We start from the raw sequence: 57,671 nt of genomic DNA, 5'->3' as shown, positions 1-57,671 counted from the left end.
TGGCCAGTACATCCATCCGGTCAGCATCGACGAGTTCCGCATTGCCCCGGCCGAGACCTTCGACGTCATCGTCGAGCCGACCGGCCAGGATGCCTTCACCCTGTTTGCGCAGGACATGGGCCGCACCGGCTACGCCTGCGGCACGCTGGCAACTCGGCATGGCCTGCAGGCACCGATTCCGCAGATCGATCCGCGCCCGCTGCTGACCATGAGCGACATGGGCCACGACATGGGCAGCCATGGCGACCACGGTGCCGGCATGGAAGGTGGTTGCGGCGCCAACATGGGTGCCAAGGGCATGGAAGGCGGCTGCGGTGCGGCGATGGGCCATGGCGCCCATGGCGGCGGCGACAAATCGCCCAAGCACAAGCCCAGCGAAGCCGGCAACCCACTGATCGACATGCAGACCGCGGCCACCGAGCCCAAGCTCGACGACCCCGGCATCGGCCTGCGCGACAACGGTCGCAAGGTGCTGACCTATGGCGCGATGCGTTCCTTGTTCGAGGACCCGGATGGACGCGAGCCCGGCCGCGAGATTGAACTGCATCTCACTGGTCATATGGAAAAGTTCGCATGGAACTTCGACGGCATCCCGTTTGCTGGCGCCGAGCCCATCAAGTTGAACTATGGCGAGCGCATGCGCATCGTGCTGGTCAACGACACGATGATGCAGCACCCGATCCACCTGCACGGCGTATGGAGTGACCTGGAGAACGCCGACGGCGAGTTCCAGCTGCGCAAGCACACCATCGACATGCCGCCGGGTACACGCCGCAGTTACCGCGTGCGTGCAGACGCCTTGGGACGCTGGGCCTTCCACTGCCATCTGCTGTACCACATGGAAGCGGGCATGATGCGCGAAGTGAGGATCGACGCATGAAGACTTTTTCTCACTCGCTGCTGTTCATCGCCCTGGCCGCCAGCGGTAGTGTCTTCGCGCAGGACCCGCATGCGGGCCACGCTGGGCATGCCGCTGAAGCAAAGCCAGCAGTGGACCCGCATGCCGGGCACAACATGCCCAAGGCCAAGCCGGCCGATCCGCATGCTGCGCACCGTGGTCATGGTGGCAAGGCCAAGGCTGCTGATCCACATGCGGGCCATGCCATGCCCAAGGCAGAGGATCACTCCAGCCACGGCACGGCGGCTGACCCGCACGCGGGGCATGCAATGCCCGACGATCCGCATGCCGGTCATGCCATGCCCAAGGCGGATGATCATTCCAGCCATGGCAAGACGGCTGATCCGCACGCCGGCCATGCCATGCCGGCCGATCCGCATGCTGGTCACAACATGCAGGGCAGCAGCGCCAGCGACGCGCCGCGCGAGCCGATCCCAACGCCGACCAAGCAGGACTTCGACGACGCCTTCCCGGTGTTGAAGCCACATGCAATGGAGCATGCACCGTCGTTCAACAGCCTGGTGGTGTTCGATCACCTGGAAGCCTGGGACAATGCCCACGGCAGCGGCCAGGCCTGGGGCATCGACTCCTGGTTCGGTAACGACATCAACCGCCTGTGGATCCGCAGTGAAGGCGAGCGCAGCGAGAATGCGCTCGGCGACTGGTCGGTGGATGCGCTGTACGGGCATTCGATCTCGCCGTGGTGGGACGTGGTGGCCGGCGCGCGACATGACAACAGCCGTGAATCCCCGGATCTGACCCGCGCGGCCTTCGGCCTGCAGGGCATGTCGCCGTACAAGTTCGAAGTCTCGGCGATGGCTTACATCGGTGGACCGCGCAAGGCCGAGCTGGCCTTCGAGGTCGAATACGACGTGCTGTTGACCAACCGGCTGATCCTTCAGCCGGTGGTGGAAGCCAGCATCGTTGCCGATGATGATCCGCGCCGCGGTGTAGGCAAGGGCTTGAGCAGCGTGGAAGCAGGCCTGCGCCTGCGCTACGAGTTCACCCGCAAGTTCGCACCGTATGTGGGCTTCGTGCACGAGCGCGCGTTCGGCGATACCGCCGACCTGCACCGTGATGCCGGCGAAGGCGTGAGCGAATCGCGCTGGGTTGCCGGTGTGCGCTTCTGGTTCTGATTCGTAGTGATGGCGTCGCATGCCGACGCCATCACCACTCTCCCTACAAGGAATACATTCGATGAAGTTCTTTATCCAGGCCGCACTGGTCGGCGCGATCTCCCTTGCCTCCATTTCCATCGCGCAGGCCCAACATGCCGGCCATGAGCACCATGCACCGGCGGCCAAGCCCGCTGCGAAAGCGCCGCAGGCTGATGCAGCGGCGACGTTCAAACGCTTTGATGCCAACAAGGACGGCTTCATCAGCCGCGAGGAGCTGCCCAGCGGTCACCCGCTGCTGCCGCACTTCGGCATGAGCGATGGCAACCGTGATGGCAAGCTCGACGCCAAGGAATTCGAGCGCGGCCTGTCGATGCTGTGACGCCCTACTGCCGCACTGGCCTCCGGCCGGTGCGGCAACCTGTCCAAGGAATCTAGATCATGAAGATGCGTTCAAAGCCGATGTTCTCGCTGCTGGTGCTGGCTGCAGGCACCTTGTTGATCAGTGCCTGCAATGCCAGTCCTTCGACTGCTGCTGTGGCAGCCGCAACGGCTGCTGCGACACCAGCGAAAGCGGTTGAAGCTGCGCCGGCTACCAAGGCATTGCCGTTGGTGGTTGTGCACAAGGACCCGAACTGCGGCTGTTGTGGCGGCTGGGCCGAGCATATGCAGGCCGCTGGCTTCCCGGTGCAGCTCAATGACACCAGCGACATGATGGCGGTCAAGCAACGCCTGGGAATCGCCGACGGAATGATGTCCTGCCATACCTCCGAGATTGATGGCTATGTCGTGGAAGGCCATGTGCCGGTGGAAGACATCAAGAAGTTGCTGGCCGAGCGCCCGCAGGCGCGCGGGCTGGTGTTGCCGGGCATGCCGGTGGGTACGCCGGGCATGGAATCGCCGGATGGTTATCGTCAGGCGTTCACGGTAGCGCTGCTGGGCAATGATGGTTCGTTGAGCGAGTTCTCAAAGCACGAGTGATGCCGCCGCAATAATGATCGGAGTAAAGCCCCTCTCCCGTTCACGGGAGAGGGGTGGGGGTGAGGGGAAGCATCTAGCTAAGCAAAGTCAAAAGCCCCCCTCATCCGCCCTCCGGGCACCTTCTCCCGCAAGCGGGAGAAGGGAATATCCAGAGCCGAAGCCGAAGCCGAAGCCAAAGCCAGAGCCAGAGCCAGAGCCGAAGCCAGAGCCGAAGCAACAGCAACAGCAACAGCAACAGCCGTAGACCTCCGACATCTGCAGCCGCAACATCCAAGTCCGCCTTCAATCAAATCTTGAAGTCATCAAACGCAACCCGCTCATCCGCAACACCCAGCTTGCGCAGCAACTGCCTGGTCGCCGCCAACATCGCCGGCGGCCCACACAGATAGAACTCGCAACCAGCCAGATCCGGATGCTGCTTCAATAGATCCTCATGGATCGCTTCATGCACACGACGTGCATCGCCCCCCTGCCCCGACCACACCGGATGCCAACTGAAGTTGGCATGTTCATGTGCCAGCTCCTGCATCTGCTCGACATAAGGGCAATCGCGCTCGCCACGGGCGCCGTACCAGTAATGCATACGTTCGCCACCGCCTTCATCCAAGCGCTGCTGGACAAGTGCACGCAGCGGTGCCATCCCCGCACCGGCGCCAATGAATATCTTCTCGCGGTCACTGCCACTAAGTGCGAAATCACCAAACGGGCCGCTGTAGCGGACACGGTCACCCTCGCGCAGCGTATAGGCGAAGGTCGAGCCCTTGCCCGGCGGATGCTTGCGATTCTCCTGCCAGCCGGGGCTGAAGCGCACCAGCAGCACCAGGCCGCCGTCCGCGTTGGACACCGGTGTTGCCAGCGAATACGAGCGCCGCACCACCGCCTTGTTCTGCAGGGTCCCAGGCAAGGACAGCGCTTTCCAATCCTCGTCGTGCTCGGACGGATACCACACCGCGCTGCGCGGCAGCTCGTACTCGGGCACGTGCAGCTGCAGATAGCAGCCCGGCTGGAACTGCGCATCCGCGGTCTGCTCCGGGCGCAGATGAATCTCACGCAGGAATGGGGTCACGGCGACGACCTTCTCGACGATGGCCCAGTGTTCGGTCCATAGGCTGGCGCCGCCAGCCACTTCGATCTCGACGTCCTCATCTACCTGCAGGTTGCAGGCCAATCGACAACCTACCTTGCGCTTGGCATCAGACACGTGTGCGCGATCTGCCGCCGTTGCCTTGCCCGCGCCAGAACGTACCCGCACCTCGCATAGACCGCAGCTCTGGCCGCCACCGCAGTTGGAGGGAAGATTGATGCCCTCGCGTGCCAATGCCACGTACACACTGTCACCACTGGCTACCTCTACCGTGCGCAGATGCGCGCCGCCCGGTGCATAGACCATCAGCTGCCGGCGCGAACGCCAACGACGCGGGATGAACTCCTGCAGGTGGAAACTGGCGATCAGCAACCACACGCCGGTCAGCGCCAACCACAGGCCACCGATGCCCATGCCAACCACCAGCGGATTGTTGAAGTTGACCCGGCTGCTGTAGTCCATGATGTGCAGCATCCAGAAGATGTCGAACAACCGCCACGTCGCGTTGCGGTGCTCCATCACCTGGCCGCTATGCGCGGACACATAGATACTCGTGTCCTGCGCATCACTGAAGTCGATGCGCCACACCGGGTCAGGGTTTGCCCGGGTTTCCAGCGTCTTTTCCAGATACCGCGGCGCGGCGGCGACACCATCACCGGCATAGGCCGCTTGTGCGACTTTCGCCGCGACTGCCGCATCAATGCTGATGCGCTTGCCGTCGCGGGCGTCGATCACCTCGGTGCCTTCCGGCGATTGCAGGCGGTACACCGGCTGATGCAGCAACCAGCCACTGTCCAATGTTGCCGCCTCGCCCTTGGCTGCAGCCAGCGCCACACTTGGCGATACTGCCGTGGCCGGCCACACAGGATTGGCGACAGCTGCAGCTTGCTGGGCACTGCCTTCGATTTTGTCAGGGTCGAGCAGGCTCATCATCAGGCCGCTGCCCAACCACACCACGAACTGCAGGCCGACGATCAGGCCCACCCACTTGTGCAGGGTCCGCATCCAGGGCGTCATGCGCTCCTCCGCTTGCCGAAGCTGTAGAACAACAACCAGATGCCGCTGAGGGCGAAACCCAGGCCAATGATCGAGGCCACGCGCAACAAGGTGTTGTTGACGTCGGTGCGGTTCTCGTAATCCATGATGTGCAACATCCACACGAAGTCGAATACACGCCACAGGTCATGCCTGCGTGCCAACAGCTCACCGCTATCCGGTGACAGATACAGCGTGCTGTCGCCGCGGCCGCTGAAATGCACCGCCCACATCGGTACCGGCCGGGTCTTCACTTCCGACGGGGCGCGGGTGATCCACTCCACCCGCTCCACTTCGCCCTTGCCCTGATACAGCGACTTCGCCAGCGCTATTGCCTGCTCACGGTCCATCGGTGCCAGGCGTTCGCCGCTGGCGGCATCCACCAGGTACTTCTGTTTGCCCTGGCGGATCTCATAGACCTCGCGTTCCAGCACATGCTTGAGCCGGAACGACTCCATCTGTGGATAGCGCGCAGCCAGCACATCGGCGCCAACGCGCGCGGCCTGTGCCGGCAGCGGTGTGCCATGTACGTGGGCCAGGTGGTCGCCATGGATCACGTCCAGCGGCACCACGGTCATGTAGACACCGCTGAGCATCCACAGCAGCGCCTGCACGCCGATCACCAGACCGATCCATTTGTGGGCACGTCGTGCCCAGAATGCGGGTTTCATCAACATCATCCTCGTTCAATGACGCGCCCCGCCGCAGCGGCGGGGGGGCGCATCCAATCACCAGCGGTAGCCGATGCGTGCGTACCAGCGGCGACCCAGCAGGTCGTAGGTCATCGTATCGGTGTTGGCATCGGTGTAGCTCTGGATGAACGGCGGCTTCTTGTCGAAGACGTTGTCCAGGCCCAGCGATACATCCAGCGCCTTGCTCACCGCGTACTTGAGCTGCAGGTTGTGATAGAACACCGACGGCGCGTGATCACCGATGTCACCGCGGGCCGCATTGATGTCATCGGCCCGGCCGATGTACTGCGTGCTCCAGGTCCCCGACCATTGATCGCGCGAGGCATTCATCGAGACCAGACCGCGCCACTTGGCATAGCTGCCGCGGCCGCCGGTGATCTTGCCGGCGTACTCGATCAGGTCGGCACCGTCGTACGGCCGCACGTCATAACGCTGCAGGTAGGACACATCGGCACTGACGCTGGCATCGAAGCCGGCTGCCTTGAACTCATACAGCGCACCGAAGTCGTAGCCGGTGACATGCTCGTTGGCGGCATTGACCGGTTGCGAGGACAGGAAGTCGACTTCGCCGGTGCGCGGGTTGCGGGTGAAGTTGCTGGCATCACAGAACGGATGCGCCAGCCCCGGGGTGTTGTAGCAGATGGCCAATTTGGTGGAGCCGTCGATACGCTGGATCGCGTGCTTGATGCGGATATTGTAGTAATCCAGCGTCAAGGTCAGCCCGGACAGGAACTCCGGCGTCCACACCACGCCTGCGGTGAACGAGGTGGCGTCTTCCGGCTTCAGATCGGCGTTGCCACCGGAGGTGGTGAGAATGGTGTTGCCCGGCTGCACATAGCCGGCCGGCACACCGTAGGCCTGGCAGTTGGCACGCACCGTGGAGCCCGCCGGCAAGGCCGACCAGTTGCTGCACGGATCGGTGGTGGTCAGGTTGCCCTCGGCCACGCCGCCAAACAGTTCCGGGATGTTCGGGATGCGGAACGCGGTGGCGTAGGTGCTGCGGACTTTCAGCGAGGAATTGACCTGCCAATCCAGTCCGGCCTTGTAGTTGTAATCGCGGCCGAACAGATCGTAGTCCGAGGCACGCCCGGCCAGATTCAAATACAGCGAATCGGCGATCACGTTGTCCTGCAGCAACGGAATGGCCAACTCGGCGAAGACTTCCTTGGCGGTGTATTCACCGGCAATCGGGTCCTGCTGGTTGGTGTTGCCGATGCCCAGTACGGTCAACGGATCCGGATTGCGCCAGCCGCGTTCCTTGCGTACTTCCACGCCGGTAGCGAAACCCACCCAGCCTGCAGGCAGCTCGAAGATCTGTCCGCTCAGGTTGGCGGTGAAGCTCTTCTGTTCGTTGCCGCCGGTATCGCGCGAGGTGTAGAGGATGTAGTCGAGCACCTCGCGACTGAGGTCGCCGTAACCCAGATAGTCGCCACAGGGAATCGCCGCGCCCGGTACCGGGCTGCAGATGCTGCGGTTCAAGGTCTGCTCGACACGGTCGAGATTGGCAACGTTGTCCGAGCCATCGACGCCGGTGTTGCGGCCCCAGTTCAAGGCAGCCGACCAGTCCCAACCAGTGCCGAACTGCCCCTTCACACCCACCAGCCCGCGGAAGGTATTCACCTCCTGCGAGAAATGGCGCGGGCCGGCTTCTTCCAGGCGACGGCGTTGCAGCAGCAGGTCCTGTCCGGTCGGGTTGGTCGGGTGATTGGCAGCGATATTGATCGGCCGGTACACGCCGAGCCCGCCCGGCGCGGCCAGCTGATCGGATTGGCGGTTGGTGTACATCAGCTCGGTGAACACGGTGGTGTTCTCGCTGAGCTGGCTGTCACCGAACACGCTGATGCTGATGCGCTTGATCGGATTGACCGCGTTGAGCGTAGGGTTGCCGTTGTAGTTGTGCTTGGCGGCCGAATACGGCTCGTAGAAATCGCCGTTGCCGCCCAGCACCTGGTTGAAGTTGACGCGGCTGCCATCGGCCAGTAGCGCGCGTCCGCCCACCGTGGTGGAACTGCCAGAGCACACCAGCTTGCCGCCCACTTCGGCCAGGCCGCAGGGCGCGCGTGAGCCCATATTGACCGTGCCACCTTCTGCATAGTTGATGCCTGCCATCAACGAGCCACGATCACTGGTGACGCCCCAGGCCAGGTCGACAGCGGTTTCGTCGCCATCGCCACGCGTGGTCTGGCCGTAGCGCACTGCCGCTTCGGCGCCGTCGAATCCTTGCTTGGTGATGATGTTGACCACGCCCGCCACCGCATCGGCACCATAGATGGCTGAGGCGCCGTCCTTGAGCACTTCCACGCGCTCGATCAGCGATACCGGGATCATGTTCAGATCGACCGAACTGTTGGCGCCGGTACCGCCATTGACGATGCGGCGGCCATTGAGCAGCACCAGGGTGCGGTTGATGCCGAGGCCGCGCAGGTTGACCTGGGTGGTGCCGTAGCCGTTCTCGGCCCAGTAGGCATTGCTCTGGCTACCGGCAAAACCGGCCGAGGCCGGCAGGCGCTGCAACAGCGTGTCCACCGAAGTGGCGCCGGAGCGTTCGATGGCCTGCGCGTCGATCACGCTGACCGGGCCTACGCCCGACAACTGCGCGCGCTTGATGTGGCTGCCGGTGACCTGCACGGCATCCAGCGTGCGGGCGGCTTCATTCGGGGGTTGCGCGTCCTGCGCGTTGGCGGTGTGGACGGCGGTGGCACACAGCAGCGTGCCGATGGCCGCAGCCAAGGCTTGGGGCTTCAAGTACATGTTCTCTCTCGCTGGGATTCTTTCTCGGGGCGATAGCCGCGGTCGCGGGCGCGAGCACGGTTCACTACTACGTCGTGGTGACGCGAGAACAACCGCTCAGACGATGGGAGGTCGGAAGACGCGGGACAGCCTGCCGGCCGGCAATACCAGCGCCGGCAATGGCGTATCGGCCGATACCGGCGGATGCGCACCGGCGAACAACAGCGCCGTCGCGGGGGGATAGATGGTGAACACACACAGGCATTCGCAGCCCACGCTATCGGCGCAGCTGCAGTCATCGGCATGGTTGGAGGTCGACTTGCCGGTGTGCTCGTCGTGGCCGCTGCCAGCCGTTGCAGCCGACGTGCGATTTACCAGATCACTTCGAACCGGGTCACTTCGCACCGGGTCACTTCGAACTGGATTACAGCTGGCACTGGCCGCGCGGGTAATCCCGGCAACCGCCGGAACCCCATCCGCATGCAGCACCATGCGCGTGCTCGCCCATGCCCCGAGCACGCCTTCGACGGCGAGCACCAGCATCAGCAACAACGGCAGGCACATACGGTAGGACATGGAGTTCCGGACAATTCCGTTATTTGTATATACATACAATGAATAACGCGAGCAGCGAAACCTTGTCAACCGCCGCTGGTCACGCCGTGGCTCCGTCCGTGGTGGCATCCCCTGCCAACAATCCGCGCAGCCCTTGCGCCAGCGTCACTTCCCAGCGCACATCAGGCAATGCATGTGCGCTTCATCCAAACGAGGGGAACAACGACTATCCTGCGACGCAGCATAGCCAGCGCGCGCGCAGCCGCCTAGCCACTGAAGGTATGCCGTTGATGATTTTTTGTATCGACGCATGCAAGCTGGGGTGGCGATTTCAAATGCAACTTTCTGCATGAACATTGCGTTGCCGTAGCTGCACACGCGCCCTCCCCCATTCATCGCAACAGGACAGATTTCATGAGCCTTCAAACCCTTGCACAACAGCCCGGTGTCGCCGCCCAGGTGCCGGCCGAAACCAACGGCTTCGTGTTCAACCACACCATGCTGCGGGTCAAGGACATCCGCGCCTCGCTGGATTTCTATACGCGCGTGCTCGGCTTCCAGCTGATCGACCAGCGTGATTTTGCCGAAGCGCAGTTCAGCCTGTACTTCCTGGCCTATGTACCGGCCGGCGTGCAGGTGCCACAGGACGATGCCGAGCGCCGCCTGTGGATGGCCGGCATTCCCGGTGTGCTGGAACTCACCCACAACCACGGCACCGAGAACCAGGACGGCCCGGTCTACCACGACGGCAACAGCGACCCGCGCGGCTTCGGCCACATCTGCGTGTCGGTGGCGGAACTGGAAGCAGCCTGTGCGCGTTTCGAGGAACTGGGCGTGCCGTTCCAGAAGCGCCTGAGCGATGGCCGCATGAAGAGCCTGGCCTTCATCAAGGACCCGGACGGTTATTGGGTTGAGATCATTTCCAATAGCGTGCGTGCCTGATCAGCGCACGGCCTTGAAACAACAAACGCCGGCGTAAGCCGGCGTTTGCTGGTGTCGAACCACTTGGCAGAATTCGACTTACTTCTTGAAGGTACCGGCCTTGACCAGCACCATCTTCTGCGGGTCCACGTACTTGCGGATCGCACCGTTGACCTGCTCCAGCGTCACCGACTGGATCGCCTGCGGGTAATTGTCCAGCCATGCCAGGCCAACACCGCGCTCAACCGTGCCGATGATCGCTGCCGACATGCCGTCGGTATTGCCCAGGCCGACCTGGTAGCTGCCGACCATCGCCTGCTTGCGTGCATCCAGCTCTTCAGCGGTGATGCCATCCTTCCACCAGCGCTGCAGTTCGCGGCGGGTGCTGGCGATGCCCTTGTCCATCAGCTCCGGTGCGAAGGTGGTGCTGATGCCCAGGCCGCCGTCCATGTAGTCGCTGCCCAGCAGATTGCCGCCGATGCCGTAGGTCAGGCCTTCCTTCGCGCGCACCGCTGCCATCAGCCGGCCGGTGAAGCCAGAACCCAACACGTCCACGCCCACCGTCATCGGCAGGTAGTCGGCATCGGTGTAGCGCAGGCCGGTGGCCTGGCCGAGGAACACGCTGACACTGGCCTTGTCCTTCATCGCGATGCTGTGCTCGGCGGCCTTGGCCGGCAGCCGTGCCGGCGCGTCGCGCAGATAGTCCACGCCACCACTCCAGCCGTTGAAGCCGTGTGCGACCGCGGTCTCGATCGCCTTGGCATCGACGTCACCGGCAAATACCAGGGTCATGTGCGCCGGGCCGTAATACTTCGCGTGGAAGGCCTTGATTTGTTCCAGCGTCACCTGCGGCACCGCCTTGAGCATGGCTTCGCGCGGCGCCGGTGCGTTGATGCTGCCAGCCGGGAAGATGCTCAGCATCATGGTTTCGCGGGCCATCGCGCCGGGGTTGTCGCTGGCCTGGCGTAATGCCGCTTCCAGCTGCACCTTGGCCTTGGCCAACTCTTCAGCGGTGAAGGCCGGCTGGCGCAGCTGTTCGGCGAGCAGGTCGAGCACGGTCGGCAGGTCCTGCTTCAGGCTCTTGCCGTAGATGCCGATGCGCGCCGCGCTGGGGCTGAAAGACAACTGCGCACCGATGCCGTCCAGCGTATCGGAGATGGCGAACTTGTCGCGGCGGGTGGTGCCGGCTTCCAGCAGCATCGCGGTCAGCGTCGGCACGGCCGGGTTGTCGGCCTTGGCGGCGAGGAAGGCATCACCCAGCGGCATCGAGCCGGTGAAGGTGACCACGTCCTTGACCCCCATCGGGTAGACGATCAGGTCGATGCCGGCAGCCTTGGCGTGCACGGCGGTGTCGGCGACGCCGGCTTGGGCGGCGAATGCGGCAAGGCTGGACAGTGCAGCCAGTGCCAGCGGAATCAGTCGAATGCGTTTTGCGTTGTTCACTTGCTGCTCTCCGGCACGAACCAGCCAACCGTGCTCTGCTCTGCGGTGAAATACTTGCCGGCGACGCGCTGCACGTCAGCCGGGGTGACCTTCTCAAGATCCTTCAAGGCGCTGGAATACAGGGTCCAATCGCCCATCGCGATGAACTCGTTGAGCGCATCGGCGGCCTGGTCGGTGCCATCGCGGCGGTAGGCTTCCTCGGCGCGGTACGGGCCGAGCAGGCGCTTGATTTCCTCGACGCTGACGCCGTCGCGGGCAACCTTGGCGATCTCGTCGCGGACGATCTTCTCGATCTCTTCGTGCTTGCTGTCCGGGGCCAGCGCCACGCTCAGCATGAACAGGCTGGGATCGCGCTGCTGGTACATGCCGCCCGATACCGCCACCGCCTTGCTGGTGTCCACCAACGCACGCTGCAGGCGGGCGCTGCGGCCGCCCTGCAACACCAGCTCCAGCACGTTCAATGCCGGAATGTCCTTGTCCAGGCCCGCCGGGGCCTTGTACGCCATCATCACCGTGCCGGTTTCGCCGCCGCGACGCAGCGTCACCCGACGCTCGCCCTGCTGCTCCGGCTCGGTGGTGTAAACCTCGGGAATGGCATGCGGCGAACGCGGCACCTTGCCGAACTTGTCGCCGATGCTGGCCAGCACCTTGGCGCTGTCAATATCGCCGACCACGGTGACAGTGGCGTTGTTCGGCCAGTAGAAGGTGTCGTAGAACTCGCGCAGCTTCTCGATGGACACCTTCTCGATATCGCTGCGCCAGCCGATCACCGGATGGTGGTACGGATGTGCGCTGAAGGCAGTGGCCCACATCAGCTTCATCAAGGCGCCGTTGGGATTGTTCTCGTTGCGCTCGTACTCGTTGCGCACCACGGTCATTTCGCTCTGGCGATCCTTCTCGCGCAGCAGCAGGCCGCGCATGCGGTCGGCTTCGATGGCGATGTAGCCGTCCAGCGCGGCCGGTGGCAGCGTGGCGTAGTAGTTGGTGCGGTCCAGCGAGGTGGTGGCGTTGAAGCCGGCACCGACGCGGTCCAGGTAGGTGTCGACGTTGTTAGCGCCGTCGAAGTTGGTGCTACCCATGAACATCAGGTGCTCGAGCAGGTGGGTGCCACCGGTGGTGCCGGTCACTTCATTGCGTGAACCGACCCGGTAGGTCATCTGGAAGGTCACCACCGGTGCGGCGTGGTTGGGCAGCAGCAGCACGCTCAGACCATTGGCATCGAGCCGGTACTCGTCGATGCCATCAGCGGATTTTACGTAGGTGAAGCCATTGACCTTGACCGGCTCGGCCGAGGCAGCAGCAGCTGCCATCAAGCCCAGCGCAAGGCCGGCGCACAACAGGCGTTGCGAAATCATGCGTTGCGTTCTCTCTAGATGCGCCCGGAGGCGCGGGGAAAGTCGGGGCGGGAGTTCAATCCCGTCCTGGTGGGGTAGCGTTTTCCAACGCGGAGAGCACGATCTCCGGCGTGAGTACCTCAGGCAGTTCGCGCGGTGGGCCGCCACCGGCCGGATAGGCCAGGTTGAACGGCACCGCGCTGCGGTTCCAACGTTCCAGCTCGGCAGTGATCAGCGGATCGGCATTGGTCCAATCAGCCTTCAACGCGACCACTTCGTTGTCGCGGAAATAATCGTTCACCCGCGCCGCGGCGAACACCACCTTCTTGTTGACCTGGCAGGTAGCGCACCAACGCGCGGTGAAATCGACATAGATCGGACGGCCTTCGGCCTGCAGCTGCTGCACGCGTTCGCTGCTCCAGGCTTCCCATTGCAGGGCTTCCGGCGCTGGAGCACGCGGCCAGCCGAACAGCACCGCCGCAGCCAGCACCAGCACGCCGGCAACCACACTGAATCTTGCGCGGCCGCCGCGTGCACCGGGACGGGTGCCACGACCATACAGCCACAAACCGAAGCCAAGCAATGACAGCGCCAGCAAGGCATTGAGCAGGGCCGCTTCGTGCAACTGCCCGGCCAGCACCCACAGCAGATAGCCGACGGTGGCATACAGCGGAAAGGCCATCAGCTGCTTGAAGGTTTCCATCCACGCGCCGGGACGCGGCAGCAGTTTGACCAGCGATGGGAACACCGACAACAGCAGATACGGCAGCGCCAGACCCAGCGCGATGGCGGTGAACACCACGAACGATTGTGCGGTTGGCAGGGCCAGGGCAGCACCCAGGGCCGGTGCCAGGAACGGTGCACTGCAGGGGGTTGCCACCACGGTGGCGAGCATGCCGCTGAAGAAGCTGCCGGCCACGCCACTGCGCGACTGCAGGCCGGAGCCGACGCTGGTGGCACGCATGCCAACCTCGAACACGCCACTGAGGTTCATCGCGAACGCCAGCATCACCAGCGTCAGCACGAACACGAACGACGCTGATTGCAGCTGGAAACCCCAACCCAGTTGCTGCCCGCCTTCGCGCAATACCGCCAGCACGCCGGCCAATGCCCAGAATGACAACAGCACGCCCGCGGTGAACGACAGCGCGTGCAGGCTGACCTTGCGCCGGTCATTGCCAGCCTGCTCGATGAAGCCAACCACCTTCAGGCCCAGCACCGGGAACACACAGGGCATCAGGTTGAGGATCAGCCCGCCGAGCACTGCGAACAGCAGCACCAACAGCGACAGCTGCGCACCATCATTGCCTGCGCCTGAAGCCGGTGCAGCCCCAAGGTCGGCCGTGCTGACCAGCGCAGTCGCCTCGGCCTCGGCCACGAACGGCAGCTCGATACTGACACCACGGTAGATGCCCTGTGCGTCGGTATAAGCCAGCACACCACGCAGCGTCGCATCGGCCGGCATGGTCTCGGCCGGGTCCAGTGGCAACTTCAGCAAGGCGCGTGCACCACGGTTGCCAATGGTCTGCGGCACCTTGTAGGAGACGAACTCGTCGGCCGGGAAGAAGTGCAGCTCGGCGATATCGGCCGGTGCGGCCACGCGCAGGGTCAGGTCACCCTGCTCGCGGGTCGCCGCCAGCTGCCAGCCTTCGCTGGAGCTTGGCATCGGCAAGGCCGCCAACGCCGCCTGCACATCGGCATCAGGCTGTGGCGGATCGGCATTGACCAGCACACTCAAGCTCACTGCCGCCTTGCCCGGGATGCACACCGTCTCGCACATCAGCCAACGGGCCTGTGCCTTCAACTCCACCGTACCGCCGGGCTTCAGGTCAGCCGGTGCGATCAGCCGCACCGGCAGGTACGACAGGCCTTCATAACCATGGCCGGTGATGTTGCCTTCGCGGTCGCGCACCAGGATTGGTGTTGGCCACTGGATCGCCTCGGCGGTCCAGCCCGGTGGCAACTCCCACATCAGCTTGGTCGGCAGGCCGGTGCCAGCGTTCTTCCAGAAGCTGTGCCAATGCGGATCGTGCTGCAAGCGCAACGCCAACTGCAGCGGCTGGCCCGGCTGCACCGAGCGCTGCGCGGCTACCAACTCGGCCTGCACCTGCGCCAGCACGCTGCCGGGCAGCAGCACGCCGAGCAGCAACAATGCGCTCAGCGCGACGCGACGGATGACATCAATGTGCAGGCGCATCTTCAACCTTCTTGATCTGCGCACGTACTGCGCGCTCGACGTCCCACTCGCGCATGCCGACGCCGACGATGGTGCCGTCACCGGCGATCAGGTAGTTCTGTGGCAGCTGCACCACGCCATAGGTCTGCGCGGCCTTGTCCTCGAAGCCTGGCGCCTGCAGGTTGATCCACGGCAGATCGTTGCTGCCGCCCTCTTCCTGCATGGCCTTGGTCCAGTCCGCCTTGTCTTCATCCAGTGACACGGCGTAGATCTCGAAGCCATGCGCGTGGAACTCGCGGTAGACCTTCAGCAGATGCGGGAATTCACCACGGCACGGGCCGCACCAGGAGGCCCAGAAATCCAGCAGCACCAGCTTGTTGCGTGCCAACACTTCGGACAGTTTGACCACCTTGCCGTCCACGCCAACCGCTTCGATGTCGGCATAAGGCTTGCCCGGGCCGAACTTCTCGGCCAGCTGCTGGGTCTTGGCGTAATCGGCGGCGGCCTGCTCCATCTGCGTGATCAAGGGATGCGCGCCGAGTTCCTGCTTGTAGCTGGCCAGCAACTGCGCACGGCGGGCCATGTCGTAGCGCTTCCAGTCGTAGTTTTCGCTCAGCACGAACAGCTTGAGCAGGGTCGGCTCGGCACCGTCGAGGATGACCGCGTCGTAGTCGTTCCTGACCTTGGTCAAGGCCGCAAACGGCGCAGCAACCGACTCGCGCGCGGCTTTCATCGCCGCTTCGTCGTTCTCATCCACGCCACCGAAGGCCTTGCGGTTGGCTTCGCGGTTGACCTTGTAGGCAGCTACATAGGCTGGATCCTGCAGATAGCCGTAGACACGCTCGGTCAGGCTACCGCCTTTGGCAACCGGCCCCAGCTCGCCGCTTTCGATACGCAGCTCGCCCGGCTCCAGCACCAGTTTCACCGAGCCCTGACTACCGACCATCAGCACCGCCGGTACGGCCTGCTTCACCTCACCGCTGAGCACGAAGGCGCCACCCTGCGCGGTGGCCGTGGCCACCGGCTCTACATGCATTGGGTCGGTCGCCGCCGATGGCACCAGCAGTTTGAGTTCAGTTCCATCGGCCAGCCCCGACAGGGTGCCGCGGATGCTGTACGCACCGCTGCTTGCGGGCGTGGCGGTGGCGTCCTGGTCTGGAGTGGCAGGCGGTGTTTGCGATGGGCTGCAGGCAGAAAGGCCAAGTGCAGTAGCGACCGCGCTGGCCAGCAGGCAAGCGCGCAGGGTGTTGGCGATGGACTTCATGGATTTCCTTGCAATGGATGCGGCGCGCCGCCGACGAGGGATCGGCGCGCCGCGCTGTTACGAAGCAACGCGTCGGCGTCAGAACTCTTTCTTGATGTCCAGGTAGAGCACGCGACCGCGGATGTTGACGCGGTTGGAGACGAAGCCAGACAGGTTGTCGACGAAGGGATAGTCGCGGTCGAACATGTTCTGCACGCCGATGCGCGCGGTCACCCCGCCCAACCAGCCATCCCGCTGGTGCTTGCGATAGCCGACCTGCGCATCGAAGGTGGTGTAGGACGCCGAACGTGTGCGCGGGTTCTCGTTGGGAATGAAATCGTTGTAGTCGGTAGCCGTGGCCGACAGCGGATACAGCACGCGGTGCGCGGCACTGTAGTGGCTACCCAGCGATGCGAACCATGCGTTACCTTCCCAGCCCACGAACAGGTCACCGGCCCACTTGCTTGGCCCCAACTCGCTGTCCGCATAACTCAGGGTCGGCATCGACGCCAACGAACGCGAGGTCAGCTCCAAGGTACGCACGGCATTGAGCTCGATACGCCAATCACCCCAGTCATTGCCGAAGTAATAGCTGGCAGTGGTATCGATGCTGCGCGACCGACGACCGAGGAAATTGATTGCACGGTTGTCCCACAGCATCACCCCGTTCTCGCCGACGATGAAGGTCCCCTCAGGCATCTTGCTGATGTCCTTGAAGATCTCCGAATAGGTCAGGCCGGACAGCGGATCGCCGATATAGTTGTCGAAGGTGGTGCGGTTATAGGTGGCCGACAACTGCAGGCCGGTGGCGAAGGTCGGCGACCAATCAAAGCCATAGGTCACCACGCTGGCCACCTGCGGCTTCAGGTTCGCGTTGGGGCCGCTGAGTGCGACGATCTGGGTGACGCCGTCCGGCAATTGCCCACCGTTGAACAGCACCCGTGAGGTGTAGTCGTCCATGATCAGCTGGCCGAACTGCTGCTGGGCCTGCGGTACCAGGAAGGACTCGCCCCAGGTGGCGCGCAGGCGCAGTTGATCGATCGGCTTCCAGGCCAGCCGTGCCAGCGGACTGGTGCGGCTGAAGCTGCGTGACACCACGCTATCGCTGCCCGTGATGCCATCGGTGCCGTCATTGTTGACGCCGGTCAGCTGCTCGACATCAAAGCCACCGAGTTCACCGAGCCCGACCGACCAATCACGCAGCGCGCTGTCGCCACGCTGGTCGAAACGCTCATAGCGGGCGGCAACGGTCAGGCTGAGCAGCTTGGCCAGCGGCTGATCCTTCAACAGCGGGATACCGATTTCGGTAAACAGCGCTTCGGATTTGCCCGTGCTCTCCGACCTCAGCTGTTCACCGAGATTGCTCTCGTAGTTGTAGCGCTGCTCACGGTGCTGCGCGCCAAACGCCGCTTCAATCTTGCCTGCGGGCAGCTGGAACAGCTCGCCGCGAGTCAGCAGGTCGACGGTATTGGCGCGCGACTGGAAGCGATAGACATGGCGCTCGACCAGACTCTGCAACAGCTCGCGGTTGCGCGCGACGATGGCGTCGTTGCTGCCATCGCCAAACACGTTCAAGCCATTGAGCACTTCCAGCGTGCGCGCATAGCCAGCGGCACCCATCGAACCGGTCAGGTCCATCAAATCGGTGGTGGTTCCCCTCTCGCGACCGGTGCTGAAGGTCGCTTCGTAGTCCCAGCCCTTGGCGAACGGCAGTTTGCCGTTGATGCCGACATGCGCGTCGCTGTTGGTCTGCTTCTGGTCTTCGCTCAGGCTCATGCCTTCGAACTCGCGCTCGAAGGAATAGCCCACCAGCACGTCGCTACCGAAGTTGTTGTATGGATTGCTCTCCGGAACATAGGTGTTGTAACCGTCCTCGAAGATGCTGAAGTCAAACAGCGTTGGCCGCCAGTTCTCCTTGTTGACCTGGCGCACATGGCTGATGCCGTAGTTCAGCTGCGTGGTTTCGCCAAGATCGTGCACGCCACTGATGCGGACATAGCGGTTGTCGACCTTGGGACCGATGCGGCTGCGCTCATAGGTCGACGGTGCGGTGGCCGGGTCATAGGCGAGCAGGCTGTCCGGATCCAGTGCGGTGCCATCCTGGCCGCCGGGAATCACACCGAGCGCCTCGCCCATGAAGTGATAGCCAATGCCGAAATCCAGCGACTCATAGACCACGCCGGGCTGGCCCTTGTTGCGGGTACGGCCGTTGACGCCGCCACGGTCGCTGAAGTCGCCGCGGCCGTTCGGACCGACGTGGATCAGGCTGGTGACGTCTGCAGGCAGCGTACGCTCAAGCCCGACTGCGGCGGTGACGTGACCGCTGCCATAGCCAAAGGTACGGGCAAGATCCAGCCGCGATACGTCGGCGCCGGTGCTGGAGTTCTCGTGGCGCAACTGCGCGGTGGTGCCGTCGTAAGACTTCTTCAGCACGATGTTGATCACACCGGCAACCGCATCGGAACCGTAGATGGCGCTGGCACCATCGCTGAGCACTTCGATGCGCTCGATCTGCGAAACCGGAATCGAGGAAATATCGGTATAGGCGCCCTGCGCCTGCGCAGAGCCGCTGCGGCGACGACCATCGACCAGGATCAGCGTGGAGCGGCTGCCCAGGCCACGCAGGTTGGCGCCGGAGGAGCCCAGCCCGGACACACCATCGCCATAGGAACTGCCAAACTCCTTCTCGCCCAGCGCGCGCGAGGCGCTGGTGCGGTTGGAGAAATTCTGCGGCAGGTTGCGCAACACGTCTTCGATCGACGCATAACCACGGCTTTCGATCAGCTGCGAATCGATCACGATCAGCGGCGAGGCCGGATCAATGTTCTTCAGGTAGGTACCGGTGACATTGATCGTCTCCAGCGTTTCGGCATCGCCACCTGCCTGCTCAACTACATCGGCGGCACTGCCACGCGGGCGGATGGCGGCGGTTTTGGCATTGATGTAGGCAGGCGTATAGCCGGTAGGCGCAAGCAGCTGCTGCAAGGCAGCGTCCGCAGCAAGGCGGCCACTGACCGCGCCGCTCTGTACGCCACTGCCAGCGCCGCCGGCATACACCACCTGCAGGCCGCTCTGCTCGGCAAACAGTTCAAGTGCCGATGCCAATGACTGTGCAGGAATATCAAACTGGAACACCGCCGCATCGGCCACCGTATCGGTCACCACTGCTGACTGTGCCACCGCCACATTGCCGGTGCCGACCAGCAGCGCTAGCGCCACCGCCTTCACCAACGCATGCTTATGAAGAATAGTGCTGGACCCCATGGATAGTTCGCCCCCGAAAGACATCGAATGGTTACCGAGCAACCGGAACCGCCTTGCGCGGAACCAGCCTCTTGTTACATCCGTGTGTCCAAGTGCGAAGAAAGGGTACTCATCACTGAAAATATTTTTTCGGGCCCTTGCATTGCCGCCTACTGACGGCCACCGCGGTTGCCAATCACGCTGCGATCAGCCTGGCGGCTGACCTGCAGCTGAGAACAGCATTCCAGGAACTGCAGGAATGAGTCGGCATCGTCGGCATAGAAGACGCCGCTGTAGCGCTGCTCGCGGATCAGCGGATCGGTGACCACGATGGGCCGTGGGTTGTAGCGATTGAACTCGCTGATGATGTCGGCCAGAGTGTCGTTGCGGAAGCTCAGGCGACGCTTGCCATCGGCAGGCGCATTCGGCGCTTCCAGCGGCATCCGCAGCATGGCCTGCTGGCCCTGCGGTATGCGTGCCTGTTCACCAGCTGACAATGCCGCCGGACGGCCCAGCGATTCAACCTTTGCCTTGCCCGCCTCCAGCGTCGATGCATCGTCGCGCCACAGCGATTCCAGCCAATTGCTGTTGGCGGTCACCTTCACCTTGCCCTCGCTGACCGCCACCAGCGTGCCGGAAGGCAGCCGATTGACGGTAAAGCGCGTGCCCACCGCCTGCACGGTGTTGTCACCAGCATGCACACGGAATGGGCGGCTTGTGTCGTGCGCCACGTCGAAGGTGGCCTCGCCATCACGCAACTCGATGTCACGCACGCCCGCACTGAAGCGCACGGCGATATAGGACGCCGGCGCCAAGGTGACCATCGAGCCGTCAGCCAGGGCAATGCTACGCTGCTCGCCGACCGCACTGGCGTACTGGTGGACCGGCACCTCCGGTTGCAGCAGGGTCCAACTACCGGCCAGCAGCGCGCAGACGGCAACCCCAGCCACCAGCGCCCAACCCAGCCTGCGACGGCGTCCGCGCGTGGCTGGTTTGCACTCCTGCGGCCTCGCCGCCGGCACAGCACTGGGTGCATCGTGCAGCGGCACCACGTTGTCCATGGCCTGTGCCTGCGCCAGCACCGCGTCCAGGTCAAATGCCTGCAGTGCGGCGCCGGAGGCCAGCTCACGCTGCACCAACTGCGCCATCAGCAGTTCTTCCAGGTGCAGCGGCGAGCGCGCTACCCAGGCCGCAAAGCCGGCTCGGTCCGCAGCGCTGGGCGTTTCGCCCATGACGTGCAGCCACTCTGCGGCCTCGCGTGCGGCCCGCTCCCGGCTCTGTTGCGGCGATGTGCGATAGATATTCATGGTTTCACCCGCCCTGCTCGTCGCAAGGTCCACATCCTGTTCATCGTTCCAAGCTCGCGCGTACATGCGCCAGCGCTTCGACACTGTATTTCTTCACCGTGTGCACGCTCAGCCCCAGCTTCTGCGCAATCTGCGCATGGCTGAGGCCTTCGCGCCGCTCCAGCAGCAGCACCGCCAACCGGTTGGCCGGCAGCTGCGCCAGCGCATCGCCCACCTGCCGCTCGAAGAAGCCACCGCCTTCACTGAAAGCCGCCTGCCCCGGGTTTTCGGATACCGCATCGACCACGGTCGAGTCGTACAGCAGCCGGCCCTGGCGCTGACGCATGTTGAACTCGCTGGCCACATGCGCGGCGATGCCATAGATATAGGCCAGCGGGTTGCGCACGGTCTCGATGCTCTGCACGCGCAGCAGGCGCAGGTAGACCTCCTGCACCAGGTCACCCAGATCCTGCGCCTCGGCCACCCGCCGGCGCAGGTAGCGGTGCAGCTCGGCGCTGTAGTCGTGGACCGCGCGGGCAGCGAAATCGCGCCCGGGCTGGTCCTGTCCGGCCGGCTCCATCATCGTCTCCCGCCCGGACCTTGCCGGCGGTGCTTTTTCCGCAACCTCATCACCCGCTCCCAATGGCAGGGGCGACGGACACAGCGCCCCCATGACCATGCAGTGCGTGGCAAAGGGCGATTTGGGTACTCCGGGTGCGCAATTCATTCAGCCAACAATCACCTTGACCGCAAGCTTACCGGGGCTGGAACGACAACGCCCGGCGCGGGGCCGGGCGTTGTCGTCATCGGATCAGGGCGCGATCAGGGCCGGACCGGCACCCCGGGCATCTGCTGCGCCCCTGCACCCCGTCGGCATCGCCGGCCCTGGCAATCGTCAAGCCCGGCCTCACCCATCGCGCCCGCGCTGCCAACACCGGCACCGCCCTTGCCGTAGGTGATGCGCAGGCCAACACTGTTGCTGGAGGCACTGTTGCTGCCCTGGTCACGACCGAACAACAGCGAGATCAACCAGCCGCTACGGGTCTGCATGTCCAGGCCCAAGCCGGCGGTGAGCATGTTGTCAGCATAGCTCTGCATCTTCAGCAGATAGCCATCCGTGCTGGGCTGCTGCACGTAGTTCATCCATGCGTCACCGCTATTGGACAGGGACTGACGGTACTCCAACTTCCAGAACGGCCGCAGCTGCAGACGTTCACCCTGCCAGCTGTAGCTGCCGTCAAAGCCCAGCGCCAGCCCACTATTGCGCACGGTCTGCCGCGCATACGCCAGGTCATACGCCTGCAAGCCATGCTCGCGGTAACCGTCCAGGCGGGTGTGACTGCCATCGAAGCGGCCATAGCCGGACAGGGTGGTGGCACCGTGCTGCTGCTGATAGCCGAAGGTCAAGGCGCCGAAGGTCTGGCTGCCATCGCGCTGACCGACCGCAATGGCGTTGGCATCGCTGCTCCAGCGTGCGATGTCGAAGTCCAGACGCCCCTGCGCCAGCACACCATCAACAAACAGGTGTTCACCCGCACGCCATAGGCCATACATCGCCAGCGAGTACTGGTCGGCGTCCGTCCGCGAGGGTGAGTTATCCAATCGGCTGCGGTTGCGGCCAAGGCTGGCGGCCATACCCAGCAGACCGTTGTCGCCGTAGCTACGGTCCACACCCAGGCTGATGCCGTCGGTGTTGAAATCGAAGCCACCGCCCTGTTGCTGACCACTGTTGCCAAACGTGGCCGTGCCCGACATCCAGCCGCCCCAACCACTGGGCATGCCGGTGAACTGGTTGACCGGCAACTGCACCGGAACCGACAAGGCCTGCCCGAGCAGGTCGCCCGCGTAAGCCAGCGTCAATGTTGCCGACGACGGATTGCTGCCCGAACGCACCTGCTGCAGACGCGACTGGATGTTGCCCAGCTGCACGCGGCTGAAGCGCACGCTGGCATCCACCTGTGCCTGCAGGTTGCCGCGCACGCTGGCGTCAGCGGTCGGGTCAGGCCGTGCATTGACCGTCAGGGTCAGCTCCACGCTGGCCGCGGTATACCCCCCCTGCGCGGCCTGGTGGGCGGTGACGGTAGTACTGCCCTCACCCACCAGCGTCACGCTGCGACCAGTGATCGTCGCCACACTGGTATCACTGCTGCTGAAACTGAAGGCACCAGCACTGTTGCTGCTGGGATCAGGCAGGTCGAAGGCGGCCTCGCCATAGACCTTGTTGATGCCATCCAACCACGCCAGCGACGGCGCCGCAGCCGCAATGTCCACATGCAGCACGCCCTGCTGCGCCGCCAGGTACTGCGCGTTGCCGGCCTGGTCGATCGTCAGCACACAGGTGCCGGCATCCAGCATCGTCACCACATTGCCCGCCACGCTGCAGATCGCCGGCGAACCACTTCCGTATACCAGCGGGTTGCCGGACTGCCCACCCTGTGCCGATACGAGGAACGTCGCACCCGTGGCGAACACCGGCTCGGCCGGATCGGTTGCCATGTCATGGATGACCTGCAGCCCAGCCTCCACCTCCAGGCTGAGGCTGGCGGTATCGGCAAAGCCATTCGCGTCCGTCACCTGCGCGGTGAACGCGAACGTTCCGGCCAACTCCGGCACGCCACTGATTTCACCGTCCGCGCTCAACGACAGCCCTGCCGGCAGCTGACCGCCAGCAATGCTGTAGCTATAGGGCGCGGTACCGCCCTGGCTGCGCAGTTGGGTCCGGTATTGCTGGCCGCCAAACGCAACCATCAGTGCCGAGGTAGCCAGTTCCAGATCCGGATTGGTAACCACCAACGTATAGCTCTGTGCCACCGTGAAGGGCCCGGCACCGTAGCTGCTGTCGGTACTGCTGGCGGTGAAAGTGAAGCTGCCGGTCTGGGTGGGCGTGCCACTGAGCAGTCCCCCACTCGACAGTTTCACGCCAGCCGGCAGGCTGCCCGACGTCACCGTATAGGTGTAGCCCTCGATGCCACCATGGGTGACCAGCTGGTGCTGGTAAACGGAGCTGGCTACAGCGTCCGGCACCGCGCTGTCCATCGACAAGCTGGGCGGGCCAACCATCACATTGACGGTCGCCGTTGCGCTCGAATAGCCGTCCTTCACCTCATAGGTGAAGCTGTCCGGGCCGACGTAGCCCGGAGTCGGCGTATAGATCAACCTGGTACCCAGGACATTGGCTGAACCATTGCTTGGAGCCACAAAGACGGTGACCGCCTGGTAGGTGCCGGTGACAGAAAGAGTGATTTCCGCCGCGGTGCCATAGGCAACGTTCTGCGTGACCGGATGGGCTTCAAGCAGCGGCACCATGAACAAGGTGTTCGAGAGCGCCGAAGGCGCGCCCGTACCGACACTGTTGATGGCTACCACGGAGAACGAATAGTGCACGCCCTTGGTCAGACCGGTCACGCGTATGGGTGAACCGGTTCCCACATAGGTGGCCCCGCCCACGGTAGCCGGGTGTGGCTGCACCTGATAGCCGGTGATAGCCGCACCACCATCGAAGGCCGGTACGTTGAAGCTGACCTCGGCACTCGTCTCGGACAGCATGGTCGCGCTGCCGATCACCGGTGCTGCGGGCACTACGGCCTGCACCACGAAGCTCTGGCTGACCCGTGCTGCCGGATCATGGCTGGCATCGCCCGCCTGGTCGGCATGCACGGTGCAACTGCCCACCGATACAAAGCTGAGCACATCATTGTTGATCGCACACACCGATGCGCTGCCAGCATCCACCGTCAGGCTCACCGGCAGGCCCGAACTGGACGTGGCACTGAGCATCGGCGTGGTGCCGAAGTCGTAGCTGCCCGCCACACTGAAGGAAATGCTCTGCGCGACCATCGGCTGCAGTGCATTGGATGCAGCCGAAGCAGGGCTGTCACCGGCGCTGTTGCGTGCCAGCACGGTGAAGCTGTAACTCTGCCCTGCGGTCAATCCATCCACCGCAACCGGCGAACTGCTGCCCACGAACGGACCACCCGCTACGGCCGGTGACGGCACCACTTCATAGTGCGTGATCGCAGCGCCGCCATCGAAGCCAGGTGCGGTGAAACTGATCCCGGCAGCGGTTGCCGATGTCATCGCCGCGACACCCATCACCGGCGCTGCCGGTGCCACCGCCTGCACCGTGAAGCTCTGGCTTACCTGGGCGGCCGGATCGTGGCTGCCATCACCGGCCTGATCGGCAAGCACCGTGCAGATGCCAACGGTTGCAAAACTCAGCACACCGTTGTTGATGTCGCACACTGCAGCAGCCGTGCCGGCCACCGACAGGCTCACCGCCAAGCCGGAGCTGGCGCTGGCACTCAGGGTCGGCGTCGTACCAAAGTTCTGCGTGCCCGGGTTGTTGAAAGTGATGCTCTGTGCCGTCATCGGCTGCACCGCATTGGAGGCAGCCGATGCCTGGCTGTCACCTTCACTGTTCCGTGCAAGCACAGTGAAGGTATAGCTCTGGCCCGCAACCAAACCACTGACCGACACCGGCGAGCCGGCACCAACAAACGGACCACCGGCTACGCCCGGCGACGGCATCACCTCGTACTGGGTGATCACTGCGCCACCATCAAACGCCGGAGCGGTAAAGCCAACGTCAGCCACGGTCGGTGCACTGAGCGTGGCAGTACCGATAACCGGTGCCGCCGATACGACGGCCCGCACGCTGAAGCTCTGACTCACCCGCGCGGCCGCTGCATGGCTGGCATCACCATTCCGGTCGGCGTGGATGGTGCAGGTACCCACCGCCACAAAGCTCAGCGCGCCGCCGCTGCTGACGGTGCAGATATTTGCGGTGCCCGTGCTGAAGGTTGCCGCAAGGCCGGAATCCACCGTCGCGGTCAAGGTCGGTGTCGTACCGAAATTCTGCACCCCCGGGTTGGCAAATGTGATGGTCTGGGCTGCGGTAGGTGTCACGGCGTTGGATGGGTTGGACGCCAGACCGATGCCAACACTGTTGGTGGCCGACACGGTGAACTCATAGGATCGGCCGTTGGTCAGCCCGGTCACTGCAATCGGCGAGCTGGTAGCACTGACAGGTGCAACATCGGCCGGAATGACAACAACGGTAAAGTCGGTGATGTCCACACCGCCGGTGAAGGCCGGGGCGTCAAAGGCCACACTGGCCACACCGTCACCTGCAGTGGCCACTGCATTCTGCGGTGCTCCCGCCCGTACAGCGATCACGGCAAAGTTCCGGGTGACCTGGGTTGCGGCCAGGTAGGAGCCATTGCCAGGTTCATCCGCGTTGATGGTGCAGGTACCCGCAGTCACAAAGATCAGCGCGCCACCAGAGGTGATGGTGCATACCCCGGGCGTGCCGGAAGAGAACGTCGGCGACAGGCCGGAGTCCGAAGTAGCCGTCAAGGTTGGCGTAGTGCCGAAGTTCTGTGCCCCCGGATTGTTGAAAGTGATGGTCTGGACTGCCTTGGGCGTGGCCGAATTGGAGGCACTCGACGCTGGGCCGGTGCCCGCGACGTTGTCGGCGGTGACGGTAAACGTATAGGGCTGGCCATTGGTCAAGCCAGTCACAACGATCGGTGAGCCCATGCCATTTACCGGGGCGACATCGGCCGGGCTGACCGTGACCGTATACCCGGTAATGCTTGTGCCACCGGTGTTGCTGGGCGCGACAAAACTGACGCTGACCTGGGTGTCGCCAGCGGTGGCCACCGACGAAGTGGGTGCACCTGCCACGACCGCGTTGACAGTGAAGGTACGGCTGACTTGTACTGCCGCCAGGAACTCGCTGTCGCCCGCCTGGTCCGCCAGGATGGTGCAGCTGCCTGCGGTGCGGAATGCCAGCACACCATCGGTGGTGACGGTACATACACCTGTCGTGGAAGAGGTGAAGGTCACCCCCAGACCGGACGTCGCCGAGGCACCGCCATTGACGACGCGGAGGTCCGGCGTCGTGCCGAAGCTCTGTGAGCCCGGGTTGGCGAAGGTGATGGTCTGTGGCGAAGCTGGGACGACGGCGTTGCTGCTCCCGGATGCGCTGCCGGTACCTGTGGAATTGGTCGCGGTCACCGTGAAGGTGTAGGAGACACCGTTGGTCAGCCCGGTCACGGTGATCGGCGAGGATGAACCTACTTCGGTAATCCCTCCGGGGTTTGCGGTGACGGTATAGCCATTGGGCGAGATGGCCGCGCCACCGCTGCTTGCCGGTGCAGTGAAGGTCACCATTGCCTGCTGGTCGCCCGCAGTTGCCGTGCCGATGGTCGGCGCGCCGGGCATGATCGCGTTGACAGAGAAACTGCGGGTGATGGTGATGGCGGCGTTGGTCGACGAGTTACCCGCCTGGTCTGCATCGATGGTGCAGGTGCCTGCGGAAATGAATGTCAGCGCACCAGCACTGCTCACCGTGCACACGCCTGTTGTTGACGAAGTGAAGCCAATCGCGAGACCCGTTGCCCCCCCACCGATCGCATAGCTCGAGCTCGCGATCAGGGTAGGCGTAGCACCAAAGTTGTAGTTGGTCGGCTGGGCGAAGGTGATGATCTGGTTGGCCTTCGGTGTGACGCTGTTTGATGCACCGGAAGCACTGCCCGTGCCAGCGGCATTCGTTGCAGTCACGCTGAAGGTATAGGCAGTGCCGTTGGTCAGCCCGCCAACGATGGCCGTACAAGCCGCCGGCCCGATACAGGTTCCGATGGCACCGCCGGGGTTGGCAGTTGCCGTATAGCTCGTAATTGGCGAACCGCCATTGCTGCCCGGCGCGGTGAACGTCACCGTCGCCTGCGTATCGCCCGCCGTCGCAGTGCCTATGGTCGGTGTTCCCGGTACGACCGGAATTGCAACGGCATGGGTACTGCCACCGTTGTAGGACGGAATCAAATTTCCTGCATCATCGGCGATGTTGGTCGATCCGTTGAGATTCACCTTGATCGTTCCATTGCCAGAGATGCTGGCGATGTTCACGTCGACCGATGAACCGCTGGATGCGGATACGCTGGTAATGGTGCCGGTAGCGGTCCCCGTACCCACCAGGGTGAAATCGTCGGTGGAAACATTCACCACCGCCTCATCGAAGGTCACGGTGAAGGCCATCGACGTATCCGTCGACGCTGGTGAGCCGGAGACAGCGATGCTGGCGACAGCAGGCGGATTGTTGTCCACCGTGGCATTGGTGGTGTCGGAAGTTACCGTCGCATTGCCCGCATTGTCGGTGGCAGTCACGCTGACGTTACGGTTGGTGGCATCGATGCTGCCGGAAACGATCGTATAGGTAGCCGTCCAGGTACCCGAGCTGTTGGTGGCTGCGACTGCCGCACCACCACCGAACGCGGTGAAGTTCACGGTGACGCTGGCCATGGTGTCGGCGTTGTTGTCACCGCCGGCGGTATTGTTCCAGGTGGCGGTAACCGTATCGCCGATCTTGTAGGCACCGCTGGTTCCAGTAGCGCCGCTGATGCTGATCCGCGCGTCTGTCACCGTTGGCGCGATGTTATCTACGATAGCATTGGTGGTATCTGCTGTGGTGGTTGTGCCGGCTGCGTTGGTCGCGCTGACGCTGATGTTGCGGTTGGTTGCATCGATGGAGCCCGACGTAATGGAATACGTCGCAGTCCAGGTATTGCCGCTGTTCGAGGCCGCTATGGCTGTGCCGCCGCCAAACTGGCTGAAATCCATGGTGACGCCGTTGATTCCGGAGTTGTTGTCACCACCGGCGGTGTTGTTCCAGGTCGCAGTAACGGTGTTGCCGATCTTGTAGGCACCACTGGTCCCGCTCCCTCCGGAGATACTGATGTTGCCATCAGTCACAATCGGCGGATTCTGGCGGATGACCAGATTTTTGTTTGCCCCCAAGGAGTTGGCGGCGCCGGGAGCGGGCAGCGTCAGCACGGCATCGCCGTTCGCATTGCTGATGGTGCCACCATTGAGCGTGAGCGCTGTCGTGGACTGATAATCCAGGTCTGCTGAAACGTCGCCGGCGTGCACGGTGTATCTGAAAGTCAGGGTGTTGGTATTGGCGCCACCGACGTAAGCTGCCGGCTGATCGATTGCGCCAGTCTCCAGCATCAGTATTGGCGACCCCGTGACGTTTACGGGCGCATTGAAAGTGACTTGTACGTTGATGGAGTCCCCCACGCCATAAGTACCGTCCACAGTTGTGGAACTTACCGATTGCACCTGGGCTGGAGTCACCTCATCATCGATGACAATGTTTTTGATGCCAAAACCTGTTCCAGTGCAACTGCTGACTGACAAACGGACCGAGGTCAGGGCAACATCCAGTGCTGCAGGCTGCTGCACGCCATTGGAGGACATAAGCGGCACGGTGACCGTCTGACCTCCCACCCGAGTACCAACTGCCTGCACATTACTGCAGGTGGCGTACATATCCAGGCTCTTCAGCTTGAATGCCGGCAAGGTGGAATTGGCCGTGATATCAATGCTGCGCGTGGAAGTACCTGCGAAAGCGTATCCAGCGAAGACCGCTCGCCTATCGGAATATAGATAGGGGTTACCCGTGAGTGTCAGCTTTCCATCAGTGGATTGACCGGATTGCCTAATTTGGTAATCACATGACCCGCATAACTCAGTGGCGCTGTAGCTCTTTGTTCCGAGGACTTCGGAAAAGTCCCTAAGGCTGCGAGGTGAGAACGGCAGCGACGCACTGACGTCTCCGCGCTGCACTTCCAGCTCCCAGTCGCCGCCCTGCTCTACATTACCCGTGGCGTCCACCGACGCCGCCACGTTCAGACCCGTCTGCGCACGCAGGATGTCGAGAAATTCAGCTCCTTCCTCCCCAGCACCAAGATCACATCCGTACAGCAGCAGGTCCGCACCAGCAGCCAGCGCACCACGCATGCCATCCGTGGCCTCCATCTCGCGCTTCAAGACCTGTGCGTCCACCCTGCTGTTGCCCAGCAACAGCACGCCTTGCTCTGCATGCGAGACGATATGCAATGCAGACAGATTTTTATAACGGGCAAGCACTGCAACCAACTGCGCCATCCCGGATTCATCGGCGCGCAGTTCAACAACATCAACGCCCGGCCGGATATCACGACTGAAAGCGGCCTTGTCCGGCACCCCTGCATCGATGATCACCAGTTCCCGCGCAACTTGTCCGGTGTAGATGGCAGGCAGGCCCGCATCACCGCCAGGAGACTGGCGACGCTTGCCGGCCGAACCTGGCATGGCAAGCTCCAATGGCCTGGTAGTGGAGCGCGCAGCCGCATCCAGCCGCATATAACCGCGTGGCTGATAGCCGCCCCGCATCAGATAGCCACCAGCAGATGTTGCCGCGGCCTGCGCCGAGAACGGGAGCAACAGCGTGGAGAGTGCGCCGAGCAGTGCGTGCTTCATGGGGTGGCCTTGGTGATGAGCGGAGCCTGGGTTTCGGAACGCCGGGCGGCGATGATGCCGGCCGAGGTGCCCGTCTGGTCCTGCCAGAAATCCATGTCCTGGTATGTATTGAAAAGATCCGGCGGCAGGATGCTGCGGCGGGTCTTGAACTCGACTTTGCGGCGCACGTCGTGCAGCCCTTTCACACCCAGCTGCTGGTCGAAGCTTTCTTCGGCGTACTCGACATTGTCGAAGTCGTGCGCGAATTCCGCTTCACCCAGGAACTGATAGACCAACTGCATGGTGCGTGCCGGGTGGCGGGTCAGCAGCTCGTAGTCCAACAGCAGCAGCCGCTCGGAGAACTCGCCGTAATAGGCTTCCTTGAGCGCGGTCCAGGCACCGCCGACCACGCCACCGGCACTGATCAGCTGCTCACAGCGGCTGTACACGGTCTGCCGTGTGGCCGGGTTGTACATGCGGCTGTAGTCGAACGGATTGCGGCGATGGATGGCCTCGAAGCTGTCCATCACCCAGGCCGGGTTGCGTACGCAGCAGATGACCTTGAAGTCCGGCACCAAGCCCGCGAGCTGATGCATGCGTGCGGTCCACTGGCGGTTGGTATCGAACACCATCTGCGCCGAGGTATCGGCGTAATAGGCGTCAAGGATGGCGTTGCAGATGGCCTTGCGCTTGGCCTCATCGAAGAACGCCGCCGATTCGCCGCCCGCCCCCATCTGCTCCAGCGCGCCATTGATCAGGCCGGCGACCGGGCTGCTCATCGCTGCATGAAAGCGTGGGTTCTGACGCAGGATGCCGGCCAGCAGCGTTGAGCCGGAGCGTGGCAGGCCAGCAATGAAGTGGTAGCACCGGCTCATGCGCGCAGCCCTGCCGCCGCGTGAGCAGCAGCCATCGCACAGCACTGAACGCGCACCACCCAACCTGGCGGCACGCCTTTCGCAACACACATACAGCCCCCTGTCATGACATCCCCACCGGCGGCGCCGGCTTTTCTGCTGGTTCTATTGGGTAAACCGGCAAAAGCGGTGCGCGATCATCATTGCTTTTATGATGCTCATCACACTTTGCAGCTGCCAATCCCGCGAACCATCGCGGTCGGCACTGTGAAGCAAATCATCAGCGCCGTCTGTAAGGGCCGCCCGGACATCCCACAAAGCAAAAGCCCGGCGCTGGGCCGGGCTTCGAGCAACGTCGGGGGAGAGAGGACCGGGCTGCTGCAGATGATTATCCGCAGCCCCGGTTACGCTCCGGTGACACCTGCGTTACTCCACGGTAACGCTCTTGGCCAGGTTGCGCGGCTTGTCCACATCGGTGCCACGCGCCAGGGCGGTGTGGTAGGCCAGCATCTGCACCGGGATGGTGTGGACGATGGCGCTGAGCACGCCGGCATGGCGCGGCGTGCGGATTACATGTACGCCCTCGGAAGCATTGAAGTTGCTGTCCTGGTCGGCAAACACGAACAGCTCGCCGCCACGCGCACGCACTTCCTGCATATTGGATTTCACCTTCTCCAGCAGGCTGTCGTTGGGCGCGATCACCACCACCGGCATTTCCGCGTCCACCAGTGCCAACGGGCCGTGCTTGAGCTCGCCGGCCGGGTAGGCCTCGGCGTGGATATAGGAGATTTCCTTGAGCTTGAGCGCGCCTTCCAAGGCGATCGGGTAATGCAGGCCGCGACCGAGGAACAACGCGTTCGACTTGCCAGCGAAACGCTCGGCCCAGGCGATGATCTGCGGCTCCAGGTTCAAGGCGTGCTGCACGCTGCCTGGCAGATGCCGCAGCTGCTCCAGATAACCACTCTCCTGCTCGGCATCGACCTTGCCATGCAGTTTGCCCAGCACCACGGTCAACTGGAACAGCGCCGCCAGCTGGGTGGTGAAGGCCTTGGTCGACGCCACGCCGATCTCGGCACCGGCACGGGTATAGCAGACGAGCTCGCTGGCGCGCGGAATCGCGCTTTCCGGCACGTTGCAGATCGACAGCGTGTGCTTGTGACCCAGCGACTTGGCGTACTTGAGCGCCTCCATCGTGTCCAGGGTTTCGCCGGACTGGGAGATGGTGACGATCAGGTGCTTCGGGTTGGCGTAGGCCGCGCGGTAGCGGTATTCGCTGGCAATCTCCACGCTGCATGGCAGGCCTGCAATTGCCTCGATCCAATAGCGCGCGGTCAGGCCAGCGTAGTAGCTGGTGCCACAGGCCAGGATCTGCACGCCTTCGATGTCCTTGAACACCGCTTCGGCATTCTTGCCGAACAGGGTCGCGGGGAAACCACCGGCATCAATTGCAGCCTCGATGGTGTCGGCCAGCGCGCGCGGCTGCTCGTGGATTTCCTTCTGCATGAAGTGGCGATACGGGCCCAGTTCCAACGAGGCCAGCGACACATCCGACATGCGCTGTTCGCGCTGCGCCGGCGCATTGTTGGCATCGAACACGCGCACGCCATGACGGGTCAGCTCGGCGGTGTCGCCCTCTTCCAGGAACATCACCCGGCGGGTGGCTTGCAGGATGGCCGACACGTCCGAGGCAACGAAATTCTCGCCCTCGCCCAAACCGATCAGCAGCGGACAGCCCATGCGTGCCACCACCATGCGCTCGGGCTCGTTCTGGCTGATCACCGCCAATGCATAAGCACCGGTCAGTTCCTTGACCGTGCGCTGCAGCGCGCTGAGCAGGTCGTCGTGATCGGCCTTGAGGTGATGGTGGATCAGGTGGGCGATGACTTCGGTATCGGTCTGCGACTCGAACACATAGCCCAGCGCCAGCAGCTTCTCGCGCTGCTCCTCGTGATTCTCGATGATGCCGTTGTGCACCAACGCCACGCCCTGGCTGATATGCGGATGGGCATTGGACTCGGTGACACCGCCATGAGTGGCCCAGCGGGTATGGCCGATGCCCAGCACCGAATGGAACTGCTCGGCAGTGGCGGCGCTTTCCATTTCAGCAACACGGCCAGTGCGGCGCACGCGGCGGATGTGCTCGGCATCGAGCACGGCTATGCCGGAGGAATCATAACCGCGGTATTCCAGCCGCTTGAGTCCTTCAATCAGTACCGGAACCACATCGCGATCAGCGATCGCCCCAACAATCCCGCACATGGCCTACCCATTGGTAATTACGAGCGGACATTCTAAGTCAGCTGGATCAGACAACCAGCGGACATGCCGGGACATCGGCCTGCGGACACTGTCCGCACGAGCGTCCGCGGACACCCGGACACTCACATCGATGAATATTTTCCAAATAAATTCAATCATTTGGAGTTGGCACGCGATCTGCTTAATGGATAACAAACCCAGCAGCGAAGCCGACGATGATCCGCGACACCTCCGCCCAGGACCAGGTAAGTACCCAGCGCCCGCAACCCGTGTGGCGACGTTACATGTGGCCTGCAGCGATCACCGCGGTGGTGGTGGTCGGCATCGGCTACGTCGTCAGTAACTGGCTGGGCGCCAGCCGCTCCTTCGACGGTGACCGCCTGCGCATTGCCGAGGTCAAGCGCGGCGACCTGGTCCGCGACATCGCTGCCGACGGTCGCGTCATCGCCGCCAACAGCCCCGTGCTCTATGCCATCTCCGCCGGCACCGTGACCCTGAAGGTGGTTGCTGGTGACGTGGTCAAGCAGGGCCAGGAGCTGGCGGTGATCGACAGCCCGGAACTGCGCAGCAAGCTGGCCCAGGAACAGGCAACCCTAGCCGGTCTGGAGGCCGAAGCCAGCCGCGCCGCACTGGATGCCACCCTGGCCCGTGCCACCGGTGCCAAGCTGTCCGACCAGGCCGGCCTGGTGCGTACCGCTGCCGAGCGTGACCTGCAACGCTACCAGCGCGGCTTTGATGGCGGCGCGGTACCGCAGGTCGACCTGGCCAAGGCCCAGGACGAACTGAAGAAAGCCCAGATCGAACTGCAGCACGCCCAGCAGGACGCCAGCCTGCAGAGCCAGGGGGCAAGCCTGGATGCGCGCAACAAGCGCTTGATGGCGGATCGTCAGGAAGCTGTGGTGGCTGAAGTGAAGCGTCAGGTGGATGCGCTGACCCTGCGCGCCCCCTTCGATGGCCAGGTTGGCCAGGTGCAGGCGACCCAGCACACCCAGGTGGCCGCCAACGCACCGATCCTGGGCGTGGTCGATCTGTCGCGCTTCGAGATCGAAATCAAGGTGCCGGAAAGCTTCGCCCGTGACCTGGCCATTGGCATGCCGGCGCAGCTCACCAGCGGCTCCGGCCAGCCGTTCCCGGGCGAGATCGCCGCAGTGTCGCCGGAAGTGGTCAACGGCGAAGTCGTCGCCCGCCTGCGCTTCTCCGACAAGCAGCCGCCGGGCCTGCGCCAGAGCCAGCGCATGAGCGCACGCATCCTGCTGGACACCCGCAACAACGTGCTCAAGGTCGAGCGCGGCCCGTTCGTCGAGCAGTCCGGTGGTCGCTACGCCTATGTCGTCAGCGGCGGCACCGCGGTGCGTCGTCCGATCCAGACCGGCGTCAGCAGCCTGGGCGAAGTCGAAATCGTCTCCGGCCTGCAGCCGGGCGAGAAGATCGTTGTCTCCGGCGCGGATCTGTTCGGCGACATCGAACGCGTGTCGATCAATTGATAGGGGCCTGGATGGGGGATTCGGGAATCGTGATGGGAAACAGCTGCAGGCGTCCGGGTTGTCGTGAACCCTGCCGTCCACGCTGCCACCCTCGAATTCCCGCCCCCATCGCCGGACCTGGCTACACCCATTCAAACGCAGTCCCAGCACTCCGTTCCCGCTTCACCTTCCACATTCCCCGTCGCTGAAAGGAATACCCATGCTCCATATGCAATCCGTCTCCAAGGTCTTCCGTACCGAGCAGGTCGAAACCCATGCGCTGCGCTCGCTGGACCTGCATGTGCGCGAAGGCGAATTCGTCGCGGTCACCGGCCCGTCGGGTTCCGGCAAGACCACCTTCCTCAACATCGCCGGCCTGCTGGAAACCTTCACCAGCGGCCAGTACCTGCTTGATGGCCAGGACGTCAGCCACCTCGGCGATGACGCCCGCTCGCGCCTGCGCAACCAGAAGATCGGCTTCATCTTCCAGGGCTTCAACCTGATCCCCGACCTCAACCTGTTCGACAACGTCGATGTGCCGCTGCGCTACCGCGGCATGCCCTCGGCCGAGCGCAAGCAGCGCATCGAGAAGGCCTTGAGCGATGTCGGTCTGGGTTCGCGCATGAAGCACTACCCGGCCGAACTGTCCGGCGGCCAGCAGCAGCGTGCCGCTATCGCCCGCGCCCTGGCTGGCAGCCCGCGCCTGCTGCTGGCCGACGAACCGACCGGCAACCTGGATACGCAGATGGCACGTGGCGTGATGGAGCTGCTGGAAGAGATCAACAGCCAGGGCACCACCATCGTCATGGTGACCCATGATCCGGAATTGGCCGCACGCGCCCAGCGCAACGTGCACATCGTCGATGGCCAGGCTACCGACCTGATCCGCGAGCCGGTGCTGGCACACGCCGCCCGCATCGCCGCTGTTGCCGACAACCAGGGCTGATCCACGCATGTCGCTGTTCGCCTACCACCTCCGCCAAGGCCTGCGCAGCCTGCGCCGCACCCCGGTGCTGACCGCACTGATGGTGCTGTCGATTGCGATGGGCATCGGCGCGTCGATGACCACGCTGACGGTGAAGCACCTGCTCTCGGGCGATCCACTGCCCGGGCGCAGTGGGCATATCTACTACCCGCAGGTGGATGCATCGACGCGCGGCGAGCGGGCGCGGCGCGAGCCATTGGACATGCTCGACTACACCTCGGCGACGGACCTGTGGCGTGACGGTCCGGCCGATCGCAAGGCTTTGGTGGTGGACAGCCCCGTCAAGTTATCCGCTCCCGGTAGCCAAGAGCCGGCGATGATGACCACGTTGCTGTCCACCACCGCCGATTTCTTCCCGATGTTCCAGGTGCCGATGGCCTACGGCGCCGGTTGGTCGGCCGAAGACGACCAGCGCCGCGCCCGCGTGGCGGTGATTTCCTCGGAGTTGAACCAGCGCCTGTTCGACGGCAAGGACAGCACCGGCAAGATGCTGCGCATCCGCAACAGCGAGGTGCGCATCATCGGCGTGCTCGCGCCGTGGCGCCCATCGCCCCTGTTCTACACCGTGGCCGGTGGCCGCTTCGCGCAGGGCGACACCGCCGACTACTACCGGCAGGTCGAAGACGTAATGGTGCCGTTCTTCACCGGCCTGCAGATCAACGCCGGCAACTTCCGCCAGTTCACCTGCAACAAGCTGCCCGAGAAACCCGGCTACCTGGAAAACACCGATTGCGTGTGGCTGCAGCTATGGGTGCAGCTGGACACTGCGGCAAAGGTTGCTGCCTACCAGCAACACCTGCAGGCCTATGTGCAGCAGCAACAGCAGCTGGGTCGCATCAGCCAGCCCGAGCTGACACGCCTGCGCAGCCTGATGGAGTGGATGGACTACAACGGCGTGGTGCCGCGTGACGTCAAGCTGCAGGCGTGGATGGCACTGGCCTTCCTGGTGATCTGCCTGTTCAACACGATTGGTTTACTGCTGGCCAAGTTCCTGCGTCGCACCGGCGAAATCGGTGTGCTGCGCGCCCTCGGTGCCACCCGCACGATGGTGTTCCAGCAGTGCCTGATCGAGGCGGCGTTGATCGGCGTTGGCGGTGCGGTGCTGGGGCTGTTGTTCACTTTGGTCGGCTTGTGGAGCATCCGCCAGCAACCACTGGCCTATGCCGACATGGTGCAGCTGGACATGACCATGCTTGGCCTCACGTTCGCCACCGCGGTGGCCACCACCGTCCTTGCTGGACTGCTGCCGGCGCTGCGCGCCGCACGCATCGATCCGGCCCTGCAGATCAAGGCGCTGTAAGCGATGACCCTGGACATCAAACCCATCATCAGCACGTTGTCGCGGCACCGCATCGCCGCCAGCCTGATCGTGCTGGAAATCGCACTGGCCTGCGCGGTGCTGTGCAATGCCCTGTTCCTAGCCGCATCGCGGATGGAGCTGATCGGCATGAACAGCGGCGTCGACGAGGCCTCCATCGCAACACTCAGCCTGCTCGACTGTGACTCCTGCAGCGAGGTCGACATCAACAGCCGCTGGTTGCAACAGCTGCGCAGCCAGGCCGGCGTGCAGGCGGTGGGCGTGCTCAACGCCGTGCCGTTCGGCCAGCGCGCCGGTACTGCCGGCGTCTCACTGGACCCGGAAGGCAAGCACCATGGCGGCGTGCCACATTTCTACCTGATGGATGCGGGCGCCATCGATGCCTTGCAATTGAAGCCGGTACAGGGCCGCATGTTCAGCGACGCCGACTACCAGCCGGTGGAGAATTTCCTGCCGACGCACGCCCAGGTATGGATCACCCAGGCCTTTGCCAAACATTTGTGGCCGGGCCAGGACCCGCTGGGCAAGCAGCTGTGGATGGGCGACTACCAGCTCACCGTGGCCGGCGTGCTGGCGCACTTCTCGCGGCCGGACCCGGGCCGCAGCGAGAACGGCCTGGCCGGCATGGAGTGGTCGGTGATCGTACCAGTGACCTCCGATGCGCAGGCCGGCACCTATGTGATCCGCGCCAACCCGCGTGACCTGCAACGCATCGTCAGCGACGCCGTCGCCGCCGCGCCCAAGGTCACGCCGGAGGCAATCATCTCCGCCGACTACAGCAAGACACTGCAGCAACTGCGCGAAGTCTACTTCCAGCAGGACCGCAGCATGACCCGCCTGCTGCTTGGCATCTGCCTGGTGATGCTGCTGGTCACCGCGCTGGGCATCATCGGCCTGGCCAGCTTCTGGGTGCAGCAACGCACCAAGCAGATCGGCGTGCGCCGTGCGCTGGGTGCGACCCGCCGCCAGATCATCAGCTACTTCCAGACCGAGAACCTGCTGCTGACCAGCGCCGGCATCGTGCTCGGCATGCTGCTGGCCTACACCGGCAACCAGTTGTTGATGCACTACTTCGAGATTCCCCGGCTGCCGCTGTATTACCTGCCGCTGGGTGCCGTACTGCTGTGCTTGCTGGGCCAGGCCGCCGTCATCGGCCCTGCCCTGCGCGCTGCTTCCATCCCGCCCATCGTCGCCACCCGCAGCGCCTGAGCTGCCAAGGATCGTCCATGTTCAGTTACTACTTCAAACTTGCGCTGCGCAGCTTCGGCCGCAACAAGATCCTGACCGCACTGATGGTGTTGGCCATCGCGCTCGGCATCGGTGCGGCGATGACCACCCTGACAGTGTTCAAGGTGCTGTCCGGTGACCCGATCCCGCACAAGAGCGATCGTCTGTTCTATGTGCAGCTGGACCCCTACACCAAGGAAGGCTACAAGCCGGGCGAAGAGCCCGAAATGCAGATGACACGCTTCGATTCCGAAGAACTGCTGCGGCAGAAAAAGGCGCCGCGCCAGGCGATGATGACCGGCGGCAGCGGCATCGTCGATCCGCGGGTGGATGCGCTCAAGCCCTTCAGCATCAGCATGCGCTACACCTCAGCCGACTTCTTCCCGATGTTCGACACGCCATTCGCGTTCGGCCAGGGCTGGAGTGGCGATGAGGACCAGGGCCGCAGTCGCGTCGCGGTGATCAGCGACACCCTCAATGACAAGTTGTTCAAGGGCGAGAACAGCATCGGCAAGGAAGTGCTGGTCGAGGGCAATGCCATGCGCATCGTCGGCGTGCTCAAGGAATGGAAGCCCGCCCCCAAGTTCTACGACCTGTACTCGGGCAAGTTCGACTCCGAGGAGGATGTCTACCTGCCCTTCAGCACCGCCCTGGAACTCAAGCTGGGCCGCAATGGCAGCATGAACTGCTTCGGCCGCGAGCTGGTCAATGACGCCACCGCAGTGAACGTGCCGTGCTCGTGGATCCAGTACTGGGTCGAGCTGAACTCGCCCGGCGATGCCAAGGACTTCAAGGCCTACCTGGACAACTACTCCGAGCAGCAGCGCGCTGCCGGCCGCTTCGAGCGCCCGGCCAACACCCGCCTGCGTGATGTCATGGACCTGATGGAATACCGCAATGCGGTGCCGGGCGACGTGCGCCTGCAGATGTGGCTGGCCTTCGGCTTCCTGCTGGTCTGCCTGGTCAATACCGTTGGCCTGCTGCTGGCCAAGTTCCTGCGTCGCAGCGGTGAGATCGGCGTGCGCCGTGCACTGGGCGCCAGCCGCGCCGAAATCTTCAAGCAGTGCCTGATCGAGGCCGGCACGATTGGCCTGGCCGGCGGCCTGCTCGGACTGGTATTCGCCTTGTTTGGCCTGTGGGCGGTACGCCAGCGGCCGGCCGAGTACGCCTCGCTCGCCCACCTGGATGGCTCGATGCTGCTGGTCACCTTCGCCCTGGCGGTGCTGGCCAGCATGCTCGCCGGCATCCTGCCTGCCTGGCGCGCCATGCAGGTAACCCCGGCATTGCAGCTCAAGAGCCAGTAACGCCATTACCCCCTCCCTTGCGCAACGCGCAGGGGAGCGCCGGGGAGGGGTGCTTTGGCAGTTGCCCTCGCCTCTCCCAACCAAACCCCATTCCCAGCTCCACGCTTCCCCGGAGAAACCTCATGGAAATCCGCCCCATCCTCTCCACGCTGTCGCGGCACAAGACAGCCGCCGCACTGATCGTGCTGGAGATCGCGCTGAGCTGCGCCATCATCTGCAACGCACTGTTCATCGTGTCGCAGCGCATCGACGCCATGCAGCTGGCCAGCGGCATCGATGACAACCACCTGATCGAGATCGGCCTGAGCGGCATTGGTGAGCAGGTTGATGCCGACGCCCGCACCGCCGAGGACATCGCCTCGCTGCGTGGCATCCCCGGCGTCGAGAGCGTGGCCATCGTCAACCAGCTGCCGTTCCAGGGTGGGTCCTGGAATACCTCGCTGGCAGCCACCGCGGAGCCCGAAGCGCAGTCGATCAATGGTGCCCAGTACATGGTGGGCGAGAACGCGCTCAAGACCCTGGGAGTCAAGCTGGTCGCCGGCCGCGATTTCAATGCCGATGAGTACCAGAGCAGCGACGTGCTGGAGAAGGTGGAAGACCTGGGCAAGCTGAAAGCACCGGCCATCCTCACCGAAGCCATGGCCAAGCAGTTCTTCCCGGACGGCAATGCAGTTGGCAAGACGCTGTACATGGCCAACATCCCGGTGACCGTGGTGGGCGTGGCGCAGACCCTGCTGCGTCCGAACATGCAGGACAACAACCGCACCCACTCGCTCATCTTTCCGATCCGCATGAACTTCTCCAATGGCGGCCGCTACATCCTGCGCGTCACCGACCCGGGCCGTCGCAATGAGGTGTTGAAGCAGGCGTTGGCGACGCTGGACAAGAACGATCCCAACCGCCTGGTCTGGACCAAACAGACCGTTGAAGAAAAGCGTGCCAAGAACTTCGCCAATGACCGCGACATGATCGGCCTGTTGCTGATCGTCAGCGGCCTGCTGTTGCTGGTGACCGCACTGGGCATCATCGGCCTGGCCAGCTTCTGGGTGCAGCAGCGCACCAAGCAGATCGGCATCCGTCGTGCGCTGGGTGCCACCCGCGCACAGATCCTGCGCTACTTCCAGACCGAGAACTTCCTGCTGGCCGGTATCGGCATCGTGGTCGGCATGTTGCTGGCCTACCTGCTCAACCAGTGGCTGATGGGCCGCTACGAGCTGCCGCGCCTGCCGCTGCTGTATCTGCCGGTAGGTGCGGTGCTGTTGTGGCTGCTGGGCCAGATCGCGGTGTTCGGCCCCGCCCGCAAGGCAGCATCGATTCCACCGGCGGTGGCCACCCGCAGCACCTGATCCGTCGGCTCAAGGAAGGGACATGTTCGGCTATTACCTGCAATTGGCGTGGCGCGGCTTCGGCCGCAACAAGGTGCTGACCACCTTGATGGTGCTGACCATTGCGGTCGGCATCGGCGCGACCATGACCACCCTTGGCCTGTACTTCGTACTGTCAGGGGATCCGATTCCACGCAAGAGCCAGCAGCTGTTCTACCCGCAGCTGGAACCGCGCAGCCTGGGCAAGGACGCCACGCTGGAATCGGATCCGCTGGCGCAGATGACCCGCTACGACGCCGAGGAGTTGCTGCGGCAGAAGCGTGGCGACCGCCAGGCGCTGATGTCTGCCGGATCGGTGACGGTGCTTCCTACGGGTAGGGCCACGCAGCCGTTCCGGGTGATGACGCGCTATACCTCGGCTGACTTTTTCCCGATGTTCGAAGTCCCGCTGGCCGCCGGCAATGCCTGGAGCGCGGCCGAGGATGATGGCCGCGCCTTGGTTGCGGTCATTGATCGCAAACTGGCGCAACGGCTGTACGGCACGGACGACGCCATCGGCAAGCAGCTGCGCCTGCCGCAAGGTGTGTTCCAGGTGGTCGGCGTGCTCGGCAACTGGAAGCCGACGCCGCGCTTCTATGACCTGACCAGCCAGCGTTATGGCGGCGACGAACAGGTCCTGCTGCCGTTCTCCACCTCGCGCGCACTGACCTTGGATACCCAGGGCAGCATGACCTGCTGGGGCAGCAGCGATGGCGGCGAAGGCAATCGCGGCCTGACCGCACCCTGCGCCTGGTTGCAGTACTGGGTGCAGCTGGACACGCCGGACAAGGCCCGCGATTACCTGAAGTACCTGGCTGACTATTCCGATAGCCAGCGCGCCAGTGGCCGCTTCGAGCGCCCCACCAATGTGCGCCTGCATGACGTGATGGGCTGGCTGGACTTCAACCGCATCGTACCCAACGACGTGCGCCTGCAGATGTGGCTGGCCTTCGGCTTCCTGCTGGTCTGCCTGATCAATACGGTGAGCCTGCTGCTGGCCAAGTTCCTGCGCCGCAGCGGCGAGATCGGCGTCCGTCGATCGCTGGGCGCCTCACGCGCGGACATCTTCAAACAATGCCTTGTCGAAGCAGGTTCAATCGGGCTGGCCGGCGGAGTGCTGGGGCTGGGCTTCGCCGCGATCGGTCTGTGGCTGATCCGCCAGCAACCGGATGAGTACGCACAGTTGGCGCAGATGGATCTCACCACCCTGTGGATGACCTTCGTTCTGGCCGTTGGCGTGAGTCTGCTTGCGGGGCTGCTGCCAGCCTGGCGGGCAATGCAGATCCCACCTGCATTGCAGCTCAAGAGCCAATGACGCGATGGCATTGAATCCATCCAGCGAGCAACGGCAGCTTACGCCGCCACGGAGAACCCCTTTGGACATCCGCCCCATCCTGTCGATGCTGTCCCGGCACAAGATCGCTGCGTTGCTGGTCATATTCGAGATCGCGATCAGCTGCGCCATCATCTGCAATGCGGTTTTCATCATCAACAACCGCATTGCGCAGCTACAGCTGAAAAGCGGCGTGGCCGAGGACGAGCTGGTCTACCTGGCCACCAGCAGCCTGCTGCCGGACGTCAATTACGATGCCCCGCGCAAACAGGATCTGGCCACACTTGCTGCCGTCCCCGGGGTCAGAGCGGCCAGCAGCATCAACCAGATTCCCTATGGTGACAATGTCTGGGGCTCGGGCATACGCCTGCAACCGGACCAGGTGCGTCCGACAGTACATGCCACCAACTACATGGACGACGGCCAGTTGCTGCCGACCTTTGGCCTGCAGTTGCGCGAAGGCCGCGGCTTCAAGCCCGACGAATACCTGGAGAACAGCGCCTTCAATGGCGCCGGCGCCAGCCCGGTGGTACCGAGCGTTCTGTTGAGCCACTCACTGGCCAAGTCCATGTTTCCAGATGGCAACGCGGTGGGCAGCAACATCTATGTCTGGGGTAGCAAGCCAACCCAGGTCGTGGGCGTAATCGATGACCTGCTGGCACCAGGGGAAGCCGGCGAGTTCAACAACCGCTTCGACAGCATGGTTTTCCCGGTCCGGGTCTCCAATGGCGCCTATGCGCTGCGCACCGCTCCTGAGCAGCGGGAGGCCGTGCTCAAGGCCGCCATTGCGGCACTCAACAAAACCGACCCCAACCGCATCATCGAACAACAAGGCACGCTGTCGCGGATGCGCGATGACTTCCATCACCGCGACCGCTCGGTGATCTGGCTGCTGCTGGCGGTGAGCATCGCGCTGCTGGCAGTAACCGCATTCGGCATCGTTGGCCTTGCCAGCTTCTGGATGCAGCAGCGCACCCGTCAGATCGGCATCCGTCGCGCACTGGGCGCCACCCGCAAGCATATCCTTCGCTCCTTCCAGCTGGAAAACCTGCTGCTGAGCAGCGCCGGCATCGTCCTTGGACTGATGCTGGCCTATGCGCTGAACCTGGTGCTGATGAGCCAGTACGAGCTGCCGCGCCTGCCGCTGATCTATCTACCCATCGCAGCGCTGCTGCTGTTGCTGCTGGGCCAATTCGCCGTGCTCGGCCCCGCGCGACGCGCAGCGGCCGTCCCACCAGCGGTAGCCACGCGTGCCGCCTGATTCACTTCCAATGTTCGCCGGAGTCGCCTCGATGAAAACCAAGCTGCCGTCCCTGCTGCTGATGCTGTGCCCGCTGCTGGTGATCCCAGCCCATGCAGCCGATGCTGACAATGCCAGCCTGCACGACACCATCGCCGCACTCGACCACGGCATGTTCGACAGCTTCAACCATTGCAGCGATCCAGCCCAGTTCGAAAAGCACGCCAGCTACTTCGACCCGGCAGTGGAGTTCTACCACGACAACGGCGGTGTCACCTGGACCCGCGATGCCATGCTGGCGAACACCCGCAAGCATGCCTGCGGCAACTACACCCGGCAGTTGCTACCAGGCACGCTGGAGGTATTCCCGATCAAGGACTTCGGCGCCATCGAACAAGGCCAGCACCAATTCTGTGATCTGAAGGGCGAACACTGTGATGGCGTAGCCGACTTCGTCATCATCTGGCGCCTGCGCGATGGTCAGTGGCAGGCAACGCGGGTGCTGAGCTATGCGCACCGCGCGGCGGCAGTATCCACGCCATGAACTACACGCTGGAAACCGGACTGCGTGGTTGCATCCGCCACCCAAGGACGATGGCGCTGGTCGTACTCACCCTTGCCCTGGGCCTGGCCTCGGTGATGACCATGCTCACGCTGTTGTCGGTATTGGCCGCCGACCCGCTGCCCGGCATCAGCCACAACCTGCACCTGGCCTGGGCAGACTCGCGCGAGGCGGCAAAAAGTGGTGAAAGCGACAGCTACGGTGACGGCTCGCCGGTGCCGCCGCTGTGGAAGCTGGCCGACGTGCAGGCGATGCGCCAGCTACGCCCGGATGTCCCACAAGTGGCCCTGCTCACCGCCCCGCTGACCGTCAGCAACACCGACAACACGCTCAGCAAGAACGTTTCGACCAGCCTGGCCATCGGCCCGATGCTGCAGGTATTCGGCGTACCGCTGCGCTACGGGCGTTCCTGGACAGCGGAAGAAGAAGCCGCACGTACACCGGTGGTGATCATCAGCCGCGCACTCAGCCAACACCTGCTGGGGCGCGAAGACGGCACCGGCGCCGAGATCCGTGTGGGCAAGCACAACTTCCACGTCATCGGCATCAGCGAGCGTTGGGCGCCCCGCCCGCGCCCGCATTTCCTGCCTTCAAACAATGCCGGTTGGGACGGCGATGGCGATGAGCTGTTCGCACCCGCCGAGGCGGTGCTGGCGTCAGGCGCAGAGATCACCAGCACCCGCATCTGCGATGGCAATGGCTTCGGCGGCTTCCGCTTCGATCAGATCGATACCCAGCAATGCCGATGGCTGGTGCTGTGGGCGGAGTTGAAGGATGCACAGCAGCGCGACAACTACGCACAAAGCCTGCAGAGCTTTGCTACCGATCGCCATACCGCCGGCATCTTCGCGCGCGCAGCCAACACCCGCCTGCAGTCGATGGCGCAGTGGTTGCATACCAACCGCGTGGTGCCGGACAGCGTGCGCTTGAATCTTTGGCTTGCGGCGGGCTTGTTGGTGTTGTGCCTGGTCAATGTTGCCGGCCTGCTGGCAGCGCGCTTCCTGCGCCGTGCCGGTGAGCATGGTGTGCGTCGTGTACTGGGCGCGCCGCGTCGTTCGATCATCGCCGCCTGCCTGGTGGAGTCCACCTTGGCCGGTTTGCTGGGTGGATTGCTGGCGTTGCCGCTGACGCTGGCCGGCCTGTGGCTGATGCGCCAGCAGGGCGAAGCTTATTCATCATTGGCACGGCTGAGCCCAGCCCTGTTTGCTGCATTGCTGTTGATGGCGGTAATCACCGGCGTGGTGGTCGGTCTGCTGCCAGCCATCCGTGCTGCGCGCCAGGAACCCGCGCTGCAGGTCAAAACCCTATGAACAAGGCTATCGCATGAATCCGCTGCTCTCCTCCATGCGCCGCCAGCCGCTGATGCCCTGGTTGATCGTGCTGCAGATCACCGTGGCCTGCGCCATCCTGTGCAACACCTTGTTTCTGCTCGCGCAACAAGCAGGGCCGCTGTTGATCGACGATGGCATCGCCGACAAGGAAGTCATCGTCATCGACCAGGTGGTGCGCCCGGATGGCAACTGGACTGCGGCACAGGCCAGCGCCGGTGCCGATGCACTTGCACAGATTCCGGGCGTCAAGCGTGCCACCGCCGTGGTTGGCGCACCGATGCGCGAAACCTTGACCATGGTCTATGACCTGAAGTCACCCAACGGCCCCACCGTGCAGGTCAGCGGCTTCATCGGCAAGCAGCTGATCGACACGCTGGGCCTGCAGCTCAGCCGTGGCCGCGACTTCCTCGACAACGAGTACGCCGATCTGCAGCTCGGTGACGATGCCAACAGTGCCAGCACGCCCATCATCATCACCGAGGCTCTGGGCCGAATCCTGTTCGATGGCAATCCGGTCGGGCAGGCGCTCACCTCTGGCGATGACAGCAGCCACTATGTAGTTGTCGGTGTTGTCGCCCACCTGCTGCGCTACCAGCTCAGCGAGTTGGACGACGGCAAGGCCGAGTACGCCATCCTGTTGCCGCGACGCCCGGCGGGCCTGCCACTGCTGAGTTTCGTGGTACGCGCCGAGGCCGATCAGCGCGATGCGGTGATCAAGGCCGTGCCTGGCGTACTGCAGACGGTCTATGCCGGACAGATGGCAAAGAGCTTCAACCCGGTCGTGTCCAGTTACGAGCAGTTGCGCAGCAACGGCATGCGCAACCGCCGCGCCGCGGTATGGCTGCTGCTCACGGTCAACGCGGTTGTCGCCACCATCACCTTGATCGGCATCGCCAGCCTCAGCGGCTACTGGATACAGCAACGCACCCGCCAGATCGGCATCCGTCGTGCTCTTGGCGCCACCCGCAGCCAGGTGATGCACCACTTCCTCGCCGAGAACCTGCTGCTGACCGTGGGTGGGCTGCTGATCGGCCTGCTGCTGGCGTTGCTGATCAACCAGTGGTTGATGCAGCATTACGAGCTGCCACGGCTGCCATGGGCCTATCTGCTGGTTGCCGGCGGCTTGATGTTGCTGCTCGGGCAAGTAGCGGTCGCAGCACCGGCACGGCGTGCAGCGCAATTGCCACCTGCCAGCGCGACCCGCAGCGTGTAATGTGCTGACTTCGGCGCCAGCGCTGCGTCCCCTTATCTTCTTCTGCGACAACTGATGCCACAGATCCTGATCATCGACGACAACACCGCCGTGGCCACCGCGCTGGATGTGCTGTTCTCCCTGCACGACATCGACACCCGCCATGCCACCTCGCCCGAGCAGGGCCTGGCGATGCTGGCCGAACATGAATTCGATCTGGTCCTGCAGGACATGAACTTCACCGCCGACACCACCTCCGGCGAGGAAGGCCAGGATCTGTTCCGGCGCATCCGCCAGGCGCATCCGGACCTGCCGGTGATCCTGCTCACCGCCTGGACGCACCTGGACAGCGCGGTGGAACTGGTCAAGGCCGGCGCCTCCGACTACCTGGCCAAGCCCTGGGATGACGGCCGCCTGCTGACCACGGTCAACAACCTGCTGGAACTGGCCGAGGCGCGCCGCGAGCTGGCCCGCCGCCGTGCCCGCGAGCAGCGCCAGCAACAGGCCCTGCATGACCGCTACGATCTGCGCGGGCTGGTATTCGCCGACCCGTCCAGCGAGCGCATCATCGCCCTCGCCTGCCAGGTCGCGCGCTCGGAACTGCCGGTGTTGATCACCGGCCCCAACGGCGCAGGCAAGGAAAAGATCGCCGAGATCATCCAGGCCAACTCCGCGCACAAGAAAGGCCCATTCGTCGCACTGAACTGTGGCGCCATTCCCTCCGAGCTGATCGAAGCCGAACTGTTCGGTACCGAAGCCGGTGCCTATACCGGTGCCAACAAGGCCCGCGAAGGCAAGTTCGAGGCCGCCGATGGCGGCACCTTGTTCCTGGACGAAATCGGCAACCTGTCGCTGACCGGGCAGATGAAACTGCTACGTGTGCTGGAAACCGGCCGTTTCGAGCGGCTGGGCTCCAACCGCGAGCGGCAGGTGAAGGTGCGCGTGGTCAGCGCTACCAATGCCGACCTGCCAGCGATGATCCGTGCGGGCAGCTTCCGCGAGGATCTCTACTACCGGCTCAACACGGTCGAGCTCAGCCTGCCGCCGCTGGCTGAGCGCCGCGAGGACATCCTGCCGCTGGCACAGTACTTCCTCGCCGATGGCAAACCGCTGTCGGCGCCGGCATTACAGGCACTGCAGCGCCACAGCTGGCCGGGCAACGTGCGCGAGCTGCGCAATGTGATCCAGCGCGCCGCCCTGCTCGCACAGGGCTCGCGCATCGAAGTCGCCGACCTGAACCTGCCACGTGCACCCGCGCGGCCTACCGCACCGGCGGACGAGCCCGATCGCGAGCACATTGTCAGCGCTCTGGAACGTGCTGGCGGCGTCATCGCCCAGGCTGCCGCCGAACTGGGTTTAAGCCGGCAAGCGCTGTACCGCCGCATGGATCGCCACGGTATCCCGCGCGAGTGAGCACCCATCAGTGAAAACGCGCTCCTTCACCTTCACCCTGTTCCTGCGCCTGCTGCCGGTGCTGGCACTTGCTGCGGCCCTGCCATGGTTCCTGGCCTACTGGATGGACCGTGGCTGGGTGGTGGTAAGCGTGTCTACCCTCCTGCTGCTGGCCGCGATGTGGTGGGCGCTGAGCCGCGCCACCGCGCCGATCCGCTCGCTGCTACGGGCGCTGGCCGGCACCACCAGCAGTTACCGCGATGGCGAGTTCAACTTCGGCGTGCATTGGCGCGGCCACGATGAGTTCGCGCAGCTGGTGCAGGCCCATGCCGAATTGGGCGATGTGCTGCGCGAGCAGCGGCAATCGCTGGTGCAGCGCGAGCTGCTGCTCGACACCATGGTGCAGAACACGCCGGTGGCGATGCTGCTGCTGACCGATGGTGGCGATGGCGTGCAACGGGTGACCTTCTCCAACACCGCTGCGCGCAAGCTGCTGCATGGTGGCTGGAAGCTTGAGGGTCAGCGCATGCACGAGTTGCTGGAGAACATGCCGATCGAGCTGCGCAATGCCATTGCCCGCGGCGGCGACAGCCTGTTCGCGGTGCGTGATCCGGATGCCGCCGAAGACGATGATGACGACGAGCAGATCTACCACTTGTCACGTCGTGCCTTCCATTTGAATGGCCGCCCGCACGAATTGCTGCTGCTGCGCCTGCTCACCGCAGAGCTACGCCGCCAGGAAGTACAGACCTGGAAGAAGGTGATCCGCGTGATCAGCCACGAGCTCAACAACTCCCTGGCACCGATTGCTTCGCTGGCGCATTCCGGCGCCGAACTGGTACGACGCGGCCGCCATGATCGCCTTGAAGATATCTTCGGCACGGTGGAAGAACGCGCCCGTCATCTGGAGGGTTTCATCCGCGGCTATGCACGTTTCGCCAAGCTGCCGCAGCCGCAGCTGCAGACCGTGGCCTGGAGCCAGTTCCTGCACGGCCTGCAGCAGCAGATCAGCTTCCGCATGGCGCCGATGGTCGACGAGCAGTACAGCCGCCTGGATCAATCGCAGTTTTCGCAGGCCCTGCTGAACCTGCTGAAGAATGCGCACGAAGCCGGTGCTGACAATGGCGCACCCGATGATTCGGTGGAAGTGCGTATCGCGCGCCTGCCCAACTGGCTGCGCATCGAGGTATTGGATCGCGGCACCGGCATGAACGAAGCGGTACTGCAGAACGCATTGATGCCGTTCTATTCAACCAAGCGCAATGGCACCGGCCTTGGCCTGGCCTTGACCCGCGAGATCATCGAGGCACATGGCGGTCGCATCTCCCTGCAGAACCGCAAGGACGGCGGCCTGTGCGTGGCGATCCTGCTGCCACACGACTAAGCGGGCGTAACCATGGTTGTGGGAGCGGCATCAGCCGCGAAGCTGATACCGCATCAGCATCAGCATCAGCATCAGCACCCGCACCACCGGTTATCTGAAACTGTCCTGGCTTCGTGGCTTACGCCGCTCCTGCAAATCGGTGGGGTCACGGAGAAGGCCTTGCCGAGCATGGCTCGGCACTACGCCCCCTCCCTTTTGCGCAGCAAAGGGGAGGGTCGGGGAGGGGTTGGCTTTACCGCCTTTGATGTTGCACCGGCTTCGCGGCTTACGCTGCTCCCACAAGAAGCGGTTTACGGCTACGGCAAGATCCGCTGCATCGCCAACCGCAACTCCATTGGAAAGCCCGCCGCTGCCTCCGCCGCCATCACCTCGCGCATGCCTGCGCTCCACGCATGCGATGGCCATTCACTGAAACCCTCGCTGGCATAGAAGGGGGCATTCCAGGCCACGTCGCTCAAGGTGGTGAGCACCGCCCGGTGATGTCCTGATGCCCTCGCCTGCCGCAACGCGTGCCGCAGCAAGGCACGGCCCAAGCCTTTGCGGCCATGCGTCGGTGCAACGTCCATCTGCTGGATATGGAAGTCAGCACCAAGCACACCTGCCATCAGATAGCCGGCCAGTTGCTGTTCACTGACGATGACCCACAACATTCCACGCTGCCAAGCCTGTTCGAACAACGCTGGCTCGGTTGGACTCGCTGCAAACACCATCGCAGCAGGATGTCCACGCAGGCGTTCACCCGCCTGCGCTTCTATCAGTGGCAGCAGCGCGAGCTCACCGCACTGCGCCAACCTTGGTTCAGGACTTTTTGACAGGACGGGTCCAGCCTTCAAGGGTCTGCTGGCGTGTGCGGGCCACCGTCAGCTGGCCTGCCGGCGCGGTGCGGGTGATCACCGAGCCGGCACCAATGGTGGCACCGTCCTCGATTGTCACTGGTGCCACCAGCGAGCTGTTGGAGCCGACAAAGACCTTGTCACCGATCGTGGTCTGGAACTTGTTCACGCCGTCATAGTTGCAGGTGATGGTGCCGGCACCGATGTTGGTGCCGCTGCCGATCACCGCATCACCCAGATAAGTGAGATGGTTGGCCTTGCTGCCCTTGCCCAGCGTTACCTTCTTGGTCTCCACGAAGTTGCCCACGTGCACTCCATCGGCCAGCACGGTGCCCGGGCGCAGCCGCGCGAACGGACCGATCTGGGCTGCGCCTTCGCTGATCACACCTTCCAGATCGCAATGCGGGCGAACTTCGGTACCCGCACCAAGCTTGACGTTCTTCAATCGCACGAAGGCACCGATGCTGACGCCATCGCCCAACTCGACCTCGCCCTCCAGAATCACGTTGGCGTCGATCTGCACGTCGCGGCCGACCTTGACCGTGCCGCGTTGATCAAAGCGCGAGGGGTCCAGCAGACGCGCACCCTGCTCGCACAGCGCCTTGGCGGCGCGCACCTGCCATGCCCGTTCCAGCTGCGAGAGCTGCCAGGGATCGTTCGCACCTTCGGCCTCCTGGGCATCGGCTACCAGCACCAGCTCGGCCGGCGCATATTCGTTGGCGGCCGAGGCGAACACGTCGGTCAGGTAGTACTCGCCCTGCGCGTTGCGGTTGGAAAGACCCGATAGCCAGCGGCGCAGCGCGGTGGACTCGGCGGTGATGATGCCGGTGTTCACCGTGCGGATACGCTTCTGTTCGTCGCTGGCATCCTTCTGCTCGACGATGGCTGCGACCTTGCCTTCGGCATCACGGACGACACGACCGTAGCCGCTGGGGTCATCCAGCTCAGCCACCAGTACCGCCAGACGCGGGCCGTTGTTCAACAGCGCGCCCAGCGTCTGCGCGCGCATCAATGGCACATCACCGTACAGCACCAACACCTGCGCGGTATCGGGCACATTGGGCATGGCCTGTTGCACCGCATGGCCGGTGCCCAGTTGCTGGCGCTGTTCGGCCCACAGCAGGTCCTGCTGATCGGCGAAGGCCGCACGTACGGCTTCGCCACCATGGCCGTAGACCACGTGGATGCCAACCGGCTGCAGTTCGCGGGCGGTAGCAATCACGTGGGCCAACATCGGCTGCCCGGCGATGGGTTGCAGCACCTTGGGCAACAGCGATTTCATGCGCTTGCCGGCGCCGGCGGCGAGGATGATGACGTGCAGCGGCTGGGTCATGCGTACAGCTTCCTTCGAGGGTCTCTGGATTCTAAGCGCAAGGGGGTAGCATTGCAGGCCATCACTCGAACCGCTGCGTCCATGAGCCTGTTCCGTCAAGGCAGTCAGTACATCGCTATTGGCCTGCTGCAGCTGGCCCTGGACTGGGGTGTGTTTGTCGCCGCCACCGCGCTCGGCCTACCGGTGGCACCAGGCAATCTGCTGGGGCGGATCAGCGGCGCGGTGCTTGGTTTTTGGCTCAATGGCCGCTACACCTTTGCCACGCAGGGCGAGCAGCGCCATGGTTGGAAGCGCTTCGCACGTTTTTGGGTGCTATGGCTGCTGATGACCGTGATCAGCACTGGTCTGATCGACTGGGTCGCACAGTCGCTTGGCCTGCAATATGCGTGGTTGGCCAAGCCAGTGGTCGAGCTGGGCCTGGCGGTGGTGAACTTCTTCGCGCTACGCCATGTGGTGTATCGCTGAGCAGGCTGTTGTGGTGCCGAGCCATGCTCGGCAGAGGATTTACTGGTAATGCCCTTGCCGAGCATGGCTCGGCACTACCGGTTGGCTTTACTGGTAGAGCCCCTGCCGAGCATGGCTCGGCACTACAAAAGCATGCCTCAAAAAAAAACGCCGGCGTTGGCCGGCGTTTTTCTTGATGCTGCTGCAATCCTCAGTGCTTGAGGTTGCGGCGCAGACGCTCCAGGGCTTGCAGCTGGGCGGTGACTTCGGCCAGCTTCTGCTGTGCCTCGGCCAGTTCCATGGCTTCGCCACGGTGGGCAAGCACGCGCTCTGCTTCTTCCTTGGCCTTGCGCACCGACGCTTCATCGATGTCGGTAGCGCGGATGGCGGTGTCGGCCAGCACGGTCACGACCTGCGGCTGTACTTCCAGGATGCCGCCGGAAATGGCGAAATCCAGGTGCTCGCCTGCAGCGGTGGTGACCACGACCTTACCCGGCTTCAGACGGGTGATCAGCGGTGCGTGCTTGGGCGCGATGCCCAGCTCGCCCAGCTCACCGGTGGCCACGACCAGGGTCGCTTCGCCGCTGAAGATCTGCTGCTCGGCACTGACGATGTCGCAACGGATGGTGCTCATGGATCTCTCTTCGCCTGGTTGGGTGGGCCTGCGCCCACCGCAGGTTGCCGCGTGTGCGGAGCATGCTCCGCCCTACGTGGTTATTAGGCCTTTTCAGCCATCTTCTTGGCCTTCTCGACCGCTTCTTCGATGCCGCCGACCATGTAGAACGCCTGCTCCGGCAGGTGGTCGTATTCGCCATCGACGATGGCCTTGAAGCCACGGATGGTGTCCTTCAGCGGCACGTACTTGCCCGGCGAGCCGGTGAACACTTCGGCCACGTGGAACGGCTGGCTGAAGAAGCGCTCGATCTTACGGGCGCGCGACACGGCTTCCTTGTCTTCCTGGGACAGTTCGTCCATACCCAGGATGGCAATGATGTCCTTCAGTTCCTTGTACTTCTGCAGGGTCTGCTGGACGCGCTGTGCGGTGTCGTAGTGCTCGGTACCGATGACCTGCGGGTCCATCTGGCGCGAGGTCGAGTCCAGCGGATCCACGGCCGGGTAGATACCCAGCGAGGCGATCGAACGCGACAGGGTCACGGTCGAATCCAAGTGGGCGAACGTGGTGGCCGGCGACGGGTCGGTCAAGTCATCGGCGGGCACGTACACGGCCTGGATCGAGGTGATCGAGCCGGACTTGGTCGAGGTGATGCGCTCCTGCAGGACGCCCATTTCCTCGGCCAGCGTCGGCTGGTAACCCACCGCCGACGGCATACGACCCAGCAGTGCCGACACTTCGGTACCGGCCAGGGTGTAGCGGTAGATGTTATCGACGAACAGCAGCACGTCCTTGCCCTTGCCGCTGGCGTCCTTCTCATCACGGAAGTACTCCGCCATGGTCAGGCCGGTCAGTGCAACGCGCAGACGGTTGCCCGGCGGCTCGTTCATCTGGCCGTACACCATCGCCACCTTGTCGAGGACGTTGGAGTCCTTCATTTCGTGGTAGAAGTCGTTGCCCTCACGGGTACGCTCACCCACGCCGGCGAACACGGACAGGCCGCTGTGCGCCTTGGCGATGTTGTTGATCAGCTCCATCATGTTGACGGTCTTGCCGACGCCGGCGCCGCCGAACAGGCCGACCTTGCCGCCCTTGGCGAACGGGCACATCAGGTCGATGACCTTGATACCGGTTTCCAGCAGCTCGGTCGAGGAAGACTGGTCTTCATACGACGGCGCCGAACGGTGGATTTCCCAGCTGTCCGAAGCCTGCACCGGACCGGCTTCGTCGATCGGGCGACCCAGCACGTCCATGATGCGGCCCAGGGTGCCAGCGCCGACCGGCACCGAGATGGCGCGGTTGGTGTTGGTGGCAACCAGGCCACGCTTCAGGCCGTCGGTCGAGCCCAGCGCAATCGCGCGGACGATACCGTCACCCAGCTGCTGCTGGACTTCCAGCGTGATTTCGGTGTTGTCGACCTTCAGCGCGTCGTACACCTTCGGCACGTCGGTGCGCGGGAATTCGACGTCGACGACCGCGCCGATGATCTGAACGATCTTGCCCTGACTCATTGCTGCATCCTCTAAATGTGTGCTGTTGACTGCGCGCGTTAGACCGCTGCCGCGCCGCTGACGATTTCGGAGATTTCCTGGGTGATCGCTGCCTGGCGGGCCTTGTTGTAGACCAGCTGCAGGGTTCCGATCATCTTGTTCGCGTTGTCGCTTGCCGCCTTCATCGCCACCATGCGAGCTGCGTGCTCGGAGGCAACATTCTCCAGCACCGCCTGATACACCAACGATTCGATGTAGCGGGTGATCACGTGCTCAAGCACAGTTGCCGCGTCGGGCTCGTACAGGTAATCCCAGTCGTGTGAAGCCACCTGCTTTTCGGCGGCCGGCAACGGCAGCAGCTGGTCGAAGCTGGCCTTCTGCGTCATCGTGTTGATGAAGCGGTTGTAGACCAGGTAGACGCGGTCAACCTTGCCTTCGGTGAAGGCATCCAGCATGACCTTGATCACGCCGATCAGCGTTTCCAGCTTGGGCTGGTCGCCGATGTTGGCCACCGAGGCGGCCATGTTGACGTTGACGCGACGGAAGAACGCGCCGGCCTTCTGGCCAACGGTCACCACGTCGATCTCGGCGCCCTTGTCCTGCCAGTCGCGCATTTCCGCGACCGTCTTGCGGAACAGGTTGTTGTTCAGGCCGCCGGCCAGACCGCGATCGGAAGAGATCACGATGTAACCCACGCGCTTGACCTGCTCACGCTCGACCAGGAACGGGTGCTGGAAATCGGTGCTGGCCTGGGCCAGGTGACCGATCACCTGCTTCATCGCCTGCGCGTACGGACGCGAGGTCTTCATCCGATCCTGCGCCTTGCGGATCTTGGAGGCCGAGACCATTTCGAGCGCGCGCGTCACCTTGCGGGTGTTCTGCACGCTCTTGATCTTGGTTTTGATTTCGCGTCCGCTTGCCATCTCTTATTCCCGTAGAGCGGGGCTATGCCCCGCTTTATCAGTGTGAAGCGGAGCAAGGCTCCGCTCTACATACGCTCTTACCAGGTGCCGGTGCTCTTGAAATCGGCGATGCCCTTCTTGAAGGCAGCTTCGATGTCGTCGTTCCAGGCGCCGGTGCTGTTGATCTTGGAGGTCAACTCACCTGCGGTGTTGGCGAAGTGTGCATGCAGGCCGGCTTCGAACGAGAGCAGCTTGTTGACCGGCACGTCGTCGAGGAAGCCCTCGTTGACGGCGTAGATCGACAGTGCCTGGTCGGCGATCGACATCGGTGCGTACTGCTTCTGCTTCATCAGCTCGGTGACGCGCTGACCGCGCTCCAGCTGCTTGCGGGTGGCTTCGTCCAGGTCCGAGGCGAACTGCGCGAACGCAGCCAGCTCACGGTACTGGGCCAGCGAGATACGGATGCCGCCGGACAGCTTCTTGATGATCTTGGTCTGGGCCGAACCACCGACGCGCGACACCGAGATACCGGCGTTGACGGCCGGACGGATACCTGCGTTGAACAGGTCGGTTTCCAGGAAGATCTGGCCGTCGGTGATCGAGATCACGTTGGTCGGAACGAATGCGGAAACGTCGCCAGCCTGGGTTTCGATGATCGGCAGTGCGGTCAGCGAACCGGTCTTGCCGGTGACGGCGCCGTTGGTGAACTTCTCCACGTACTCTTCCGACACGCGAGCTGCGCGCTCGAGCAGGCGGGAGTGCAGGTAGAACACGTCACCCGGGTAGGCTTCGCGGCCCGGCGGGCGCTTCAGCAGCAGCGAGATCTGGCGGTAGGCAACAGCCTGCTTGGACAGATCGTCGTACACGATCAGGGCGTCTTCGCCGCGGTCCATGAAGTACTCACCCATGGTGCAGCCAGCGTAGGCGCTGATGTACTGCATCGCAGCCGATTCGGAAGCGGTGGCAGCCACGACCACGGTGTGGGCCAGGGCGCCGTTCTCTTCCAGCTTGCGCACGATGTTGGCAACGGTCGAGGCCTTCTGGCCGATCGCTACGTACACGCACTTGATGCCGGTGCCCTTCTGGTTGATCACGGCGTCGATCGCCATGGCCGTCTTACCGGTCTGGCGGTCACCGATGATCAGCTCGCGCTGGCCACGGCCGATCGGGATCATCGAGTCGACCGACTTGTAACCGGTCTGCACCGGCTGGTCGACCGACTTGCGCCAGATCACGCCCGGAGCAACGCGCTCCACCGGAGCGGTCAGCGCGGTGCCCAGCGGGCCCTTGCCGTCGATCGGCTCACCCAGCGCGTTGACAACGCGGCCGAGCATTTCCGGGCCAACCGGCACTTCCAGGATGCGGCCGGTGGTCTTGGCCACGTCGCCTTCGCGCAGGTTCTGGTAGTCGCCCAGGACCACGGCGCCGACCGAGTCGCGCTCCAGGTTCAGTGCCAGGGCAAAGGTGTTGTTCGGCAGTTCGATCATTTCGCCCTGCATCACGTCGGCCAGACCGAAGATGCGCACGATGCCGTCGGACACGCTGGTGACGGTGCCTTCGTTGCGCGATTCCGCGGACAGGGCGACCTTCTCGATGCGGGTCTTGATCAGTTCGCTGATTTCAGAGGGGTTGAGCGTGGTAGCCATCGTCAAGTCCTAGTGCCGGCTTGTGGCCGGACGGTAATGTGAATTCAGTGTGCGAGCGCGGTCTGCAGGCGCGACAGCTTGCCCTTGAGCGAGCCATCGATGACCACGTCGCCGGCATCGATCACGGCGCCGCCGATCAGCGAAGCGTCCACCGCGGTCGATACCTCGACGTCGCGGCCGAAACGCTTGCGCAGCGCAGCCTTGATCTTGTCCAGTTCCTCGCCCGACAGTTCGGCGGCCGAGGTGACGGTGGCCTTGACCACGTGTTCGGCTTCAGCGCGCAGCTGCTCGAACAGACCGGAGATTTCCGGCAGCTGCTGCAGGCGGCGGCCTTAGGCCCGCAGAGGCAGGGAGCGCCCGTAGGGATCGCTGGTCGCGGCCGGAGTCCGCAGGGCGACGGCATCGCCGCGGCTCAGCTGCGGATTCGACAGCAAGGCCGACACGCGCGGATCGGCTGCAACGCGGGCGGAGAACGCAAGCGCGTCCGACCACGGCGCGAACTTGCCTTCCTCACGCGCAATCGCGAAAGCGGCGCGGGCGTACGGGCGGGCAAGCGTGAGGGCCTGGCTCATCGATCAGATCTCCGCAGCCAGCTCGTCGAGCAGCGCCTTGTGGGCGTTGGCATCGATTTCGCGCTTGAGCAGCTTTTCGGCGCCGGTCACGGCCAGGGCAGACACCTGCTTGCGCAGATCTTCACGGGCACGGTTGGCGGCAGCGTCGATTTCAGCCTGGGCCAGGTCTTTCTGGCGGGTGGCTTCGGCGATGGCTTCGTTCTTGGCGGCTTCAACGATCTGGTTCGCACGGGCGTGCGCCTGGTCGATGATCTCGTTGGCCTTGCCACGGGCTTCTTTCAGTGCCTCGTTGACCTTTACTTCCGCCTGCGCCAGATCTTTCTGGCTGCGGTCGGCAGCGGCCAAGCCCTCAGCGATCTTCTGCTGGCGCTCTTCAATGGCCTTCAACAACGGCGGCCAGATCTTGGTCGCGATGATCCAGATCAGCAAAGCAAAGGCCAGGGCCTGTGCAAAGAGGGTGAGATTGATATTCATGATTAGCTCGATCGCTGGTGTCGGGGGTGGCTGCGCCGCCGTGGCGGCGCAACCGAAACTTCCTCCGAAGTCGGGTGCCGGCCGGCCCCCGCCGCGCGCACGGGCCGGGGGTCAGCCGTCCCGCGTTGCGGCGTGCGG

40 protein-coding genes and 1 pseudogene (1 of these 41 running past the window's edge) are annotated in these 57,671 nt (G+C 63.7%); 19 read left to right on the top strand and 22 right to left on the bottom strand.

Going from position 1 to position 57,671, the window contains the following annotated elements:
- From ACVOMF_RS04545 to ACVOMF_RS04530, 4 genes are all read left to right on the top strand, one after another.
- Window positions 1-880: the 3' portion of a copper resistance system multicopper oxidase gene (locus tag ACVOMF_RS04545; protein WP_481508203.1), read on the top strand. The gene continues 926 nt to the left of window position 1, outside the view; 880 of the gene's 1,806 nt are visible here — the last part of the coding sequence; the start codon falls outside the window, past its left edge; the stop codon is at window positions 878-880.
- The gene (locus ACVOMF_RS04540) at window positions 877-2,034 is read left to right on the top strand and encodes a copper resistance protein B (protein WP_481508202.1); all 1,158 of its coding nucleotides are present in this window, start codon (window positions 877-879) and stop codon (window positions 2,032-2,034) included. Before ACVOMF_RS04545 ends, ACVOMF_RS04540 begins: the two co-directional genes overlap by 4 nt.
- Window positions 2,035-2,095: 61 nt before the next feature.
- The gene (locus ACVOMF_RS04535; protein WP_481508201.1) at window positions 2,096-2,395 is read left to right on the top strand and encodes an EF-hand domain-containing protein; all 300 of its coding nucleotides are present in this window, start codon (window positions 2,096-2,098) and stop codon (window positions 2,393-2,395) included.
- A 59-nt stretch (window positions 2,396-2,454) separates the two neighbouring features.
- Window positions 2,455-2,994 (top strand): DUF411 domain-containing protein, encoded by a 540-nt coding sequence (locus tag ACVOMF_RS04530; protein ID WP_481508200.1) that lies wholly within the window; start codon window positions 2,455-2,457, stop codon window positions 2,992-2,994.
- Between the two features lie 286 nt (window positions 2,995-3,280).
- Here ACVOMF_RS04530 and ACVOMF_RS04525 read toward each other — a convergent pair whose 3' ends face one another.
- The 4 genes from ACVOMF_RS04525 to ACVOMF_RS04510 all read right to left on the bottom strand — a co-directional run bounded on the left by ACVOMF_RS04525 (window position 3,281) and on the right by ACVOMF_RS04510 (window position 9,111).
- The gene (locus ACVOMF_RS04525; RefSeq protein WP_481508199.1) at window positions 3,281-5,095 is read right to left on the bottom strand and encodes a 2Fe-2S iron-sulfur cluster-binding protein; all 1,815 of its coding nucleotides are present in this window, start codon (window positions 5,093-5,095) and stop codon (window positions 3,281-3,283) included.
- Window positions 5,092-5,784 (bottom strand): PepSY domain-containing protein, encoded by a 693-nt coding sequence (locus ACVOMF_RS04520; protein WP_481508198.1) that lies wholly within the window; start codon window positions 5,782-5,784, stop codon window positions 5,092-5,094. The genes ACVOMF_RS04525 and ACVOMF_RS04520 overlap by 4 nt, the downstream gene beginning before the upstream one ends.
- A 57-nt stretch (window positions 5,785-5,841) precedes the next feature.
- The gene (locus ACVOMF_RS04515; RefSeq protein ID WP_481508197.1) at window positions 5,842-8,556 is read right to left on the bottom strand and encodes a TonB-dependent receptor; all 2,715 of its coding nucleotides are present in this window, start codon (window positions 8,554-8,556) and stop codon (window positions 5,842-5,844) included.
- 96 nt (window positions 8,557-8,652) lie between these two features.
- Window positions 8,653-9,111 carry a CopL family metal-binding regulatory protein gene (locus ACVOMF_RS04510; RefSeq protein WP_481508196.1) on the bottom strand — a complete coding sequence of 153 codons (459 nt, stop codon included), beginning with the start codon at window positions 9,109-9,111 and terminating at the stop codon, window positions 8,653-8,655.
- 393 nt (window positions 9,112-9,504) lie between these two features.
- Here ACVOMF_RS04510 and gloA point away from each other — a divergent pair, with 393 nt between their 5' ends.
- On the top strand, window positions 9,505-10,032 hold the full coding sequence (gene gloA / locus ACVOMF_RS04505) for a lactoylglutathione lyase (RefSeq protein WP_481508195.1): 528 nt from the start codon (window positions 9,505-9,507) through the stop codon (window positions 10,030-10,032).
- A gap of 78 nt (window positions 10,033-10,110) precedes the next feature.
- Here the strand turns inward: gloA and ACVOMF_RS04500 are convergent, their stop codons facing one another.
- The 10 genes from ACVOMF_RS04500 to glmS all read right to left on the bottom strand — a co-directional run bounded on the left by ACVOMF_RS04500 (window position 10,111) and on the right by glmS (window position 33,131).
- Entirely contained in the window at window positions 10,111-11,454 is a 1,344-nt protein-coding gene (locus ACVOMF_RS04500; protein ID WP_481508194.1) for a M16 family metallopeptidase, read from the bottom strand.
- The gene (locus tag ACVOMF_RS04495) at window positions 11,451-12,809 is read right to left on the bottom strand and encodes a M16 family metallopeptidase (RefSeq protein WP_481508193.1); all 1,359 of its coding nucleotides are present in this window, start codon (window positions 12,807-12,809) and stop codon (window positions 11,451-11,453) included. Before ACVOMF_RS04495 ends, ACVOMF_RS04500 begins: the two co-directional genes overlap by 4 nt.
- 55 nt (window positions 12,810-12,864) lie before the next feature.
- Window positions 12,865-14,985: a protein-disulfide reductase DsbD family protein gene (locus ACVOMF_RS04490; RefSeq protein ID WP_481508192.1), complete on the bottom strand. Its 2,121-nt coding sequence runs from the start codon at window positions 14,983-14,985 to the stop codon at window positions 12,865-12,867.
- Complete coding sequence (locus tag ACVOMF_RS04485) at window positions 14,969-16,228, bottom strand: redoxin domain-containing protein (protein WP_481508191.1); 1,260 nt, start codon at window positions 16,226-16,228, stop codon at window positions 14,969-14,971. Before ACVOMF_RS04485 ends, ACVOMF_RS04490 begins: the two co-directional genes overlap by 17 nt.
- A 78-nt stretch (window positions 16,229-16,306) precedes the next feature.
- Entirely contained in the window at window positions 16,307-19,471 is a 3,165-nt protein-coding gene (locus tag ACVOMF_RS04480) for a TonB-dependent receptor (RefSeq protein ID WP_481508190.1), read from the bottom strand.
- Window positions 19,472-19,620: 149 nt separating this feature from the next.
- The gene (locus ACVOMF_RS04475) at window positions 19,621-20,757 is read right to left on the bottom strand and encodes a FecR family protein (protein WP_481508189.1); all 1,137 of its coding nucleotides are present in this window, start codon (window positions 20,755-20,757) and stop codon (window positions 19,621-19,623) included.
- A gap of 40 nt (window positions 20,758-20,797) precedes the next feature.
- Window positions 20,798-21,316 carry an RNA polymerase sigma factor gene (locus ACVOMF_RS04470; protein ID WP_481508188.1) on the bottom strand — a complete coding sequence of 173 codons (519 nt, stop codon included), beginning with the start codon at window positions 21,314-21,316 and terminating at the stop codon, window positions 20,798-20,800.
- A gap of 242 nt (window positions 21,317-21,558) precedes the next feature.
- On the bottom strand, window positions 21,559-30,039 hold the full coding sequence (locus tag ACVOMF_RS04465) for a fibronectin type III domain-containing protein (RefSeq protein ID WP_481508187.1): 8,481 nt from the start codon (window positions 30,037-30,039) through the stop codon (window positions 21,559-21,561).
- Window positions 30,036-30,893, bottom strand: coding sequence for a sulfotransferase (locus ACVOMF_RS04460; protein ID WP_481508186.1), 858 nt, complete (start codon window positions 30,891-30,893; stop codon window positions 30,036-30,038). The genes ACVOMF_RS04465 and ACVOMF_RS04460 overlap by 4 nt, the downstream gene beginning before the upstream one ends.
- Window positions 30,894-31,298: 405 nt before the next feature.
- On the bottom strand, window positions 31,299-33,131 hold the full coding sequence (glmS, locus tag ACVOMF_RS04455) for a glutamine--fructose-6-phosphate transaminase (isomerizing) (protein WP_481508185.1): 1,833 nt from the start codon (window positions 33,129-33,131) through the stop codon (window positions 31,299-31,301).
- A gap of 215 nt (window positions 33,132-33,346) precedes the next feature.
- Here glmS and ACVOMF_RS04450 point away from each other — a divergent pair, with 215 nt between their 5' ends.
- The 13 genes from ACVOMF_RS04450 (at window position 33,347) to ACVOMF_RS04390 (ending at window position 49,226) form a co-directional block, all read left to right on the top strand.
- On the top strand, window positions 33,347-34,615 hold the full coding sequence (locus tag ACVOMF_RS04450; protein WP_481508184.1) for an efflux RND transporter periplasmic adaptor subunit: 1,269 nt from the start codon (window positions 33,347-33,349) through the stop codon (window positions 34,613-34,615).
- Window positions 34,616-34,814: 199 nt separating this feature from the next.
- Window positions 34,815-35,540, top strand: a complete 726-nt coding sequence (locus ACVOMF_RS04445; protein WP_296247631.1) for an ABC transporter ATP-binding protein — start codon at window positions 34,815-34,817, stop codon at window positions 35,538-35,540.
- A gap of 13 nt (window positions 35,541-35,553) precedes the next feature.
- Window positions 35,554-36,879, top strand: a complete 1,326-nt coding sequence (locus ACVOMF_RS04440) for an ABC transporter permease (RefSeq protein ID WP_481508208.1) — start codon at window positions 35,554-35,556, stop codon at window positions 36,877-36,879.
- 3 nt (window positions 36,880-36,882) lie between these two features.
- A complete protein-coding gene (locus ACVOMF_RS04435; protein ID WP_481508183.1) occupies window positions 36,883-38,106 on the top strand; it encodes an ABC transporter permease in 1,224 nt (407 codons plus the stop codon).
- 17 nt (window positions 38,107-38,123) lie between these two features.
- Window positions 38,124-39,428 (top strand): ABC transporter permease, encoded by a 1,305-nt coding sequence (locus tag ACVOMF_RS04430; protein WP_481508182.1) that lies wholly within the window; start codon window positions 38,124-38,126, stop codon window positions 39,426-39,428.
- 122 nt (window positions 39,429-39,550) lie between these two features.
- Window positions 39,551-40,774 (top strand): ABC transporter permease, encoded by a 1,224-nt coding sequence (locus ACVOMF_RS04425; protein WP_481508181.1) that lies wholly within the window; start codon window positions 39,551-39,553, stop codon window positions 40,772-40,774.
- 22 nt (window positions 40,775-40,796) lie between these two features.
- Window positions 40,797-42,107: an ABC transporter permease gene (locus ACVOMF_RS04420; RefSeq protein ID WP_481508180.1), complete on the top strand. Its 1,311-nt coding sequence runs from the start codon at window positions 40,797-40,799 to the stop codon at window positions 42,105-42,107.
- Between the two features lie 61 nt (window positions 42,108-42,168).
- On the top strand, window positions 42,169-43,386 hold the full coding sequence (locus ACVOMF_RS04415) for an ABC transporter permease (RefSeq protein WP_481508179.1): 1,218 nt from the start codon (window positions 42,169-42,171) through the stop codon (window positions 43,384-43,386).
- Between the two features lie 31 nt (window positions 43,387-43,417).
- Window positions 43,418-43,909 (top strand): nuclear transport factor 2 family protein, encoded by a 492-nt coding sequence (locus ACVOMF_RS04410; protein ID WP_481508178.1) that lies wholly within the window; start codon window positions 43,418-43,420, stop codon window positions 43,907-43,909.
- Window positions 43,906-45,237, top strand: coding sequence for an ABC transporter permease (locus ACVOMF_RS04405; protein ID WP_481508177.1), 1,332 nt, complete (start codon window positions 43,906-43,908; stop codon window positions 45,235-45,237). The genes ACVOMF_RS04410 and ACVOMF_RS04405 overlap by 4 nt, the downstream gene beginning before the upstream one ends.
- Before the next feature lie 13 nt (window positions 45,238-45,250).
- Entirely contained in the window at window positions 45,251-46,471 is a 1,221-nt protein-coding gene (locus ACVOMF_RS04400) for an ABC transporter permease (protein ID WP_481508176.1), read from the top strand.
- 54 nt (window positions 46,472-46,525) lie between these two features.
- Window positions 46,526-47,863 carry a sigma-54-dependent transcriptional regulator gene (locus ACVOMF_RS04395; protein WP_481508175.1) on the top strand — a complete coding sequence of 446 codons (1,338 nt, stop codon included), beginning with the start codon at window positions 46,526-46,528 and terminating at the stop codon, window positions 47,861-47,863.
- Window positions 47,864-47,873: 10 nt separating this feature from the next.
- Entirely contained in the window at window positions 47,874-49,226 is a 1,353-nt protein-coding gene (locus ACVOMF_RS04390) for a sensor histidine kinase (protein ID WP_481508174.1), read from the top strand.
- A 296-nt stretch (window positions 49,227-49,522) separates the two neighbouring features.
- On the opposite strand, the gene ACVOMF_RS04385 is transcribed toward ACVOMF_RS04390, so the two are convergent.
- Together ACVOMF_RS04385 and glmU are read right to left on the bottom strand one after the other, a co-directional pair.
- Window positions 49,523-50,017, bottom strand: coding sequence for a GNAT family N-acetyltransferase (locus ACVOMF_RS04385; RefSeq protein ID WP_481508173.1), 495 nt, complete (start codon window positions 50,015-50,017; stop codon window positions 49,523-49,525).
- Between the two features lie 7 nt (window positions 50,018-50,024).
- On the bottom strand, window positions 50,025-51,392 hold the full coding sequence (glmU, locus tag ACVOMF_RS04380) for a bifunctional UDP-N-acetylglucosamine diphosphorylase/glucosamine-1-phosphate N-acetyltransferase GlmU (protein ID WP_481508172.1): 1,368 nt from the start codon (window positions 51,390-51,392) through the stop codon (window positions 50,025-50,027).
- A gap of 81 nt (window positions 51,393-51,473) precedes the next feature.
- Here glmU and ACVOMF_RS04375 point away from each other — a divergent pair, with 81 nt between their 5' ends.
- Window positions 51,474-51,857 (top strand): GtrA family protein, encoded by a 384-nt coding sequence (locus ACVOMF_RS04375; RefSeq protein ID WP_481508171.1) that lies wholly within the window; start codon window positions 51,474-51,476, stop codon window positions 51,855-51,857.
- 190 nt (window positions 51,858-52,047) lie between these two features.
- Here the strand turns inward: ACVOMF_RS04375 and ACVOMF_RS04370 are convergent, their stop codons facing one another.
- From ACVOMF_RS04370 to ACVOMF_RS04345, 6 genes and pseudogenes are all read right to left on the bottom strand, one after another.
- Window positions 52,048-52,470 (bottom strand): F0F1 ATP synthase subunit epsilon, encoded by a 423-nt coding sequence (locus ACVOMF_RS04370; protein ID WP_481508170.1) that lies wholly within the window; start codon window positions 52,468-52,470, stop codon window positions 52,048-52,050.
- A gap of 83 nt (window positions 52,471-52,553) precedes the next feature.
- A complete protein-coding gene (gene atpD, locus ACVOMF_RS04365) occupies window positions 52,554-53,960 on the bottom strand; it encodes a F0F1 ATP synthase subunit beta (protein ID WP_282272807.1) in 1,407 nt (468 codons plus the stop codon).
- A 38-nt stretch (window positions 53,961-53,998) separates the two neighbouring features.
- Window positions 53,999-54,862 (bottom strand): F0F1 ATP synthase subunit gamma, encoded by an 864-nt coding sequence (gene atpG / locus ACVOMF_RS04360; RefSeq protein WP_057626866.1) that lies wholly within the window; start codon window positions 54,860-54,862, stop codon window positions 53,999-54,001.
- A 77-nt stretch (window positions 54,863-54,939) separates the two neighbouring features.
- A complete protein-coding gene (gene atpA, locus ACVOMF_RS04355) occupies window positions 54,940-56,487 on the bottom strand; it encodes a F0F1 ATP synthase subunit alpha (protein ID WP_282272809.1) in 1,548 nt (515 codons plus the stop codon).
- A gap of 44 nt (window positions 56,488-56,531) precedes the next feature.
- Window positions 56,532-57,059, bottom strand: a pseudogene (locus ACVOMF_RS04350) (F0F1 ATP synthase subunit delta).
- A 3-nt stretch (window positions 57,060-57,062) separates the two neighbouring features.
- Window positions 57,063-57,533, bottom strand: a complete 471-nt coding sequence (locus tag ACVOMF_RS04345) for a F0F1 ATP synthase subunit B (RefSeq protein WP_296251133.1) — start codon at window positions 57,531-57,533, stop codon at window positions 57,063-57,065.
- Window positions 57,534-57,671 lie beyond the last annotated feature (138 nt).

The sequence above is a fragment of the Stenotrophomonas sp. STEN022 genome, assembly GCF_056760155.1.
Note: the sequence above shows the minus strand (reverse complement) of the source record. Positions and strands in the feature narration are given on the sequence as shown.

What these genes read in the sequence shown, in the direction of transcription:
- ACVOMF_RS04540 (WP_481508202.1), top strand. Translation starts at nt 877, where the DNA reads ATGAAGACTTTTTCTCACTCGCTGCTGTTCATCGCCCTGGCCGCCAGC.
- ACVOMF_RS04535 (WP_481508201.1), top strand. Translation starts at nt 2,096, where the DNA reads ATGAAGTTCTTTATCCAGGCCGCACTGGTCGGCGCGATCTCCCTTGCC.
- ACVOMF_RS04530 (WP_481508200.1), top strand. Translation starts at nt 2,455, where the DNA reads ATGAAGATGCGTTCAAAGCCGATGTTCTCGCTGCTGGTGCTGGCTGCA.
- ACVOMF_RS04525 (WP_481508199.1), bottom strand. Translation starts at nt 5,095, where the DNA reads ATGACGCCCTGGATGCGGACCCTGCACAAGTGGGTGGGCCTGATCGTC.
- ACVOMF_RS04520 (WP_481508198.1), bottom strand. Translation starts at nt 5,784, where the DNA reads ATGAAACCCGCATTCTGGGCACGACGTGCCCACAAATGGATCGGTCTG.
- ACVOMF_RS04515 (WP_481508197.1), bottom strand. Translation starts at nt 8,556, where the DNA reads ATGTACTTGAAGCCCCAAGCCTTGGCTGCGGCCATCGGCACGCTGCTG.
- ACVOMF_RS04510 (WP_481508196.1), bottom strand. Translation starts at nt 9,111, where the DNA reads ATGTCCTACCGTATGTGCCTGCCGTTGTTGCTGATGCTGGTGCTCGCC.
- gloA (WP_481508195.1), top strand. Translation starts at nt 9,505, where the DNA reads ATGAGCCTTCAAACCCTTGCACAACAGCCCGGTGTCGCCGCCCAGGTG.
- ACVOMF_RS04495 (WP_481508193.1), bottom strand. Translation starts at nt 12,809, where the DNA reads ATGATTTCGCAACGCCTGTTGTGCGCCGGCCTTGCGCTGGGCTTGATG.
- ACVOMF_RS04490 (WP_481508192.1), bottom strand. Translation starts at nt 14,985, where the DNA reads ATGCGCCTGCACATTGATGTCATCCGTCGCGTCGCGCTGAGCGCATTG.
- ACVOMF_RS04485 (WP_481508191.1), bottom strand. Translation starts at nt 16,228, where the DNA reads ATGAAGTCCATCGCCAACACCCTGCGCGCTTGCCTGCTGGCCAGCGCG.
- ACVOMF_RS04480 (WP_481508190.1), bottom strand. Translation starts at nt 19,471, where the DNA reads ATGGGGTCCAGCACTATTCTTCATAAGCATGCGTTGGTGAAGGCGGTG.
- ACVOMF_RS04475 (WP_481508189.1), bottom strand. Translation starts at nt 20,757, where the DNA reads ATGAATATCTATCGCACATCGCCGCAACAGAGCCGGGAGCGGGCCGCA.
- ACVOMF_RS04470 (WP_481508188.1), bottom strand. Translation starts at nt 21,316, where the DNA reads ATGGAGCCGGCCGGACAGGACCAGCCCGGGCGCGATTTCGCTGCCCGC.
- ACVOMF_RS04465 (WP_481508187.1), bottom strand. Translation starts at nt 30,039, where the DNA reads ATGAAGCACGCACTGCTCGGCGCACTCTCCACGCTGTTGCTCCCGTTC.
- ACVOMF_RS04460 (WP_481508186.1), bottom strand. Translation starts at nt 30,893, where the DNA reads ATGAGCCGGTGCTACCACTTCATTGCTGGCCTGCCACGCTCCGGCTCA.
- glmS (WP_481508185.1), bottom strand. Translation starts at nt 33,131, where the DNA reads ATGTGCGGGATTGTTGGGGCGATCGCTGATCGCGATGTGGTTCCGGTA.
- ACVOMF_RS04450 (WP_481508184.1), top strand. Translation starts at nt 33,347, where the DNA reads ATGATCCGCGACACCTCCGCCCAGGACCAGGTAAGTACCCAGCGCCCG.
- ACVOMF_RS04445 (WP_296247631.1), top strand. Translation starts at nt 34,815, where the DNA reads ATGCTCCATATGCAATCCGTCTCCAAGGTCTTCCGTACCGAGCAGGTC.
- ACVOMF_RS04435 (WP_481508183.1), top strand. Translation starts at nt 36,883, where the DNA reads ATGACCCTGGACATCAAACCCATCATCAGCACGTTGTCGCGGCACCGC.
- ACVOMF_RS04430 (WP_481508182.1), top strand. Translation starts at nt 38,124, where the DNA reads ATGTTCAGTTACTACTTCAAACTTGCGCTGCGCAGCTTCGGCCGCAAC.
- ACVOMF_RS04425 (WP_481508181.1), top strand. Translation starts at nt 39,551, where the DNA reads ATGGAAATCCGCCCCATCCTCTCCACGCTGTCGCGGCACAAGACAGCC.
- ACVOMF_RS04420 (WP_481508180.1), top strand. Translation starts at nt 40,797, where the DNA reads ATGTTCGGCTATTACCTGCAATTGGCGTGGCGCGGCTTCGGCCGCAAC.
- ACVOMF_RS04410 (WP_481508178.1), top strand. Translation starts at nt 43,418, where the DNA reads ATGAAAACCAAGCTGCCGTCCCTGCTGCTGATGCTGTGCCCGCTGCTG.
- ACVOMF_RS04405 (WP_481508177.1), top strand. Translation starts at nt 43,906, where the DNA reads ATGAACTACACGCTGGAAACCGGACTGCGTGGTTGCATCCGCCACCCA.
- ACVOMF_RS04400 (WP_481508176.1), top strand. Translation starts at nt 45,251, where the DNA reads ATGAATCCGCTGCTCTCCTCCATGCGCCGCCAGCCGCTGATGCCCTGG.
- ACVOMF_RS04395 (WP_481508175.1), top strand. Translation starts at nt 46,526, where the DNA reads ATGCCACAGATCCTGATCATCGACGACAACACCGCCGTGGCCACCGCG.
- glmU (WP_481508172.1), bottom strand. Translation starts at nt 51,392, where the DNA reads ATGACCCAGCCGCTGCACGTCATCATCCTCGCCGCCGGCGCCGGCAAG.
- ACVOMF_RS04375 (WP_481508171.1), top strand. Translation starts at nt 51,474, where the DNA reads ATGAGCCTGTTCCGTCAAGGCAGTCAGTACATCGCTATTGGCCTGCTG.
- ACVOMF_RS04370 (WP_481508170.1), bottom strand. Translation starts at nt 52,470, where the DNA reads ATGAGCACCATCCGTTGCGACATCGTCAGTGCCGAGCAGCAGATCTTC.
- atpD (WP_282272807.1), bottom strand. Translation starts at nt 53,960, where the DNA reads ATGAGTCAGGGCAAGATCGTTCAGATCATCGGCGCGGTCGTCGACGTC.
- atpG (WP_057626866.1), bottom strand. Translation starts at nt 54,862, where the DNA reads ATGGCAAGCGGACGCGAAATCAAAACCAAGATCAAGAGCGTGCAGAAC.
- atpA (WP_282272809.1), bottom strand. Translation starts at nt 56,487, where the DNA reads ATGGCTACCACGCTCAACCCCTCTGAAATCAGCGAACTGATCAAGACC.
- ACVOMF_RS04345 (WP_296251133.1), bottom strand. Translation starts at nt 57,533, where the DNA reads ATGAATATCAATCTCACCCTCTTTGCACAGGCCCTGGCCTTTGCTTTG.